This window comes from Nocardioides dubius (assembly GCF_039528155.1).
Lineage (GTDB): Bacteria > Actinomycetota > Actinomycetes > Propionibacteriales > Nocardioidaceae > Nocardioides > Nocardioides dubius.
Map to the genome: position 1 here is coordinate 86,219 of NZ_BAAALG010000010.1, position 50,922 is coordinate 137,140.

The 50,922-nt window shown below is 70.8% G+C and carries 51 protein-coding genes; 27 read left to right on the forward strand and 24 right to left on the reverse strand.

The genetic code is table 11. From position 1 onward, the window contains the following. Together ABD151_RS12745 and ABD151_RS12750 are read right to left on the reverse strand one after the other, a co-directional pair. Positions 1–950 (reverse strand): class I adenylate-forming enzyme family protein (locus ABD151_RS12745; RefSeq protein ID WP_343994902.1); only part of this gene is annotated, 950 nt, incomplete at its 3' end. Continuing rightward, positions 947–1,705, reverse strand: coding sequence for an SDR family NAD(P)-dependent oxidoreductase (locus tag ABD151_RS12750; protein WP_343994904.1), 759 nt, complete (start codon positions 1,703–1,705; stop codon positions 947–949). The genes ABD151_RS12750 and ABD151_RS12745, both read right to left, overlap by 4 nt. A 154-nt stretch (positions 1,706–1,859) precedes the next feature. Here ABD151_RS12750 and ABD151_RS12755 point away from each other — a divergent pair, with 154 nt between their 5' ends. The 4 genes from ABD151_RS12755 to ABD151_RS12770 all read left to right on the forward strand — a co-directional run bounded on the left by ABD151_RS12755 (position 1,860) and on the right by ABD151_RS12770 (position 6,533). Beyond that, entirely contained in the window at positions 1,860–2,579 is a 720-nt protein-coding gene (locus tag ABD151_RS12755) for an SDR family NAD(P)-dependent oxidoreductase (RefSeq protein ID WP_343994906.1), read from the forward strand. 19 nt (positions 2,580–2,598) lie between these two features. Beyond that, positions 2,599–3,378 carry a TSUP family transporter gene (locus tag ABD151_RS12760; RefSeq protein WP_343994908.1) on the forward strand — a complete coding sequence of 260 codons (780 nt, stop codon included), beginning with the start codon at positions 2,599–2,601 and terminating at the stop codon, positions 3,376–3,378. Positions 3,379–3,464: 86 nt separating this feature from the next. After that, positions 3,465–4,928: an HNH endonuclease signature motif containing protein gene (locus tag ABD151_RS12765; protein WP_343994910.1), complete on the forward strand. Its 1,464-nt coding sequence runs from the start codon at positions 3,465–3,467 to the stop codon at positions 4,926–4,928. A 168-nt stretch (positions 4,929–5,096) separates the two neighbouring features. Further along, positions 5,097–6,533: an MFS transporter gene (locus ABD151_RS12770; RefSeq protein ID WP_343994912.1), complete on the forward strand. Its 1,437-nt coding sequence runs from the start codon at positions 5,097–5,099 to the stop codon at positions 6,531–6,533. Here ABD151_RS12770 and ABD151_RS12775 read toward each other — a convergent pair. Then, complete coding sequence (locus ABD151_RS12775) at positions 6,490–7,086, reverse strand: TetR/AcrR family transcriptional regulator (protein WP_343994914.1); 597 nt, start codon at positions 7,084–7,086, stop codon at positions 6,490–6,492. The two genes, ABD151_RS12770 and ABD151_RS12775, sit on opposite strands and share 44 nt — an antisense overlap. A 114-nt stretch (positions 7,087–7,200) precedes the next feature. On the opposite strand from ABD151_RS12775, the gene ABD151_RS12780 reads away from it, so the two are divergent. From ABD151_RS12780 to ABD151_RS12820, 9 genes are all read left to right on the forward strand, one after another. Beyond that, entirely contained in the window at positions 7,201–8,361 is a 1,161-nt protein-coding gene (locus ABD151_RS12780; RefSeq protein WP_343994916.1) for an acyl-CoA dehydrogenase family protein, read from the forward strand. After that, the gene (locus ABD151_RS12785) at positions 8,361–9,347 is read left to right on the forward strand and encodes a bifunctional MaoC family dehydratase N-terminal/OB-fold nucleic acid binding domain-containing protein (protein ID WP_343994919.1); all 987 of its coding nucleotides are present in this window, start codon (positions 8,361–8,363) and stop codon (positions 9,345–9,347) included. The genes ABD151_RS12780 and ABD151_RS12785 overlap by 1 nt, the downstream gene beginning before the upstream one ends. After that, positions 9,347–10,477 (forward strand): acyl-CoA dehydrogenase family protein, encoded by a 1,131-nt coding sequence (locus ABD151_RS12790; RefSeq protein ID WP_343994921.1) that lies wholly within the window; start codon positions 9,347–9,349, stop codon positions 10,475–10,477. The genes ABD151_RS12785 and ABD151_RS12790 overlap by 1 nt, the downstream gene beginning before the upstream one ends. After that, positions 10,474–10,899, forward strand: coding sequence for a MaoC family dehydratase (locus ABD151_RS12795; RefSeq protein WP_343994923.1), 426 nt, complete (start codon positions 10,474–10,476; stop codon positions 10,897–10,899). The genes ABD151_RS12790 and ABD151_RS12795 overlap by 4 nt, the downstream gene beginning before the upstream one ends. Next, complete coding sequence (locus ABD151_RS12800; RefSeq protein WP_343994925.1) at positions 10,896–12,068, forward strand: lipid-transfer protein; 1,173 nt, start codon at positions 10,896–10,898, stop codon at positions 12,066–12,068. Before ABD151_RS12795 ends, ABD151_RS12800 begins: the two co-directional genes overlap by 4 nt. 127 nt (positions 12,069–12,195) lie before the next feature. After that, positions 12,196–12,966, forward strand: coding sequence for a hypothetical protein (locus ABD151_RS12805; protein ID WP_343994927.1), 771 nt, complete (start codon positions 12,196–12,198; stop codon positions 12,964–12,966). Between the two features lie 147 nt (positions 12,967–13,113). Beyond that, positions 13,114–13,728: a hypothetical protein gene (locus tag ABD151_RS12810; protein ID WP_343994929.1), complete on the forward strand. Its 615-nt coding sequence runs from the start codon at positions 13,114–13,116 to the stop codon at positions 13,726–13,728. Positions 13,729–13,803: 75 nt separating this feature from the next. After that, a complete protein-coding gene (locus ABD151_RS12815; RefSeq protein ID WP_343994931.1) occupies positions 13,804–14,292 on the forward strand; it encodes a nuclear transport factor 2 family protein in 489 nt (162 codons plus the stop codon). After that, positions 14,292–15,113, forward strand: coding sequence for an SDR family NAD(P)-dependent oxidoreductase (locus tag ABD151_RS12820; RefSeq protein WP_343994933.1), 822 nt, complete (start codon positions 14,292–14,294; stop codon positions 15,111–15,113). Before ABD151_RS12815 ends, ABD151_RS12820 begins: the two co-directional genes overlap by 1 nt. A gap of 5 nt (positions 15,114–15,118) precedes the next feature. Here ABD151_RS12820 and ABD151_RS12825 read toward each other — a convergent pair whose 3' ends face one another. Then, positions 15,119–16,141: a hypothetical protein gene (locus ABD151_RS12825; RefSeq protein WP_343994935.1), complete on the reverse strand. Its 1,023-nt coding sequence runs from the start codon at positions 16,139–16,141 to the stop codon at positions 15,119–15,121. A gap of 143 nt (positions 16,142–16,284) precedes the next feature. Here ABD151_RS12825 and ABD151_RS12830 point away from each other — a divergent pair, with 143 nt between their 5' ends. Then, positions 16,285–16,629: a DUF2200 domain-containing protein gene (locus ABD151_RS12830; protein ID WP_343994937.1), complete on the forward strand. Its 345-nt coding sequence runs from the start codon at positions 16,285–16,287 to the stop codon at positions 16,627–16,629. Positions 16,630–16,634: 5 nt separating this feature from the next. On the opposite strand, the gene ABD151_RS12835 is transcribed toward ABD151_RS12830, so the two are convergent. Together ABD151_RS12835 and ABD151_RS12840 are read right to left on the reverse strand one after the other, a co-directional pair. Next, positions 16,635–17,972, reverse strand: a complete 1,338-nt coding sequence (locus tag ABD151_RS12835) for an MFS transporter (RefSeq protein ID WP_343994939.1) — start codon at positions 17,970–17,972, stop codon at positions 16,635–16,637. Beyond that, complete coding sequence (locus ABD151_RS12840) at positions 17,969–18,922, reverse strand: alcohol dehydrogenase catalytic domain-containing protein (RefSeq protein ID WP_343994940.1); 954 nt, start codon at positions 18,920–18,922, stop codon at positions 17,969–17,971. Before ABD151_RS12840 ends, ABD151_RS12835 begins: the two co-directional genes overlap by 4 nt. A 36-nt stretch (positions 18,923–18,958) precedes the next feature. Here ABD151_RS12840 and soxR point away from each other — a divergent pair, with 36 nt between their 5' ends. The 4 genes from soxR (at position 18,959) to ABD151_RS12860 (ending at position 21,649) form a co-directional block, all read left to right on the forward strand. Beyond that, the gene (gene soxR / locus ABD151_RS12845; protein WP_343994942.1) at positions 18,959–19,426 is read left to right on the forward strand and encodes a redox-sensitive transcriptional activator SoxR; all 468 of its coding nucleotides are present in this window, start codon (positions 18,959–18,961) and stop codon (positions 19,424–19,426) included. 49 nt (positions 19,427–19,475) lie between these two features. Then, positions 19,476–19,823, forward strand: coding sequence for an EthD domain-containing protein (locus tag ABD151_RS12850; protein WP_343994944.1), 348 nt, complete (start codon positions 19,476–19,478; stop codon positions 19,821–19,823). 67 nt (positions 19,824–19,890) lie between these two features. Continuing rightward, positions 19,891–20,877, forward strand: a complete 987-nt coding sequence (locus ABD151_RS12855; RefSeq protein WP_343994946.1) for a calcium/sodium antiporter — start codon at positions 19,891–19,893, stop codon at positions 20,875–20,877. Between the two features lie 28 nt (positions 20,878–20,905). Continuing rightward, positions 20,906–21,649 carry an SDR family NAD(P)-dependent oxidoreductase gene (locus ABD151_RS12860; RefSeq protein ID WP_343994948.1) on the forward strand — a complete coding sequence of 248 codons (744 nt, stop codon included), beginning with the start codon at positions 20,906–20,908 and terminating at the stop codon, positions 21,647–21,649. A 5-nt stretch (positions 21,650–21,654) separates the two neighbouring features. Here the strand turns inward: ABD151_RS12860 and ABD151_RS12865 are convergent, their stop codons facing one another. The 3 genes from ABD151_RS12865 to ABD151_RS12875 all read right to left on the reverse strand — a co-directional run bounded on the left by ABD151_RS12865 (position 21,655) and on the right by ABD151_RS12875 (position 27,737). Continuing rightward, the gene (locus ABD151_RS12865) at positions 21,655–23,394 is read right to left on the reverse strand and encodes an alpha/beta hydrolase (protein ID WP_343994950.1); all 1,740 of its coding nucleotides are present in this window, start codon (positions 23,392–23,394) and stop codon (positions 21,655–21,657) included. Positions 23,395–23,454: 60 nt separating this feature from the next. Further along, on the reverse strand, positions 23,455–25,437 hold the full coding sequence (locus tag ABD151_RS12870) for an MFS transporter (protein ID WP_343994952.1): 1,983 nt from the start codon (positions 25,435–25,437) through the stop codon (positions 23,455–23,457). Between the two features lie 191 nt (positions 25,438–25,628). Continuing rightward, entirely contained in the window at positions 25,629–27,737 is a 2,109-nt protein-coding gene (locus ABD151_RS12875) for an MMPL family transporter (protein ID WP_343994954.1), read from the reverse strand. 189 nt (positions 27,738–27,926) lie between these two features. On the opposite strand from ABD151_RS12875, the gene ABD151_RS12880 reads away from it, so the two are divergent. Next, positions 27,927–28,448: a GyrI-like domain-containing protein gene (locus ABD151_RS12880; RefSeq protein ID WP_343994956.1), complete on the forward strand. Its 522-nt coding sequence runs from the start codon at positions 27,927–27,929 to the stop codon at positions 28,446–28,448. Between the two features lie 19 nt (positions 28,449–28,467). On the opposite strand, the gene ABD151_RS12885 is transcribed toward ABD151_RS12880, so the two are convergent. After that, entirely contained in the window at positions 28,468–29,160 is a 693-nt protein-coding gene (locus ABD151_RS12885; protein WP_343994958.1) for a DUF429 domain-containing protein, read from the reverse strand. A 140-nt stretch (positions 29,161–29,300) separates the two neighbouring features. Between ABD151_RS12885 and ABD151_RS12890 the strand changes: the two genes are divergently transcribed. Beyond that, on the forward strand, positions 29,301–29,546 hold the full coding sequence (locus ABD151_RS12890; protein WP_343994960.1) for a hypothetical protein: 246 nt from the start codon (positions 29,301–29,303) through the stop codon (positions 29,544–29,546). A 15-nt stretch (positions 29,547–29,561) separates the two neighbouring features. On the opposite strand, the gene ABD151_RS12895 is transcribed toward ABD151_RS12890, so the two are convergent. Continuing rightward, positions 29,562–30,731, reverse strand: coding sequence for an HNH endonuclease (locus ABD151_RS12895; RefSeq protein ID WP_343994962.1), 1,170 nt, complete (start codon positions 30,729–30,731; stop codon positions 29,562–29,564). Between the two features lie 318 nt (positions 30,732–31,049). On the opposite strand from ABD151_RS12895, the gene ABD151_RS12900 reads away from it, so the two are divergent. Continuing rightward, positions 31,050–31,502: an SRPBCC family protein gene (locus ABD151_RS12900; RefSeq protein ID WP_343994964.1), complete on the forward strand. Its 453-nt coding sequence runs from the start codon at positions 31,050–31,052 to the stop codon at positions 31,500–31,502. Positions 31,503–31,504: 2 nt separating this feature from the next. Here the strand turns inward: ABD151_RS12900 and ABD151_RS12905 are convergent, their stop codons facing one another. The 3 genes from ABD151_RS12905 to ABD151_RS12915 all read right to left on the reverse strand — a co-directional run bounded on the left by ABD151_RS12905 (position 31,505) and on the right by ABD151_RS12915 (position 37,175). Then, positions 31,505–33,448, reverse strand: coding sequence for an OPT family oligopeptide transporter (locus ABD151_RS12905; protein ID WP_415629997.1), 1,944 nt, complete (start codon positions 33,446–33,448; stop codon positions 31,505–31,507). A 189-nt stretch (positions 33,449–33,637) separates the two neighbouring features. After that, positions 33,638–35,536, reverse strand: a complete 1,899-nt coding sequence (typA, locus tag ABD151_RS12910) for a translational GTPase TypA (RefSeq protein ID WP_343994968.1) — start codon at positions 35,534–35,536, stop codon at positions 33,638–33,640. 46 nt (positions 35,537–35,582) lie between these two features. Continuing rightward, entirely contained in the window at positions 35,583–37,175 is a 1,593-nt protein-coding gene (locus ABD151_RS12915; RefSeq protein ID WP_343994970.1) for a fatty acyl-CoA synthetase, read from the reverse strand. Between the two features lie 56 nt (positions 37,176–37,231). Between ABD151_RS12915 and ABD151_RS12920 the strand changes: the two genes are divergently transcribed. Then, complete coding sequence (locus ABD151_RS12920) at positions 37,232–38,014, forward strand: LuxR C-terminal-related transcriptional regulator (RefSeq protein ID WP_343994972.1); 783 nt, start codon at positions 37,232–37,234, stop codon at positions 38,012–38,014. On the opposite strand, the gene ABD151_RS12925 is transcribed toward ABD151_RS12920, so the two are convergent. From ABD151_RS12925 to ABD151_RS12945, 5 genes are all read right to left on the reverse strand, one after another. Further along, positions 38,005–38,259 carry a hypothetical protein gene (locus ABD151_RS12925; protein ID WP_343994974.1) on the reverse strand — a complete coding sequence of 85 codons (255 nt, stop codon included), beginning with the start codon at positions 38,257–38,259 and terminating at the stop codon, positions 38,005–38,007. The two genes, ABD151_RS12920 and ABD151_RS12925, sit on opposite strands and share 10 nt — an antisense overlap. Further along, positions 38,256–38,795, reverse strand: a complete 540-nt coding sequence (locus ABD151_RS12930; protein ID WP_343994976.1) for a flavin reductase family protein — start codon at positions 38,793–38,795, stop codon at positions 38,256–38,258. Before ABD151_RS12930 ends, ABD151_RS12925 begins: the two co-directional genes overlap by 4 nt. A gap of 3 nt (positions 38,796–38,798) precedes the next feature. Beyond that, positions 38,799–39,206 carry an SRPBCC family protein gene (locus ABD151_RS12935; RefSeq protein WP_343994978.1) on the reverse strand — a complete coding sequence of 136 codons (408 nt, stop codon included), beginning with the start codon at positions 39,204–39,206 and terminating at the stop codon, positions 38,799–38,801. 5 nt (positions 39,207–39,211) lie between these two features. After that, positions 39,212–40,381, reverse strand: coding sequence for an LLM class flavin-dependent oxidoreductase (locus ABD151_RS12940; protein WP_343994980.1), 1,170 nt, complete (start codon positions 40,379–40,381; stop codon positions 39,212–39,214). A gap of 98 nt (positions 40,382–40,479) precedes the next feature. Further along, the gene (locus ABD151_RS12945) at positions 40,480–41,814 is read right to left on the reverse strand and encodes an ABC1 kinase family protein (protein ID WP_343994982.1); all 1,335 of its coding nucleotides are present in this window, start codon (positions 41,812–41,814) and stop codon (positions 40,480–40,482) included. 55 nt (positions 41,815–41,869) lie between these two features. Here ABD151_RS12945 and ABD151_RS12950 point away from each other — a divergent pair, with 55 nt between their 5' ends. Further along, complete coding sequence (locus ABD151_RS12950; protein WP_343994983.1) at positions 41,870–42,874, forward strand: hypothetical protein; 1,005 nt, start codon at positions 41,870–41,872, stop codon at positions 42,872–42,874. Positions 42,875–42,910: 36 nt separating this feature from the next. Here the strand turns inward: ABD151_RS12950 and ABD151_RS12955 are convergent, their stop codons facing one another. Both ABD151_RS12955 and ABD151_RS12960 read right to left on the reverse strand, forming a co-directional pair. Beyond that, positions 42,911–43,600: an aspartate/glutamate racemase family protein gene (locus tag ABD151_RS12955; protein ID WP_343994985.1), complete on the reverse strand. Its 690-nt coding sequence runs from the start codon at positions 43,598–43,600 to the stop codon at positions 42,911–42,913. 91 nt (positions 43,601–43,691) lie between these two features. Continuing rightward, on the reverse strand, positions 43,692–44,444 hold the full coding sequence (locus ABD151_RS12960) for an SDR family NAD(P)-dependent oxidoreductase (protein ID WP_343994987.1): 753 nt from the start codon (positions 44,442–44,444) through the stop codon (positions 43,692–43,694). Positions 44,445–44,546: 102 nt separating this feature from the next. On the opposite strand from ABD151_RS12960, the gene ABD151_RS12965 reads away from it, so the two are divergent. The 3 genes from ABD151_RS12965 (at position 44,547) to ABD151_RS12975 (ending at position 46,742) form a co-directional block, all read left to right on the forward strand. Beyond that, a complete protein-coding gene (locus tag ABD151_RS12965; protein WP_343994989.1) occupies positions 44,547–44,888 on the forward strand; it encodes a hypothetical protein in 342 nt (113 codons plus the stop codon). Between the two features lie 77 nt (positions 44,889–44,965). Further along, positions 44,966–46,225: a D-inositol-3-phosphate glycosyltransferase gene (gene mshA / locus ABD151_RS12970; RefSeq protein WP_343994990.1), complete on the forward strand. Its 1,260-nt coding sequence runs from the start codon at positions 44,966–44,968 to the stop codon at positions 46,223–46,225. Then, positions 46,218–46,742 (forward strand): type III secretion system chaperone family protein, encoded by a 525-nt coding sequence (locus tag ABD151_RS12975; RefSeq protein WP_415629989.1) that lies wholly within the window; start codon positions 46,218–46,220, stop codon positions 46,740–46,742. Before mshA ends, ABD151_RS12975 begins: the two co-directional genes overlap by 8 nt. A gap of 12 nt (positions 46,743–46,754) precedes the next feature. Here the strand turns inward: ABD151_RS12975 and ABD151_RS12980 are convergent, their stop codons facing one another. The 3 genes from ABD151_RS12980 to ABD151_RS12990 form a co-directional block, all read right to left on the reverse strand. Continuing rightward, entirely contained in the window at positions 46,755–48,008 is a 1,254-nt protein-coding gene (locus ABD151_RS12980) for a C39 family peptidase (protein ID WP_343994992.1), read from the reverse strand. A gap of 101 nt (positions 48,009–48,109) precedes the next feature. Next, positions 48,110–48,790 (reverse strand): response regulator, encoded by a 681-nt coding sequence (locus ABD151_RS12985; RefSeq protein ID WP_343994994.1) that lies wholly within the window; start codon positions 48,788–48,790, stop codon positions 48,110–48,112. Then, positions 48,787–49,941 carry a sensor histidine kinase gene (locus ABD151_RS12990; RefSeq protein ID WP_343995023.1) on the reverse strand — a complete coding sequence of 385 codons (1,155 nt, stop codon included), beginning with the start codon at positions 49,939–49,941 and terminating at the stop codon, positions 48,787–48,789. Before ABD151_RS12990 ends, ABD151_RS12985 begins: the two co-directional genes overlap by 4 nt. A gap of 127 nt (positions 49,942–50,068) precedes the next feature. Here ABD151_RS12990 and phoU point away from each other — a divergent pair, with 127 nt between their 5' ends. Further along, a complete protein-coding gene (gene phoU / locus ABD151_RS12995) occupies positions 50,069–50,716 on the forward strand; it encodes a phosphate signaling complex protein PhoU (RefSeq protein ID WP_343994996.1) in 648 nt (215 codons plus the stop codon). The last annotated feature ends 206 nt before the right edge of the window (positions 50,717–50,922 follow it).

The following is a 50,922-nucleotide window of genomic DNA, read 5'->3' on the forward strand; positions in this document are numbered from 1 at the left end:
CGGACGTCGTCGTCGGCGCGCCCGATGGCACCGGGATGCTCCACGGCATCGCTGCCGGTGATCCGCAACCCGCCCTGCTCCTCGGTGCCGCCGTACCACTCGATCACCCGGTCGGGCCCGAGCCAGGAGAGCCAGTGCTGCTTGAGCCAGGAGGGCCAGGGCGCGCCGGTGCTGAAGAGGAGCCGGATGCTGGAGAGGTCCGCGGCCTGCCGCTCGAGCTCCGGCAGGCGCCAGATCCGGTGCGTCATGGTGGGCACCAGGAAGGCCCAGGTGACGCGGTGCCGCTCGATCAGAGCGAGGGTCTCGGAGGCGTCGAAGCGTGGGGTGATCAGCACGGTGCCGCCGGTCAGCAGTCCCGCCGTCGCGAAGATGAACGGGCCCTGGTGGTAGAGCGGGCCAGGGACCAGGACGACGTCGTCGCCGGTGATCGTGTACCGGGCGACCTCGGGATCGACGAGGGCAGGAACCCCGGCCATGATCAGCTTCGGCAGACCGGTGCTGCCGCCCGAGCCGATCACCTTCCACGGCTGGTCGCCGGTCGGGGCCGGCAGTGCCCGCGTCTCGCGGTGGGCCGCGGACGCCAGGTCCCCGGGCGTCAGGCCGGGCCAGGCGGGGTGCGGCTCGCCGATCACCACTGCCGGCCTCGCCAACCCCAGCAGGGCATCGCGCTCGCGGTCCGGCAGGTGCGCGGCCAGGGGGAAGGGGATCGCGTCGAGGCGCCAGGCCGCGAACGCCGCGACAAGGAAGTCGATGCTGTTGGGCAGCGCGATCGCCACCACGTCACTCGCGCCGACGCCCGCGTCGGCGAGGTGGCAGGCGGCGAGGTCGACCGCGGCCTGGAGCTGCGGGTAGGTCAACGCGTCGTCGCCGCAGCGGATCGCAACGCGTTCCGGGTGGCGACGGGCGTGCTCGGCGAGCACGCTGCCCATCGGGATCAGGGGGTCGCTCATCGTCCGAAGACCGTTCCTCCGTTGAGATGGATCACTTGGGCGTTGACCAGGCCACCGGCCTCGGAGGCGAGCCAGACGCAGGCCTCGCCGACCTCCTGCGGGCGACCCAGCCGGCCGATCGGGACGCCCCGGATCAGCCGGTCGACAGCCGGGTCGCCGGCCCTGCCGACGCCCTCCATCAGGCCGAGAGCCAGCGAGTTGGCGGTGATGCCCTCGGGGCCGTACTCGACGCCCAAGTGGCGGATCAGCGCCTCGCCTCCGGCCTTGGCGGCGCCGTAGGCCGCCACGCCGATCGCCAGCCCTCGCGAGGAGGCGCCCGACGAGATCTGGATGATCCGGCCCCAGCCGCGCTCCGCCTGGCCGGGAATCACCAGCTGGGCAAGGCGCATCAGTGCGGCGAGGTTGAGGTCGATCTGGAGCTGCCAGTCCTCGGGCGGCATCTGGGCGAACCGGTTGGGACGACCGCCGCCGGGCGGGACGCCGGCGTTGTTGACCAGGATGTCGATCTCCAGGTCGCCGACGGCGGTCTGCGCGGCGTCCGCGTCGGTGACGTCGAAGGCGAGTCCGAACGCGTCTCCACCGGCGTCACGGATCTCGGCGGCGACGGCGTCCGCGCGGGTGGGTGCCAGGTCGTTCACCGCGACCGTGGCTCCGGCAGCGGCGAGGCAGGAGGCGATGCCACGACCCACCCCCTGGCCGGCACCGGTGACGAGTGCCAAGCGGCCCTCGAGTGGACGCGCGGCGTGGGGCTCCATGACTGTCTCCTCAGGTGTCGGGGTGGGGCCGATGATGCTCGGTCCGCCCCTGGGCGCCGCCGCACATTCCCGTCTGACGGGAGCGTGACCGGGGCCACTAGGGTCGTCCCGTTGGTGGGAGAGGCCTTATGGGGCTTGGGCGAAGGGTGCGGAGATGGGTGAGCCGCTGGTGCGGTTGGACGGCAAGGTCGCGTTGGTGACCGGTGCCGCGGCAGGTCAGGGTGCCGCGGAGGCGCGGCTGCTCGCTGAGCTCGGGGCGTCCGTGGTGCCGACCGACATCGATGCCGAGGGCGTGCAGGCGATCGGTGCCGAGCTGGGAGTGCGCGCCTACCGGCTCGACACGTCGTCGTCCGCGCAGTGGCGCGAGGTGGTGGACGCGGTGGTCGCCGAGCACGGGCGGATCGACGTGCTGGTCAACAACGCCGGGATCCTGCGCAGCGCGGAGCTGGCCGACTGGGCGGAGGAGACGCTGCGCCTGGTGCTCGACGTCAACCTGCTCGGGCCGATGCTCGGGATGCAGACGGTGGCGGCGGTGATGCCGCGTGGCGGCTCGATCGTCAACGTCTCCTCGACGGCGGGAGTTCGCGGCTATCCGGGTGCGCTGCCGTACTCGGCGTCCAAGTGGGGGCTGCGCGGTGCGAGCCGCTCGGCGGCACTGGACCTCGCCCCGCAAGGGATCCGGGTCAACTGCGTCTGCCCGGGCGCGGTGGAGACGCCGATGGTCGCCGACCGCAGCTCCGACTTCAGTCACCTGCCGATCCCGCGCCGGGGGAGTGCCGAGGAGATCGCCTCGATGGTCGCCTTCCTGGCGTCGCCGGCGAGCTCGTATGCGACAGGGGCCGACTTCGTGGTGGACGGCGGGGCCACTGCCTGACCAACTAGATTGGAGGCCGATGGATGAGCTGAGTCTGGGGGTCGTCGCCCTGCTTCTCCTGGCCGCGTTCGCGGCCGGCTTCGTCGACGCCGTGGTCGGCGGTGGCGGGCTGGTGCAGCTGCCTGCACTGCTGCTGGGGGTGCCCGGCGCGTCGCCGGTGCAGATCCTGGCCACCAACAAGCTGGCGTCGATCTGCGGGACGGCGACCAGTGCGGCCACCTACTACCGCCGGCTGCGGCCCGATCCGCGGACCTTCGTGCCGATGATGCTGCTGGCGTTGACCGGAGCGTTCGTCGGGGCCTTGGGGGCGAGAATGATCCCCAAGGAGGCGTTCACGCCGATCGTGCTGGCGGCGTTGATCGTGGTCGGCGCCTACGTGCTGCTGCGCCCGGACCTGGGGGAGCGCACCGAGCTGCGCTTCGACGGGCACCGGCACGTGGCGGCGGCAATGGCGGTCGGCTTCGTGATCGGTGCCTACGACGGCATCCTGGGGCCCGGCACTGGCAGCTTCTTCGTGATCGCCCTGGTGGGCCTGCTCGGCTACGACTTCCTGCAAGCCTCCGCGAAGGCCAAGCTCGCCAACTTCGCCACCAACCTCGGCGCGCTGCTGCTCTTCATCCCGACCGGCGCAGTGATGTGGAAGCTCGGCCTGCTGATGGGCGCCGGCAACCTGCTCGGCGGCTACCTCGGCGCCCGCACCGCCGTCGCCCGCGGCGCCGGCTTCGTGCGGGTCTTCTTCATCGTCGTGGTGGGTGCGTTCATCGTGCGGCTGGGCGGGGAGGTCGTGGGGGTGTGGTGAGCGTTCGGAGTGCCGCGCCGCCCTTCTGATCGTGCTCCGCCGTGCGGGCGGATGGTTGTGTCGGAGGGTCCTGATGGACTGTTCTCATGATCGAGATCGACGCCACGCACACTCCGTATGAGGTCACGGACCTCGACGCGGGGTGCTTGCTTGCGGTGATCTCCGAAGGGTGTCACTCGGCGCTGGTGCTGGGGCGTCAGCAACTGCGGCTCGCGCATCAGTGGTGTGTGGTCAACCCTGTGGTGGACGGCGGTTCGGCGGCTTCGTGGTGTGACGACGCCGCGTTCGCGTCTCTTGATCTGGATGACTTCCTCGGTGGCGAGGGCACTCCTGCGGTGGCTGCGTTCGCGGCCGAGGAGTTCGCGGCCGCATCAGGCATCTCCCGGTATGCCGCGCTCTCCCTGTTGGCCGATGCGTTGGACCTCCATCACCGCCTCCCGTTGCTGTGGGCGCAGGTCGAGCTGCTGGAGGTGCCCGGCTGGAAGGCACGCCGGGTCGCGGAGCTCACCCGCAAGCTCTCCCGTGAAGCGGCCGCCTGGTTCGACCAGACCCTCGCGGACGGCGAACGCTACGGCTGGCCCACCATCGAACGTACCCTGGCGATGGCGGTGGCGAAGTTCCATCCGGAGTTGATCCGCGACAAGACCGGGCCGCTCACCAAGGCCGACTGGGACGTCAGCCTGAACCACCGCTACGGCCCGGATGGTTCCGCCTCGGGCACGTCGACGCTCGACGTGGTGGGCGACAGCCTCGATCTCGCCCGGTTCCACGACCTCGTGTGCGACGAGGCCGAGAAGTTGAAGCGCGCCGGTGACACCGACACCCTCGGGCAGCGGAAGGCCAAGGCACTCGGCAGCATCGCGGAGGCGCAAGGGACGCTGGACTACGAAGGTTCCGATGGTCTCGACCAGCGCGACCAGCGCGACCAGCGCGACCAGCGCGACCAGCGGGGTGGCGCCGGTGTCGACCAGCGCGATGGCGTCGGTGTCGACCAGCGCGATGGCGTCGGTGTCGACCAGCGGGGGCCTCGACGGGCGCGACCTGGCCGCGGCCTACGCGTCTTCGTGCACACCACCCTCGCCGACCTCTTCGGCACAGACGCCCTCGCCCTCGCCGACACCGACCGCCTCGGCCCCGTCCTCATCGAGCAGCTCACCGACTGGCTGAAACGCCACGGGTCCATCGCCTCGATCACCCCGGTCATCGACCTCAACCGCACCGGCACCGTCGACCGCCACGACCCACCCGCCTGGATGGCCGAGCAGGTCCGGCTCAGAGACCCGCACTGCGTCTTCCCGCACTGCACCCGCTCATCCGCAGACGCGGACCTCGACCACATCGCCCCCTACGACACGGGGCCCAACGAACTACGCGGCCCACCCGGACAGACAAACCCCGAGAACCTCGCCCCGTTGTGCAGACGTCACCACCTGGCGAAGACCTTCGCCGGCTGGAGGTATCGCCGCAACCGAGACGGCACCTACACCTGGCACAACAGACACGGCCACACCTGGCTGGTCACCGCCCTCGGCACGATCCAACTCGACTGAGCGACAGCACCACCGCCACCTCCGGCAGCCACCCCGGTCGCCGAAGGCTTCGGCGCGCCAGCGAGCTGCCCCGCCCCGTCCCAACTTCTCGTGCCAACTGACGGGATCTGCCCGTCACGGCAGCCGCCGTCGCCGGATACTGCCAAGCGGCCCAGGAGAAGGAGCACGATGACCACCAGCGCGCGCAGCCGAACCGGACGGCTCTATGTCGGTCTGGTCGTGATGGCCACCATCACCGGCATGGTCGGCAGCCTGGGCGCGCCCCTGGTGCCCGCGGTCGCGGAGCATGAGGACGTCTCGCTCCGCCTCGCGCAATGGTCCCTGACCGCCACCCTCCTGGTCGGCGCGGTGGCCACCCCGTTGATCGGTGGTCTCGGCACCGGCCGTCGTCGCCGGCCCGTCCTGCTCGCCGTCCTCGGCCTGGTCGGGATCGGCTGCCTGCTGGCGGCCCTGCCGCTCGGCTTCTGGGGCGTCCTGGTGGGTCGCGCGCTGATGGGCATCGGGTTCGGGATCAACCCGCTCGCGATCGCCGTGGCACGCGACGCGATCCCTGTCGAGCGGCAGCGCTCGGCGCTGGCGATGATCTCGCTCTCCACCGTGCTCAGCGCCGGCCTGGGCTTCCCGGTCTCGGCGCTGCTGGCCGACCTGGTCGGCGTCAAGGGCGCCTTCATGGTGGTCGCCACGATGATCTGTGCGACGTTCCTGATGGCTGCCGTCACCGTGCCCGAGGCCTCGAGCGTCGAGACCCGCGACGTCGACTGGACCGGCGCGCTGCTGATCGGCGGCGGCACGCTCGGCGTGCTGCTCGCGATCACCCAGGTCTCCCAACACGGCGTCGGCTCACCGCACGTGTGGGTGCCCGCCTCGATCGGCGGCCTGGTGCTGGTCGCCGCTGTCCTCTGGCTGCTGCGCCGCCGGATCCCGCTGGTCGACCTGCGCCTCGCGGTCAGCCCCGGCGTGCTCGGCGCGAACATCGCGGCCTTCCTCGGCGGCGTGGGGATGTACCTGATCATGGTCACCACGCTGGTCCTGGTCCAAGCCGATCCGCAGGCCAGCGGTGGCCTCGGTCAGTCGGTGACCGTCGGCGGTCTGATGATGGTTCCCTACGCGCTGACCAGCGTGGTCGGTGCTCGCTTCGCGCTCTGGGTGGCTGAGCGGATGAGCCCTGATCTCCTGCTCCCGTTGGGATGTGTCGGCTTCGCGCTGGCCAACCTGTCGCTGTGGGCCGCGCACGACGAGCTGTGGCAGGTGGTGGTGGCGATGGGCATCGGCGGGATCGGCGCCGGCATGACCTTCAACGCGATCCCGTGGCTGATGGCCCGTTTCGTGCCGCTCGAGCAGACGGCCAGCGCGATCGGCTTCAACGTGGTGCTGCGCTTCATCGGGTTCTCGATCGGCAGCGCGCTCTCCGCGATGCTGCTGCTTCAGTTCTCCGGTGGCGCCGACCACCCGGTCGAGCGAGGCTTCCAGATCTCGTCGCTGGTCGGCGTCGGTGTCTCGCTGGTGGGCGCGGTGCTCTGCCTGGCGCTGGCCGGACCTGCCAGGCGCCGGGCCGCCGCGGTCACGGCAGCAGTCGCGCCGTCGCCTCTTCCAGAATCTGGCTGACCTCTTCGGGGTTGCGTCCCGACGCGACCCCGATCATCGCGCCGAGGAACATCATCGAGAGCATCCGGGTGGCGCTCTCGATCTGCTCGGGGGAGTGCTCGGAGCCGGCCAGCGTCTCGCCGATCCAGGCTGCCTGCTCGGGGCCGAACCCGACCACGCCGTCCTCGTCGGCCCAGTCGGGCGCGCTCGCCACGTAGCCGCGGTAGAGGGCCTGGTACAGCAGCGGCTTCTCGCCCGCCTCGCGCAGGATCCTGGCGAAGACGACGCCGAGTCGCTCGGCCGGCGTCGCGCCCTGCGGCGGCCGGGCCCGGAACGCCTCGGTGGAGCGCTCACCCAGGGACATCAGCGCCTCCATCAGCAGCTGGTCCTTCGAGCTCGCGTGCTGGTAGGCGGTCGGCACCGACACCCCGGCCGCAGCCGCGACCTGGCGGATCCCGACCGCCTCGTAGCCGCCATCGGTGGCCAACTCGATCACGGTGGCGATCAGCTTCTCGCGGGTCGCCGCACGAGCAGGCGAGAGGACGCGCTGCACGACGCGGTGGCGACTGGTCATGGGGAGCACCCTATACGGCGGAGTATCCCTTCGGATAGACGAGCGGTTGACACATGTCTACTCACCTGACAATCTGACGCTCAACGCCTCTTCCGGCCGCGAACAAGGAGTGTCATGGAACTGCGTGAGACCCCCGCTCAACAGGCACTGCGCCTGGAGCTGCGGGAATACTTCGCCCAACTGCTGCCCGACGACGAGCGCCGCGCTGTCGGCGAGCTCGGCGCCGGAGGCCCGCGCTTCCGCGAGGTCGTCAAGATGATGGGCCGCGACGGCTGGCTCGGCGTCGGCTGGCCCCAGGAGTACGGCGGCCGCGGCCTGGGCGCCGAGGAGCAGTTCATCTTCTACGACGAGATCCAGCGCGCCGGCGTGCCGTTCCCGCTGGTCACGATCAACACCGTCGGCCCGACGCTGATGCAGTTCGGCACCGAGGAGCAGAAGAAGAAGTACCTGCCCGGCATGCTGACCGGCGACATCGTCTTCGCCATCGGCTACACCGAGTCCGACGCCGGCACCGACCTCGCCTCGCTCAAGACGCGTGCGGTCGCGGACGGCGACGACTTCGTCGTCAACGGCTCGAAGATCTTCACCACCGGCGGCAACACCTCCGACTACGTGTGGCTGGCCTGTCGGACCGACCCCGAGGCCCCCAAGCACAAGGGCATCTCGATCCTGATCGTCCCCTGCGACGACCCCGGCTACTCGCACAGCCAGATCAAGTCGGTCGGCGGCATCCACCCCTGCGCCACCTACTACCAGGACATCCGCGTCTCCAAGAGCGAGGTCGTCGGCGAGGTCAACGGCGGCTGGAGCCTGATCACCGCGCAGCTCAACCACGAGCGCGTCGCGCTGGCCGCCCTCGGCGGCCGGATGATCCAGCTCTGGGAGCAGACGCTGGAGTGGGCCAAGGAGACCGGCGTCATCGACAAGCCGTGGGTCCAGCAGGAGTTCGCCCGCACCCACGCCAAGCTCGAGGCGATGCGCCTGGTCAACTGGAAGCTCGCCGCCGCGGTGGGCGACCACAGCCTGCGCGGTGAGCAGGCCGGCGCCGCCAAGGCGTACGGCACCGAGACCCACATCGACCTGCAGCGCACCCTGTTCCAGATCCTGGGCGCCGCCGGCCGGATCCGCGCCGGCTCCACCGGTGCGGTGCTGCACGCCCAGGTCGAGCAGCTCTCGCGCCAGGGCCTGGTCAACACCTTCGGTGGCGGCGTCAACGAGGTCCTGCGCGACATGATCGCCACCATGGGCCTGGGCATGCCGAGGGGGAAGCGCTGATGAGCGAGCACGCATCCAACGGGCACAGCTACGAGGACCGCCTGGCCGCCTTCGTCGGCCGGGTGATCAACGCCAAGACCCCGGCGCAGGACCCGGTCAACGTGCCGATGATCCGGCACTGGGTGGAGGCATTCGACCTCACCAACCCCGCCCACCTCGACGCCGAGGCTGCCGCGGCCACCGGGCGTGACGCCGTCGTCGCCCCGGCCTCGATGGTCCAGGCCTGGGTGATGCGCGGCTACGCCAAGACGGTCCGCCCGGTCGCCGACAGCGGCGCCGGCGCCGGATTCGCCGAGCTGGTCGAGCTGCTCGCCGAGGGTGGCTACACCTCGGTCGTGGCCACCGACTCCGAGTTCGAGTTCGAGCGCGAGCTGGTCCCCGGTGACGACATCACCATCGAGGAGGTCGTCTCCGCGATCGGTCCCGAGAAGGAGACCGGTCTCGGCACCGGACGCTTCGTGACCACGGTGAAGACCTACCGCGACGCCGACGACCAGGTCGTCGCCACCCAGACCTGGCGCACCCTGCGGTTCAAGCCGAAGGCGAAGGCCGAGGCCCCCGCCGAGGAGAAGCCGAAGGCGCTGCGTCCGCGTCCGGCGATCAACCTCGACAACCAGTTCTGGTTCGACGCCGCCAAGGAGCACCGCCTGGTGATCCAGCGCTGCGCCTCGTGCGCCGAGCTGCGTCACCCGGTCGGTCCGCAGTGCCCGAAGTGCCAGTCGTTCGAGTGGGACACCGTCGACGCCTCGGGCAACGCCACCCTGTACTCGTTCACCGTGGCGCACCACCCCAAGCACCCGGCGTTCGACTACCCGCTGGTGATCGCGGTGGTCGAGCTCGAGGAGGGCACCCGCCTGATCACGAACCTCGCCGGCGTCAGCCCCGAGGCCGCGACGATCGGGATGGCCCTGACCCTCGACTGGATCGACGCCGACGACGACCTGACCCTGCCGGTCTTCCGCGCTGCAGCAACCGAGGAGAACTGATGGACTTCAACCTTGACGAGGACCTCCAGGCCCTGGGCGGCCTGGCGGCCGAGATCTTCGACGGCAAGGCCGACACCGACCGGGTGCGCGCGATCGAGGTCTCCGAGACCCGCATCGACGACGTCCTGTGGCAGTCGCTGGCCCAGGCCGGCCTGCTCGGCCTGACCATCGCCGAGGAGCACGGCGGCGCCGGTCTCGGCTTCGACGCGCTCGCTGTGGTGCTCGAGGAGCAGGGCCGCCACGTGGCCCCGGTCCCGCTGTGGTCGGCCGCCGTCGCGGCCGAGGCGATCGCCCGCTTCGGCACCGCCGAGCAGCAGGCTGCGTTGCTGCCGGGCACCGCTGCCGGCGAGAGCCGGATCGCGCTCGCGCTCGAGGAGTACGACGGCGCCGAGACGACGGCGCCGCTCACCGCCGCCACCGGTGACGGCGACGGCTACCGCCTCACCGGCGTCAAGGCCGTGGTGCCGAGCCTGGCCGGAGCCCAGCACGTGCTGGTCTCCGCGACCGCGCCGAACGGTGCCGGTCTCTTCCTGGTCGAGCTCGCCGCCGACGGCGTCGCTGTGGCCACCTCGGAGACCACCACCTACGACCTGGCCGGCGAGCTCACCCTCGACGGCGCCCCGGCCGTGGCCGTGGGCCAGCCGGGCGACCAGGCCCTCGCGGTCACCCTGCGCCTCGGCGCGATCGCCCTGGCCGCGGTCCAGGTCGGGGTCACCGACGGTGCGATGCGCCTGGCCGCGTCCTACCTCTCCGAGCGTGAGCAGTTCGGGCGTCCGCTCGGCTCGTTCCAGGCCGTCCAGCACCAGCTGGCCGACTGCTGGATCGACATCGACGGGATGCGGGTGACGATGTGGCAGGCGCTCGCCGCCGACGCCGACGACACCCTGGGCACCGACGAGCTGCGTGCCGCCGAGCGCTCCGCGCTGGTGGCGAAGTGGTGGTGCGACCAGGCCGGGCTCGACGTCGTGCACCGCACCCAGCACGTGCACGGTGGCATGGGCATCGACACCGACTACGCCGTGCACCGTCACTTCCTGTGGGGCAAGCAGATCTCCTCGACGCTGGGTGGCGCCTCGGCGGCCCTGGCCACCCTGGGCACGCTGCTGAGCGAGACGGAGGTCCGCTCATGAGCATCAGCGCCACCAAGCGGGCGGCTGAGGTCACCGTGGGCGAGCAGCTCCCCGAGCTGCCGATCCCGCTGACCCGGACGATGATCGTGGCCACCGCGATCGCCAGCCGTGACTACCAGGACGTCCACCATGACCCGGCGCTGGCCGTGGAGCGTGGCTCCAAGGACATCTTCATGAACATTCTTGCCAGCAACGGGTTCGTGGAGAAGTACGTCGTGGAGTGGGCCGGTCCGGCCGCCGTCGTGAAGAAGATCAAGGTGCGCCTCGGCGCGCCGAACTTCCCGGGCGACACGATGACGATGACCGGCTCGGTCACCGCCGTCGAGGGCCGCCGGGTCACCGTCGAGGTCAAGGGCATGAACAGCTACGGGCCGCACGCGAGCGGCTTCGTCGTCGTCGAGCTTCCGGAGGAGAGCGCATGAGCGGGTTGTCTGGCGCGGCTGCGATCGTCGGCATCGGCGCGACCGAGTTCTCCAAGGAGTCCGGCCGCTCCGAGCTCCAGCTCGGCTGTGAGGCAGTGACCGCCGCCATCGCCGATGCCGGGCTCAAGCCCAGCGACGTCGACGGCCTGGTCACCTTCACCGCCGAGTCCAGCTCGGAGATCCACATCGCTCGCAACGTGGGCATCGGTGACTTCACCTTCTTCTCGCGCGTCGGCTACGGCGGCGGCGCGGCGGCAGGCACCGTCGCGCACGCGGCTGCGGCGATCCACGCCGGCCTTGCCGACGTGGTGGTCTGCTGGCGCTCCTTCAACGAGCGCTCGGGGGAGCGGTACGGCCTCGGCCAGGCCAACCGCCCGATGGACACCAACGCCGACCGGGCCGCCTACTCGTGGATGACGCCGTTCGGCCTCTCCACCCCGGCACAGTGGGTGGCGATGTTCGCGCAGCGCTACATGCACGAGTACGGCGCCACCTCCGAGGACTTCGGTCGCGTCTCGGTGCTGTCGCGGGCCCGTGCCGCCACCAACCCGGCAGCGCACTTCTACGGCCGCCCGATCACGCTTGAGGAGCACCAGGCCTCGCGCTGGATCGCGGAGCCGCTGCATCTGCTCGACTGCTGCCAGGAGACCGACGGCGGCCAGGCGATCGTGCTGGTCTCGGCGGAGCGTGCCAAGGACCTGCCCAACAAGCCGGTCCACGTGGTCGGCGCGTCGCAGGCGGCCGGCGAGGACCAGCACATGATGACCTCGTACTACCGCGACTCGATCTCGGGCATCCCCGAGATGGGCCTGGTCGGCGACCAGCTGTGGGCGCAGAGCGGACTCACGGCCGCCGACATGGACGCCGCGATCATCTACGACCACTTCACGCCCTTCGTGCTCTCGCAGCTGGAGGAGCTCGGCTTCTGTGGTCGTGGCGAGGCGCCTGACTTCATCAAGTCCGGTGCGCTCGACATCGACGGCGCGGTGCCGATGAACACCCACGGTGGCCAGCTCGGCGAGGCCTACCTGCACGGCATGAACGGCATCGCCGAGGCGGTGCGGTTGATCCGCGGCACCTCGGTGAACCAGCCGAAGACCGTGGAGAACGTGGTGGTCACCGCCGGCACCGGCGTGCCCACCTCGGGTCTGGTGCTCGGCGCCCGCTGAGACGCCGTCCGCTGAACGAGCGAACAGGGGCAGGCCGCCAGGCCTGCCCCTGTTGGCGTTCTGCGACGGAGTGCCAGCGAGTGGGAGCAGGTCACACCTGCATCGCACGGTGCTCGATGCTGAGGCCATGCGCCTGGAGCAATGCCGCCGAGTCTTCTTCTCGTTCCCGCAGGTCACCGACCCTGCCAAGCACCCGGACTACAACGCCTGGCACCAGCTCGACCACCAGCCGGAGAACCGTGCCCTGCCGGGCGTCCTGCACGGCGACCGCTGGGTGCGCACACCTGCCGACCGGGCGGCGTCGGGCGCGCAGGGTGAGCCGAGTGCTGACGCCCGCGCCCTGGAGGCGGCCGACTACGTGGCCATGTACTGGTTCGCGGACCCCGTGGCCGACAGCGTCGGGGAGTGGCTGGAGCTCGGCCGCACGACCGGCGAGCTCGGACGCCGTCCCGACCTGGAGTGGACGACGCGACGCCTGACCGGCTTCTTCCGCCCGTTGGAGGGGCGGGTCGCTGACGGCGTGGAGATCAGCGCCTCGGCGCTGCCGTTCCGGATCCATGCCGGCGTGATCGTCGAGGTGGTGCGGGTGGCGGAGCCCAGCACCGCAGGCGCCGACGCCGCGTTGCGTGCCTGGCACCGCGAGCACCTGGCGGCGGTGCGCCGTCAGCCTGGGGTGGCCGGCACCTGGACCTTCGCCAGCCGCGACGTCACGATCACCGACGTGGAGCCCGTGCGCAGCAAGCGGGCCGGCGAGTACCTGGTGGCGCTTCACTTCTGCGAGAGCGCCCCGGCCGACGTCCTGGCTGCGGTCCGTGCGCCGGCGCTCGACGGCCTGACCTCGGTCCTGCGCACGCCGGTCTCCACGATCACGCCGTTCGCGTGGGACTGGTTCGCCTGAGGCAGGAAATCTCAAACCTCTGCCGCGGGCGCCCTGAGCAGCCGCCGGTATAGACCTGCTGTTGCATTCAGCAACTAACGCCCACCGGTCGACGTCCGGAGCGGCTAGGCTCCGCGGTTCATGACGACTGTTCGAGGAGTGAGTGCAATGGGTGCACGTAGGAAGTTCGTGGGGATCGCCGCGGCGTCGATGCTGGTGCTGACTGGCGCGATGGGCACGGCCCAGGCTGCGCCGGCCACGGTGACGAACAAGAACCTGCCGACCATGGCGGAGGTCGTCAAGGCGGTGCCGCAACTGAAGGGCGGTGTGGCCTCCAAGGAGAAGAGCCGGACCTACGACGGCCCCGGCAAGAAGTGCACGGGTTCGAAGAAGACGAAGGCGGACGCCGGCCGGATGGCTGTGTACATGCCGGACTTCGAGGCCGAGGTCATGCAGGACACCTTCGTCATGGTGCACACGCTCAAGTTCGCGAACAAGGCCAAGGCGAAGGCGATCATCGCCGACGTCAAGCGGTACGCGAAGCGCTGCTCCGGCAAGGTCTACGACGGCGCCAAGTCCAGCAAGCTCACGTTGCCGAAGATCGGCGACGAGCGGGCCGGACTCGCGATGCACATGAAGGGCGAGGGCCCTGAGATGCGCGCGAACCTGGTGGTCACCCGCAAGGGCCGCACGCTGGTCCAGGTCATCCAGATGGGCGGCGACAAGCCGGCCAAGAGCCAGACCGTCGCCGTCGCGAAGGTCGCCCTCAAGCGCTCTCGTTGATGGATCGATGAAAACGGCCGCCGCCTGCTGGGATTCCTCCCCGCCGGCGGCGGCCGAGTCGTTACCGTGGCTCGCGTGGACGACGAACTGAAGGATCGCCTGGCGCGGCTCGAGGCGGTCACCGAGATCACTGCTCTCAAGCATCGCTACCTGCGGGCCTGCGATGCGAAGCGCCCCGACGAGTTCCGGAACTGCTTCGTGGCCGAGGGTGCGGTCCTCGACTACGGTCCGCTGGGCGCCTTCACCGGGGTCGAGCCGATCGCGGCGATCTTCGAGCGGGTCGCGCTGCGCAAGGTCGACGGGCGCCACGTCATCTTCGACATGCACCACGCCGTGCACCCCGACATCACCGTGCTGGACGCCGACAACGCCCGCGGCGATTGGACCCTGCGGTTCCGTCAGGTCAACACCGAGGCCGGCACCGAGCAGGTCAGCTCGATCGAGTACCGCGACACCTATCGCCGAGAGAGCGACGGCTGGCGGATCGCGTCGAGCAAGGTCGAGGTGCTCTGGTCGATGACCACCCCGCTGCCCGAGGGCTACCAGATCCAGGAGTCGTACTGATGGGTGCACAGGTCGCAGTGGTCACCGGCGGCAGCCGCGGCGTCGGCGAGGGCATCGCCGTCGGGCTGGCTGAGGCCGGGTGGACGGTCCACGTCTCCGGGCGCAACACCGAGCGCCTGGCGCGCACCGTGGACCGGATCGCGGAGGCCGGGGGTCGTGGCGTCGCGCACGAGGTCGACCACGCCGACGACGCCGCCGTCCAGGCGCTGGTGACGGGAGTGGCCGAGGCCGAGGGACGCCTCGACCTGCTGGTGAACAACGTCTGGGCGGGTCCGCGGCTGAACCACGCGAACCCGGAGCCGTTGTGGGAACGCCCGCTGAGCGACTGGGACTCGCTGATCGGGATCGGCCTGCGCGCGCACTACGTGGCGCTGCACGCGGCCGCGCCGATCATGGTCGGCCAGGGTGCCGGCACGATCGTCAACATCACCTCGGTCGGCACCCGTGCCTACCTGCACTCCACGCTGTACGGCATCTCCAAGGCGGGCCTCGACAAGCTCACCCACGACGCCGCCCTGGAGCTGCGCCAGCATGGCGTCAACGTGGTCTCGCTGTGGCCGGGCCTGGTCCGTACCGAGCTGCTGCTCAAGAGCGGACTCGACAACATCGCCGGCGTCCCGATCAGCGACACCGAGACCCCGGAGCTGCAGGGCCGCGTGCTGGCCCGGCTCGTCGCCGACGAGGCGCTGCCCACGCTCAGCGGACAGGCCCTGCTCACCGCCGAGCTCGCCGATCAGTACGGCATCGAGGAGCCCGGCGGCAAGCCGATCTCGCCGCGGCTGATGTTCGGGGGAGGCCCGATCTTCCCGCCGCTGGCGTGAGCTGACTAGGCCGTGCAGGCCAGGTAGCTGGCCTTGGTGGTGAGCCTCTTCCCGCTCTCGAGCGTGACCAGCGCTTCGATCCGGGCGGCCTTGTTGTCGGCGATCTTGAGGCTGGTGGCCTTGCCCTTCGTGACCTTCTTGCCCTTGAGCGTGGCGACCTTCTTGCCGTTCACCTTGTAGGTGATGGTGCTGATCCGCTTGGCGCGCTTGGCGTTGCCGGTCACCTTGGCAGTGGCGTTGTGGGTCGCGCAGCTGCGGGCAGCCGGCAGGCTCACGTAGGGCTTGGCCTTGCCGCTGGGCTTGGCGCCGGCGCTGCCGGCGGGAGCGAACGTGAGCGAGATGCTCGCCTTCCCCGCGCGTGCGGACGTCGCGTTGCCTCTCGCCCGGGCCTCCGCCTCGAGGTACCCGTTGTAGTCGCCCGGCTGCAGCAGATAGCGGCCGGTCGTGGTTCCGTCGAGGTCTCGCCCGTAGACGTCGAAGAACGGGTCGGAGTCATCGAGATAGAGGTAGATCTCCGAGTACATCGGGCCCTTGCGTGCCATCGAGTAGGTCACCCAGGTCGGCTCGGCCAGGGTGAAGGCGAAGTCCGTGTCCGCGCCTGCGTAGGTCACCGGGGTGCAGGCGGAGGTCGGCTTGCTCGTGGTCCTGCTGGCCGTCCCGCTGGCGTCGAGGGTCATCGAGGTGGGCCGGTCGCCGACGGCTGTCGCCTTGGCCTTCGCCGAGATCTTCGCGGTCTGGGTGACGGTGTCGGTCGCGTCCCCGGTCGCCGCATAGGCGGCGGTGGCGGTGACGGTGGTGCTTGCAGCCGGACCGTTCGCCGTCATCGGCACGGTGACCGGATCGTCGATCGCCGGACTGGTCTGGGTGCAGGAGCCGACGGAGAGGTAGCTTCCGGCGAAGGGGTCGAGCTCGAGCTCGCTGAAGGCAACGGCGTGCACGGGAGTGAGCGTGCTGGCAAGGAGCGCGACGCTCGCCGTGGCTGCGCCACCGGCGAAGGTGAGCGTGCGAAGTCTGGTGCGGGAGGTCATACGGATTTCCTTCGGCTGGTCACCCGAGAGACGAATTGGACGTCTAGGACGCTAGCGGCGGGTTCGGCGCGGCGGGGGCAAACGCACAATTTCTCGAGCCGCCATGGCCGTCGGGGCGGCCAACAGCCGGATACGCTCGCCCCATGCAGCACCGCATCTTCACCACCAGCGTCGCCTCCGTGTACCCGCACTACGTCACGAAGGTGGAGAGGAAGGGCCGCAGCAAGGCCGAGCTGGACGCCGTGATCACCTGGCTCACCGGCTTCGACGCCGACGCCCTGGCCCGGCACCTGGACGCGGAGACGACCTTCGAGGAGTTCTTCGCCGCGGCCGACCTGAACCCGAACGCCGCTCTGATCAAGGGCGTCGTCTGCGGGGTCCGGGTGGAGGGCGTCGAGGACCCGTTGATGCAGCAGATCCGCTACCTCGACAAGCTCGTCGACGAGCTCGCCAAGGGCAAGGCGCTCGACGTCGTCCTGCGCTCCTGACGGCGTCACCCCAGCTTGCGAGCCGGCACCAGCGCCAGCGCGGCGAGGGCGGCGGCGGCCAGCACCAGTCCGGTGCCGGCGGCCACCGGGGCGGACTGGGCGAAGCCGGCGAAGATCACGCCGCCCACGGCGATGAAGCCCGCCATGCTCAGGTAGTCGTTGGTCTGCAGAGCCGAGGAGGTGCGCCCCTCCTCGCCCTCGCGCGCGGTCGCCAACGCCAGCACCGAGAGCGTGGAGAAGGCCATCCCGATGCCCAGCCCAGCGACACCCCAGGACGCCATCGCCACGACGAGCGGAACGACGGGCAGTGAGACGGTCGCGAATCCGAAGAGCCCGACGGCGACCAGTGCGGCACCGATCCGCACCCGCCCCGGCTGGTCGGAGAGCACGCTCCACCGGGCAGCCAGGACGGCGCCCGCGGACCAGGTGACGGCGCCGATGGTCAGCACCCAGCCCGCCTCGGTCAGGCTGAGTCCGCGCTCCAGCGTCAGCAGCAGCGGCAGGTAGACCTCGGCCGCCGCGAAGGCGGTGCCGATCGCGGCCCGGGACAGCAGGACGGCGGGAAGCCCGGATGCGAGCCGCCAGAAGCCGGGCGGGAGCAGACGCCGTCCGCCCAGCAGGATCGCCATCACGCCGAGTGCGACCAGCACCGGCCACCAGGCGACCACCCGCTGCCCGGCCAACGAGAGCAGCAGCGTGCCGCCGGCCGCGAGCCAGGCGAAGCGCAACGGCACCCGGCCCGGCTCGAGGGCACTGGGGCGCGACGGTGCGTCGGCGACCAGCAGCCAGGCCGCGAAGGCGAGTGCGGGCACGCCGAGGAAGACCCAACGCCAGCCGACCACGTCCGCGACCTGGGCGGCGAGCAGCGGGCCGACCAGCGCGGGCAGCACCCAGGCGGTGGTCAGCACCGCGAAGACCCGGGGCCGCATCGTCTCCGGGTAGGCCTGGGCGATCAACACGTAGAGGGCCACGCCCAGGACGCCGCCGCCGTAGCCGTGCACCAGCCTGCCCGCGACGAAGAGCGGCATCGTCGGTGCGGCGCCGGCCAGCACCACGCCGAGCGCGAAGACGGCCAGCCCGCGCCGCATCACCGGCCCGGGCCCGAGGCGATCGGCGGCCGGGCCGGCCCACGCCAGCGCGACGATCGACGCCGCCAGCGGGCCGGCGAACGCCACCGGGTACCAGCTCAACCCGTCCAGCTCGTCTGCCACCTGCGGCATCACCGTCGAGACCGCGAGCGCCTCGAAGGCGAAGAGGAAGGCCAGGGAGAAGACGCCGATCGTGGTGCGTCCGTAGCGACCGCGCCACGGCGACTGACGCGCGACGTCGACCAGCGCGCTCACGCGCCGACCACCAGGACGACCTTGCCGATGCTCTCTCGCGCCTCGATCGCACGGTGCGCGTCGGCGGCGTCGCGCAGCGCGAAGGTGCTGCCCACCAGGGGCACCCGCTCCCCGGACGCGGCCGCGGCGAGCGCCGCGCGCTCGAACTCGGCGAGACGGCTCATGATCGGCGGGCCGAGCACCTCGATGACGCGTCGCTGTGGGTCGTCGTAGGCGTTGCCCTCCTCGCCGAACCATCCGTAGCGGACCAGCCTGCCGCCGGACGACAACTGCCGGTACAAGGTCTCGCCGATGGTTCCGCCCACCCCGTCGAGGACCACCGTGTAGGGCCCGTGATCGCTCACGCTCTGCGACCAGTCGGCGCGCTGATGGTCGATGGCGACCGCACCGAGCGACTCCACGATCGCGGCCTTCTCGGCACCGCCGGCGATGCCGACCGCAGAGGCGCCGGCAGCGCGGATGCCCTGCAGCAGAAGCGCTCCCAGCCCTCCGGCCGCCGAGGTCACTGCGACGACGTCGTCGGGGGAGAGGGCGGCGAACTCCAGGATCGCCGAGGCCGTACGGCCGGTTCCGATGGCGGCCACCGCTGCGGCAGCGTCCAGTCCCTCCGGGATCGGGTACGCGCGCTCGGCCGCGACGACGGCCTGTTCGGCGTATCCGCCGCCACCCATTCCGAGGTGCGCGACCACGCGTCGTCCGATCCAGGACTTGTCGACGCCCTCGCCGACGCGATCCACGGTGCCGGCGACCTCACGTCCGGGAATGACCGGCAGGTCGGGAGCCGGGCCGAGACCGAAGGCCGCGCCGGAGCGGATAGAGGTGTCGAGGACGTGGACGCCGGCGGCCTCGACGGCGATCCGGATCTGTCCGGGGGAGGGGGTGAGGTCGGCGAGCTGCTCGAAGCGCAGGACGTCGGCTGGGCCGAAGGAGTGATGTCTGATCGCGTGCATGGTCTGATCGAACTACCTCAACTAAGGTTGAGGTCAATGTCTGTCGAGCGCCGACTTGCGGCACACAACCTGATGCCCGGCGAGGTGGCCCGCCGAGCGGGCGTCGCCGTCTCCGCGCTGCACTTCTACGAGCGCGAGGGCCTGATCGCCAGCACCCGCAACGCGGGCAACCAGCGCCGCTACCACCGCGACGTGCTGCGCAGGATCGGCTTCATCCGCGCGGCACAGGGTGTCGGCATCTCGTTGGCGGAGATCAGGACCGCCCTGGCCACCCTGCCCGACGAGCGGACGCCGACCAAGGCGGACTGGTCGAAGCTCTCCCGCGCCTGGCGGGGCACCTTGGACGCGCGGATCGCGCGGCTGGAGCGACTGCGCGACACCCTCGACGACTGCATCGGCTGCGGGTGCCTGTCGATGAAGTCCTGCCAGCTCGCCAACCCCGACGACGAGCTCTCCGAGGCAGGCGACGGCCCGGTGCGGCTGCTCGGTCGCTCATCCCATTGAGTCGTCGCACTGCGCTAGGGCCGGCGAGACCTGCGCCACACTGGCCAGTGTGGCCAAGCTGATCGCACTCTTCACTCGCAAGCCGGACTCGTCGCGGGCTGAGTTCCGTGACTACTACGAGCACCAGCACGCGCCGTTCACCACCAGCCTGTTCGGACATCTGTGGACGAGCTACACCCGCAACTACCTGGCCGAGGACGGCTCCGGTCCGGACGTCGTCACCGAGATCGTCTTCCACGACGACGCCGCGATGCAGGAGATGTTCGCGATCACCCAGCGTGACCCGGCGATCCGCGACGCGATCTTCGCCGACGAGGCAGCGTTCATGGACCGCTCGGTGACCCGGATGTTCCTCAGCACCGAGGCGTCGAGCACCGAGCTCCCCGGCCCGGCGTAGCGCGAACGCCCGCACCTGGCGCCCGGGTGTGGTTTGCTGAGCGAGCGAGCGAGGCGGGGAGGCAGCGATGGCGTGGGTGATCCTGGCCGCAGGCCTGGCCCTGCTGGTGATCGGCGCCGAGTTCGTGGTGCGTCAAGGCTCCGCCCTGGCGGCCCGCCTCAAGGTCAGCCCGATCGTGGTCGGGATGACGGTGGTGGCCCTGGGCACCAGCCTGCCGGAGCTGGCGATCGGCCTGAACGCGGCATCCCAGGGGCGCGGTGAGCTCGCGGTCGGCAACATCGTCGGCACCAACCTGGTCAACATCCTGCTGATCCTCGGGCTCGCCGCACTGCTGCGTCCGATCGAGTTCGACTCCCGCACGCTGCGGGTGGACCTGCCGATGATGGTCGGCGCAGCGGTGGTGATGGCGGCGCTCGCGCTCGACGGCGAGCTCAGCACCACCGACGGCGTGCTGCTCACCGGGTACGGCATCCTCTACCTCGGCGTGGTGCTGGTGCTCAGTGCCCGCGAGAGCCGGCGGACCGCGGCGGCCCCGGTCTCGGGGGCCGCGGCGAACCCGCGCGGCACCGGCGCACCGCTGCACCCGGCCTCACCACGCGTCAGCGTCGAGCTCCTGCTCCTGCTGGCGGGGCTGGCCCTGGTGCTGGTCGGCTCGGAGCTCCTGGTCGACGGAGCCGTGGAGATCGCCTCGGCGATCGGGGCCAGCGACGCCTTCATCGGCCTGACGGTGGTGGCGATCGGCACCTCCGCACCCGAGCTGGCGACGGCGATCGTCGCCACGATTCGTGGCGACCGCTCCCTGGCCCTGGGGAACCTGATCGGATCGAGCGTCTTCAACATCGCGCTGATCCTCGGACCGACCGTCATCGCGGCACCCGGTGCGGTGCCGGTCCCGGACGAGCTGATCGCCGTCGACCTGCTGCTGATGCTGGGCGCGGCTGCCGTCTGCATCCCCGCGTTCTGGAGCCACCGGCGCCTCGGGCGCGTTGAAGGTGGCCTCTTCGTCGCCGCGTACGGCGGCTACCTCGCCTGGCTGTTGGCCACCCGCCTCTGAGCGCAGAGCGGCCTGGTTGACTCGGGGCATGGATCTTGGACTGAAGGGCGCGGGAGCGCTGGTCACCGGCGGAAACCGCGGCATCGGCAGGGCCAGCGCGGCGGCGCTGGTGCGCGAGGGCGCGCAGGTGGTGCTGCTGGGCCGCGACGTCGCGAGTCTGGAGGCTGCCGCAGCCGAGCTCGGCGCTGCCGGCTACGTCGTCGCCGACACCACCGACGACCATGCCGTCGCTGCCGCGGTCCAGCGGGCTGCCGAGCTGCTCGGCAGGATCGACGTGGTGGTGAACTGCGCCGCGCCGCGGGCGCTGCCCGGCGCGCCGACCGGGCTGGCCGGCACCGACACCGAGGAGGTGCTCCGCAACGTCGACACCAAGGTGCTGGGCTATCTCCGCGTGGTCCGGGCGGCGGCGCCGTTCCTGCGCCGCGCCGGGGGAGCGGTGGTGAACATCAGCGGGGTGAACGCCCGCACCACCGGCAACATCGGCGGCTCGGTGCGCAACATCGGCGACGTCGCCCTCACCAAGAACCTCGCCGACGAGCTCGGGCCGGACGGCATCAGCGTGACCTGCGTGCATCCCGGCCTCACCGTCACCGAGCGCAACGACGGCGACGCCGACTATGCCCGGGCGGCCGCCGTCAACGCGCTCGGCGTCGCGCAGAGCGCCGCGGACGTCGCGGATCTGGTCGTCTTCCTGGCATCGCCACGGGGCCGGGTCGCCAACGGCGCGGTGATCACCGCGGACGGTGGGCGCCCCGGCCCGATCTGGGCCTGATCGGCTCAGTCGCCCTCGCGAGGCTCCGCAGCCGCGAGGGCGGCGGTGTCGTCGGCGGTCCATCCCGGCGGCGGGAGGATCGCCGCCCACGCCCAGACCGGCTCCTTGCCGAAGCGGTGCCCTTGGCCGGCCGGCACCTCGTTGGCCATCATCTGATCGGCCCCCAGTTGGAGCATGGTGACGAAGGGGATCCAGCGCATGTCGGGGGAGACTCCGGGCGCGGTCGGCTCCTCGAGCCAGTCCGGCCGGTGCAGGGCGAGCGACCAGTTCCACCAGGTGATCGGGTCGTTGGCGTGCTGCAGGTAGCCCACCCGGGTTCCGGTCCAGTCGGCGCTCGGCGCCTCCCAGTCGGTGGGGTCGCCGGCGAAGCGCACGATCTCGCCCTTGCCGTAGACCGGCGCCATCTCGGTGCTGCCGGCGTCACGCTCCTCGGTGAACCGGCTCCACAGCTCGTTGGCGTTGGTCGGGCCGACGAACAGCGCGCCGTCGATCCGGTTCGCCATGTCCTGCTCGCCGCTGAACGCGGCCTCCCCGCCGAAGCTGCCCAGGCTCTCGCCGCTGACCACCAGCTTCGGCCGGCTCTCCTCGGGAAGCGCCAGCCACTTGCCGAAGACGGCGTCGAAGAGCAGCCGGCCGGCGTCCTTGGCCCGGCTGCGGTCGACCAGGAACGAGATCGGGCTGGGCAGGTAGGAGTACTGCATGCTGACCGTGGCGGTGTCGCCGTTCCACATGTACTCCAGGGCCTGTGCCTGGTCCTCGTTGACCCAGCCCCGGCCGGTTCCGGTCACCACATTGACCACCTCCCGGTCGAAGCCACCGAGTCGCTCGAGCTCGTCGGCAGCGAGGACCGCCTGCTCACGCAGGTCGATGTCGCCGTCGGTGCCGATCCCGACGTAGGCACGCACCGGCTCGACGGCCGGGCGCTGTGAGAACCGGGTGATCTCCTCGGCGCTGGGACGGTTGCTGATGAAGACCCGGCCCTGGCGACCGAGCTTGTCCCACTCCACCTGCGAGCCCGGGCCCGCGGAGACGTACGGGTTCTCCGGGGCCGGGCGATCGGCGCGGAACTCGTCGTTGACCGCGACCGCGGCGGCATCGAGCGAGGAGAGGATCCGCGAGGTGGCGACGTCGACGAGGAGCGTGTAGCCGACGAACGCCGTCAGCGCGACGCCGATCAGGGTCGCCACCGGAGCCGGCACGAAGCGTCCGACGCCGCGGGCGATCCAGGCGAACCCGGCCTTGACGGCGCGGGAGATCGCGATCAGCAGCACGAACAGGACCAGCGCGACCAGCAGCGTGACGACGATGGCGCCCGCCCCCTGGTGGTCCATGCCGACCAGGTCGCGCAGCTCGTTCTCCCACTCGTAGTACCACCAGAGCATGAGCACCGAGCCGAGCGCCCCGCCGCCGGCCAGCGCGCGCCAGCAGTTGCGGCGCAGATCGCCGACCAGCCGGCCACCGGAGCGGCGGACCGCCCAGCCGAGCAGGGCACCGAGGCCGTAGCCGGCCCAGGCCGCGACCGCGACCACCACGCCTTGCAGGGGAGAGCTGCGCGGCAGCATCGACGGCGTCAGCGCGGCCCAGGCACCGAGCAGGGCCATCGCGCTCGCCACGATCGGCGCCCGCAGCTGGCGCTGCAGCCCGGTCGCCAGTCGCCGTCCGCGCGACGGGGTCGGCGCGGACTCCTCATCGGGGGCCGGGGTCGCTGTGCTGGCGTGCATCGGGTCGTGCCCTCCCTGGGTCATTCGGAAGACTTTACCGGCGGTTTGTCCGGTTTGGCCGACCAGGAGCCGGCAGTGGACGGCTCAGGCCAGCGGCGTGCCGAGACGCAGGTCGACGCTGCGGGCGTACTCCCACACCGTCACCGGGCGCGCGCCGAGTGCACCCTCGCGCGAGGAGACGGTGAGCACGTAGCGGCCGTTGGTGGGGCGGGGGATCAGGTACCGGCCCTCGTGGTCGGTGCGGATCGTGTCGACGACCTCGCCCGTGGCCCGGGTCAGCACCACCAGGGCATCGACCACCGGCTCGTCCTCGGCGTCGGTGATCACGCCGGAGAGGGTGTAGCGCTGGCGCAGCACGATCGGTGGCAGCGGGTGGCTGTCGTCGAGGTCCATCACCCACGAGCGTGGCTGCCAGCCCTCGGCAGCGGTGACCACCAGGTAGTCGCCCGGGCGCGGGATCGCCGCATTGAAGCGACCCTCGGAGTCGGCCTGGCCCCAGTCGATCGCGACGCCGTCCGGGGTGAGCACGGTGACCACGGCATTGCGGATCGGGTCGCCGTCCGCGGAGACGACCCGGCCACGCACGACCCGGGTCTCCGCCCCGATCTGCTCGGTGCCGGCACGGTCCCACTCCTCGGAGAACGCGCGCATCCGCAGGGTCGGCAATCCGATCGCGGTGGCGCACAGCGAGGCGCCGGCGGCCAGCCACAGGGCCAGCGTGAGGGCGTCCTTGCTGGGCGCCATCGCCTCGCCCACCATGATCGCCGACGCCGAGGCGACGGCCGCGGTGACGGCGCTCGCCGTCGAGGTGCCGACCGAGCGCAGCAGGACGTTGAGGCCGTTGGCCGAGGCGGTCTCGGTGACGGGAACGGCGCGCATGATCAGGGTCGGCAGGGCGCCGTACGCCAAGGCGGTGCCGACTCCGACGATCACCGAGCCGAAGACGATCTGGAACAGGTCGTCGCTGAGGAAGACCCGCGCCGCGTAGGCGGCGGTCATCAGGGCGGTGCCGACGAGCAGGGTGAGCTGCGGGCTGTAGCGACGCGTCATCCACGCCGAGACCGGCGCCATCAGGCCGAAGGCCGCGGCGTTCGGCACCATCCACCAGCCGGTCTCGAGTACGTCGAGGCCCAGGCCGTAGCCGGTCGCCTCGGGCATCTGCAGGAACTGGGTGGTGACCAGCATGTTGGTGAACATCGCGAAGCCGGCGAAGACGGAGACGATGTTGACCACCATCACCGGCGCACGGGCGGCGACCCGGATGTCGACCAGGGGGCTGGGGGTGCGCAGCTCCAGGGGGATCCAGATGCCGATCAGCGCGAGGCCGAGTGCGGTGAGCCCGAGGGTGGTCGCGGAGGTCCAGCCCCACATGGAGCCCTTGGAGACGGCCAGCAGCAGGGCGGTCAGTGCTGCCGACAGCAGGATCGCCCCGCGCAGGTCGAAGGTGCCGCGGGTGCGCACCGGCGATTCGGGGAGCACAGCGATCGCGGTCACCAGCAGCAGCGCTGCGACGATCGCGGTGAGCCAGAAGATGGCGTGCCAGTCGAGGTGGTTGGCGATCAGTCCGGCCAGGGGCAGCCCGATGCCGGCGCCTACGGCCAGGGTCGCGCTCATGATCGCGACGCCGAGCGGCACCTTCTCGCGGGGCAGCTCGTCGCGCATGATCGCGATCGCGACCGGCACCAGGGCGAGCCCGACGCCCTGGAGCGCGCGGGCGGCGATCAGCAGCGGCAGGAGCTCGCTGATCGCGCCGAGCAGGGAGCCCGCCAGGGAGATCACCAGGGCGGTCACCATCATCCGGCGCTTGCCGTACATGTCGGCGAGGCGGGAGACGGTCGGGGTCGCGACCGCGCCCGCGAGCAGGGTGGCGGTGACCAGCCAGGAGGCGCTGTCGGTCGAGGTGTCCAGCAGCTTGGGCAGCTCGGGAAGCAGGGGGAGCAGGAGGGTCTGCTGCAGCGAGACGACGATGCCGCACAGCGACAGCACGAAGACGATCGTGTTCGGGCTCGGCCGCCTGCGTTCGGGGACCGGGGCAACCTGGGCCGTACTGGTGGCGCTGGCGTTCACCGCATCTTCTCCTGAGCGGACGTGACAGACGCACGCCCATCGCTTGTCGTATTCAAGCATCGCTGTCGGGCCTCGGCCCGGTGATGGCTCTGTCGAACAGAACTACCAGATGTGCCGGGGGCGGGGGTCCGCAGTGTCCACGAACGCGCGAGGGCCCGGCGTCATCGTGACGCCGGGCCCTCCCGCACTGCTCAGACGAGCGCGGGCTCGTCCTCCGGCTCGTCGTCCGGCTTCTTCTCGTCGCCATGACCGGGCCACCAGGCGGCGTGTCCGATCAGGGCGGTGAGCGCCGGCGTGAAGAACATCGCCATCACGAACGCGGCCACCGCGATGCCCACCGAGAGCGCGAAGCCCATCGAGACCATCAGGGAGTTGCCCGCCAACATCAGCGAGGCGAAGGTGCCGGCCAGGATCACGCCGGCAGCCGCGATGGTCGGACCCGCGTGCTTGACCGCCTCGGCGGCGGCGTCGCGCGGGTTGCGCCCCTCGCGTGCCTCCTCCCGCAATCGCGCGATCATCAGGATGTTGTAGTCGGTGCCGAGCGCCGTCACGAACAGATAGATGTAGATCGGCAGCATGAAGATCAGGCCCGACTCGCCCTGGATGTGCTGGAACACGATCACCGTGGCGCCCAGGGTGGCGGCGAAGCCGAGGCCTACCGCTGCCATCAGGTACCAGGGGGCGACCAGGCTGCGCAGCAGCAGCATCAGGATCAGCAGGATGATCGCGGCGGCGACCGGGAAGACCACCGAGTAGTCGCGGTTCATCGCCTTCTGCATGTCGGCGAAGATCGAGGCGGTGCCGCCGACCATCGCCGAGGTGCCGTCCGGAGCGGCGTCGTGGGCGGCCGTGCGGATCGGGCCCTTGACGTCGTTCAGTGCCTCGTCGGAGACCGGGTCGTGGGTGAGGATCACGCTGAAGACCGCGGCCTCGCCGTCCTCGGAGACCTGGGCCGGCTGCACGGAGTCGACGCCCTCCGCGGCCTCGAGCGCCTGCTGGAAGGCAGGCAGCTCAGCCGGGTCGAGCTGACCGTCCTTGGCGACCAGGAGCACTGGTGCGGGGTCGGCCTGGCCGGCGGCGAAGTGGTCCTGGAAGGTCTCCATCGCCTCGGTCGACTCGACGTTCTTCGGCAACGAGGAGTTGAAGTCGAACGACGGGTTGAAGCCGAGCGAGAAGCCGGCCAGCAGCAGCATCAGCAGACCGGAGACGGCGGCGAAGGTGCCAGGACGGCGTCCGAGCGAGTGCCCGACCTTGCTGAACCGGGCGGCCTCGGGCTCCAGCTTCCACTTCTTCGACGGCCAGAACAGTGCCCGCCCGAGCAGGGTGACGACGGCCGGAACCAGGGTCAGCACCGCGATCATGGTGACGAAGACGGCGATCGCCAGCGCCGGGCCGATCGCGCGGAAGATGCCCAGCGAGCTGAGCAGCAGCGCGAGGAACGCGACGATCACCGCGCCACCGGCGGAGGTGATCGCCTCGCCGGCGCGCTCGAGACCGTAGCGCACGGAGGCCTTCACATCGGCGCCGTGCCGCAACCGCTCGCGATAGCGGAACAGGAAGAAGAGGATGTAGTCGGTGCCGATGCCGTAGAGCACCACGACCAGGATCGTCTGGATCGAGGAGTCCGCCTTCAGATCGAACGCCTCGTTCGCGAAGCCGATCAACCCGGTGGCCACGATCGAGACGAGACCGACGATCACGATCGGCATCAGGCAGATGATCACGCTGCGGAAGATCAGCGCGAGCAACAGCACGATCAGCACGATCGTGGCGATGCCGACGATCGCGAGCGCCTGCTCGCTCGACTCCTGGGAGTCCAGCCCCTGGGGCACGGTGCCGGTGGTCTGCGCGGTCAGGCCGGTGTCGGCGATCAGGGTGTCGAGCTCGTCGCGCATCTCCTTGGCGTCGTCGAACGCCTGCGGGTCATACCCGGTGGCGTCCTTGGCCAGGGGCACGATGCCGAGCATCACGGTGCCGTCCTGGGAGACGTTCGGCTGATCGCCGGTACTGGTGACCATGGTCTGCACGAACGTCTTCTCGCCCAGCGTGGGCCCGAGGTCGGTGGCGATCTGAGCGACCGCCTCCTGGTCGGCGGCGGTGATCTTGCCGCCGTCCTCGCGCTGGAAGAGGACGATGGCGCCGGGGGTCGAATTCGCCTCCGGGAAGTGGTCGGTCTGCGCCTGCGCGGCGCGGATCGACTCGTAGTGGGAGGGCAGGAACTCCGACTGATCGGAGGTCGTCTTGAGCGCGGGAGCCGTGAGTGCGATGGCGACCGCCGCCACCACCCAGACTCCGATCACGATCCATGGATGGGAGGACACGATGCGACCGAGGGCTTTGAACACGCACGGCACGTTACCGAAGGCCTCCGGCACTTCGACACCGAATTTCGCGGGCTCAGGGTGAACTCAGGGTTTCCGTCGGGGGAGTGGGCGTGGTCCGTCGGGGCGGGGCGATGACTTTGCCGGATCTGTGAGGTCCAATGGAGCATGACCCACGACGACGTCCCGCTGGTGCTCTCCGAGCGGCCGCTGCTGACCCCGACCGTGCTCACCCTGCCCGAACACGTCCCGGTTGCCGAGCTGCGGCACGAGGGCGTCACCCTGGCCGACCTGCCCGGCATCTTCGACGCCGGGTTCGGTGTCCTGGCCGGTCTCGGGCCGGTCGGTCCGGGCTATGCGATCTACCACGGCGACGTCGCCGGCACGTTCGACCTCATCATCGGCTTCCCGGTCGCCGGGCCGCCGACCCCTCCCGGCCTGGTGCCCTCGCTCGCCGCGCTCGACCCGGCCGACCTGCCCGACGGCGTCGAGCGCAGCACGTTCCCGGCCGGCAACGCCCTGGTGAAGAGCCACCTGGGCAGCTTCGACGGCCTCGGCCAGGCGTGGGCAGAGTTCACGGCGCACCCCGACGTCGGCCAGCACACCTTCGTCATCGAGATCTACGTGACCGACCCCAGCGTCACCCCGGTCGAGGACTGGCGGACCGATCTGGTGGTGCCGCTCGACTGAGGGTGCGGGTTACGTCGGCTCACACCCAGATCGCAGCACGATGCCCGTCGCCGAACTCCTCGGGGACGGTGGGATGGCTGATCGCCGTGCCCTCGGCGAGTCGGCGGGCCGTCCAGGAGGCAGCAGCAGCGTCGAGGACGTCGTCGACGCCGGCCATCGCGCCGGCCCGGCCGAGGTCGCTGGGCACCGCGATGCCGGCCTGGGCGAGCAGACGGCGTCGCTCCTCGACACCTGCCCAGGTGGACTTCGCGTGCGCCAGCGGCGCGCCGTTCATCGTCGCGAAGCAGACCTCAGGATGCACCTCGATCACCCGGCACCGCGCCGCGCGTGCCCACGCATCGATCTCCAGGATCTTCCGGCTCAGGGCGAACGCCTGCTGGCTGAGGCCCTTGCCGGTCGCCCGCACGCTGATCGCGGTCGCCTCCGCGTGGCTGGCCGCGCTGATCGCAGCCCGCACCGGGGTGGTGAAGACCGACGATGCGCGCCTGCCGATCAACCGCCGGGCCAAGGCGTCCGACTCCCGAACCGACGCCACCGGCAGCCCGATCGGCATGTCGACGGCGGCCACGCTCACGGGGTCGTCCGCCTCGGCTGCGGTCATCAGCTCGTGGATCGTCGCGCCGAAGTAGCCGCGTCCGTCGTTGCTGATCGCCACCCAGCCCCGCTTGCAGGCGTCGACGCCGAGGACCCGGACCGGCGGCGCTGCGCTCATGGGCAGAGGCTATCGAAGCGGCCTGTGGATGACGCCGGCCGACCGCTGGAAGTCGTCACCATTCGGGGTGATGATGGGATCGAGGTTGTCATTCACGCGATGAAGATGCGCAAGAAGTACCTGATGAGAGAAGGGCTGCGATGAAGGCGGAGATCACCGATGCGGTACCTGGGCTCACTGATGCCCAGGTGCAGGGCGAGGTTGAGGAAGCCGAACGTGGCTACGTGCTCGGCGAGCTCGTGAGTGAGCCCAATCCGCACCGAAGTGACCTGCCGACAGTGCCTGTCGACCTCATCGCTGAGATCGCAGCACGTGCAGCCCGGGACGGCGAAACGCCCGATGACGTCGTCCGCCGTGCCCTGCTGTCCTACCTGCACTCCGCCTGACCTGATGCGTCGACGTCAGCTGGTGAGTGCGTAGAACCCTGGGTGGGTCTCACGGAACCGGGGTTCTCGCCAGCCTGGTGGCTCGGGGACGCGTGAGATGTAGCGGTGGCCGGTGAGGGTGATGGTCTCGACCTCGTGGCGGTCGCCGGGGTCGCTGGTGACGCGTTGTCGCCAGCGGTTGACCTGCTTGGCGTAGTTGCAGGCCTCGCAGAGGCCTTGCCCGTTGATCACGTCGGTGGAACCGCCGTCCGCGAAGGATCTGATGTGGTCGTAATGCCGGATCGGGGCGTTGCAGTAGGGGGTGGAGCAGATGCCGGCACCCCGGATGGACAGGAATTCCGCCATGACGGGTGGGAAGAACCGTTGCCTGGCCGACATCGCGACCAACCCGCCGAGCGGGGCCACGTGCAGCCGTCGGAACCAGGCCCCGACACCGGTCGAGATCGCCCGCGATGCCAGCAGCCGGGCGATCTCAGCGGGCAGCACCTCCTCGCCGATGCCGGACGCCGTCAACGTGGCGGGGGCGTGCCCGCCGGCGAGGGCCGAGGCAGCCATGGTCAGGTTCAACGTCACCGGGACGGCGGGTGCCTGCTCCGGCGACCCGGTGTCGGGCAACCCGGTCAGCCGTGCCAGCGCGAGGTCGCACATCAACTGGCCGAGGCTGCGCGAGTCACCCGCGGCGCGCGCCGCCAACGCAGCGGCGCGGACCGCCGCATAGGCGGCGACGGCCTGTGGAATCGGCATCAGGAAGGTCAGGTAGCCCATCGTGTCGGGAGCCGGCCGGACGGATGCGTGCCGATCCGCCTCGGCACGGCGGGACCGCTCGACGACTGCGCTCGGGTCGATCTCGACGGCGAGCCTGCGCACCTTGGCGTTCAGGGCCCGATTGCCGAGGCCCATCAGAGCAGCCCGGTCGGCGCACAGCTCCTCGTCGACGAACATCCGGTGCTCGCGGGAGAGGCACGCCGTCTCCTTGACCAGGATCTGCGCCCGGTACTCGCTCAGCGTGCCATCGCGCAGACGCGCCAGCGTGTGCGGCATCTCCGCCATCAGCGCCTTGCCCAACCCCAACAGAGTGCGGCCACGGTGCGGGGACTCCTTGCGCGCCAGCGCGATCTCGTGCGCGTTTCCGGAGCCGTGCCGCGCGACGGGGACGGCGGCGAGTGCGCGCTCCTCGCGCCGCACCTCGTCGAAGACCGCCGATGCCTCGGCCTGTGCCGCAGGCGGCCGACTTCAGCTCCTCCAGGGCTCCGATCAACTCGATCAGCTCGGTCGCGTCCCGGCCGCAGCCACCAGCCGAGAGGCGGGCCTGCAGGGCCTGCGCCTCTCGTACCAGGAAGTGACCGATCGACATGGAAATCACCGTGCACCCGACCTCCGACACAACCCCGAATCTGGCTCGCGGCAGGCGCAACCTGGCCGCGAATCACCGGCAACCACGTACGGGAGCCGCTAGGTTCCATGCCAGACGACGTTCGACGCAGCACCGAGAGGGAGCACCCCATGGAGACCGACCTGCACGCCGAGATCGAGATCGCCGCACCGCCCGCAGCGGTATGGCAGCTGATCAGCGACCCGGCCCAGATGCCGCGCTGGAGCCCGCAGGTCGAGTCGGTGCGGATGCCGGAGGGCGCGGTCGAGGTCGGCACCCGGTTCACCAACCGCAACCGGGACGGCGACCTGGCCTGGGTGACGCACGGCGAGATCGTCCGGTACCAGGCCGAGCGTGAGATCGCGTTCCGGATCGAGGAGAACTGGGTGACCTGGTCGCTCGCCCTCGAGCCGACGTCCGCGGGCACCCTGCTGCGCCAGCACCGCGACACGGCCGAGGGCATCTCGCCGCTCTCGAAGGAGCTGGCCGACGGCTTCTACGGCGGCGTCCAGGCCTACGGCGAGGTCATGCTGGCCGGCATGCGCGAGACGCTGGCGGCGATCAAGGAGACCGCCGAGGCCTGAGGTTAGGCGCGGCGGCTCTCCTCGACGGACGTCGCGGTGCGCTGCGTGAACCGGTAGAGCCCCGCGACCACCAGGACGAAGGCGACCACGCCGAGGGCCTCGGCCCAGTGCACGAACCCGTCACCGACGATCCCGAGGGGAGACTCCTCGCCGGTGGCTGCGACGACGCCGGCGAAGGCGACGCCGAACAGGCTCTCACCGACGATCAGGCCCGTCGCCAGCAGGATGCCGAAGCGCTTCTTGCGCTCGGCGCCACCACTGCGATCGGCCCAGCGGTCGTAGGCCAGACCGAGGAAGGCGCCGATCGGGATCACCAAGGTGAGCGCGATCGGAAGGTACATGCCCATGCCGACCGCCAACGGGGGCAGCCGCAGGCGCCCTGACGTCTTGCCGAGCAGCTCGTCGATGATCACCACGGCCACGCCGATGAGCGCGCCGAGGCCGATCAGGTTCCAGGCCAGGTCGCCGCCGAAGACGCCCTTGGCGAGGGAGGAGATCAGCGCGGCCTGCGGGGCGGCCAGTGCGTCGGCGTCTGCGCCGGGCATGCCCTGGAAGCCGAACGCCGTCTTCAACAGCTCCAGGACAGGAGCGATGATGAGCGAGCCGAAGACGACGCCGATGATCAGGGCGACCTGCTGCTTCCACGGCGTCGAGCCGACGAGCTGGCCGGTCTTGAGGTCCTGCAGGTTGTCGTTGGAGATGGTGGCGACGCCGAAGACGACGGCGGTGGTGAAGAGCGTGTAGGCGATCAGCGCGGTGGTCTCGTCCGCGTTGCTGCCGGTGCCGTGCACCGCCTTGATGAGCAGGGCGGCAGCCAGCACGACCAGCACCCCGACACCGGAGATGGGGCTGTTCGACGACCCGATCAGCCCCGCCATGTAGCCACACACGGCAGCGACGACGAGGCCGATCAGCAGGACGAACGCGACGCTGATCAGGACCAGGGTTCCCGCATGGTCGCTGATCGCGGTGTCGCGGGTGAAGCCCCAGAGGAGAAGCCCGATGGGGATCATCGAGATCGCCACGACGATCGCGACCAGGTTGATCGGGATGTCCCGCTCGGTGAGATCGACCTGATCGCCGCCGCGGCGGGTGCGGGCCGACACCGCGGCGGCACGGATGCCGGAGATGATCGGGCCCAGGATCTTGAGCAGCGTCCAGATCGCGGCGACGGCGATCGCCCCGGCTCCGACGAAGCGCACGTCGTCGGCGAAGACCGCGTTGACGACGTCCGCCACGGGTGTGCCGTCGCCGAAGTCGCCGGAGGACCGGACCGGCAGCAGGACGCCGAAGGAGATCAGCAGCCCCACGATCATGGCGATCCCGACGGTGACGCCCACCAGGTGGCCGACGCCGATCAGCGCCAGCGACAGGCTGGCGCCGACCATCGTGCCTCCGGAGCCGACCCGGAACGCTGTGGACAGCGCGTTGCTGATCACCTTGAGCGCCGCGACCAGGCTGAAGCCGGCGGCGGCCACTGCACCCCACACGATCACCCGGAGGCCGGCCTTGTTGTCGCCGGCAGACTCGTGCGAGTCGCCGACCTTGAGCACCTCGGCGCCGGCGACGCCTTCGGGATAGGGGAGGTCCGACCCGGTGACCAGCGCACGGCGCAGCGGGATGGAGTACATGACGCCGAGCATCCCGCCGAACGCGCAGACGGCGACCGTCGTCCAGTAGGGGAAGCCGGACCACCACCCGATCATCAGCAGGCCGGGCAGCACGAAGATGATCGCCGACAGCGTGCCTGCCGCCGAGGCGATGGTCTGGACGATGTTGTTCTCGACGATCGAGTGGTCCGCGAAGCGGCGCAGCACGGTCATCGAGATGACGGCGGCGGGGATCGACGTCGCGAAGGTCAGCCCGACCTTGAGGCCGAGATAGACGTTGGCGGCGGTGAAGACCAGGGTGATCAGCCCACCGAGGATCACCGCCCGTACCGTCAGCTCCCGGACCGGCGACGCCTTCCTAGCCGGGGTCGAGGTCGACGTTGCCATGTGCCCTCCCAAGAAACCGTTGACGACGGACCTGCTCGCGTCCTCACGTTAGGGGGTGCGACGCCGAAATGGCGATAGCGGTACTCCGCTGTCGCCAGGCGACAGTGAAGTACCGCTATCGATGGAACGGGAGAGGCGTCAGCCCTTGTTCGCCTTGCGCGCACGCGAGGCGGTCTTGGCCCGCTCGCCGGCGTCCAGGACGACCTTGCGGATGCGCACGGTCTCCGGGGTGACCTCGACGCACTCGTCGTCGCGGCAGAATTCCAGGCACTGCTCCAGCGACAGCTTCTTCGGCGGGATCAGCTTCTCGAAGTTGTCGGAGGTGGCGGAGCGGATGTTGGTCTGCTGCTTCTCCTTGGTGATGTTGACGTCCATGTCGTCGGCGCGCGAGTTCTCGCCGACGATCATGCCCTCGTACACCTCGGTGGTGGGCTCCACGAACATGATGCCGCGCTCCTGCAGCGACGTCATCGCGTAGGCGGTGGCGGCACCCTTGCGGTCGGCCACCAGCGAGCCGTTGTTGCGCGAGCGGATCTCGCCGGCCCACGGGGCGTAGCCCTCGGAGATGCTGTGCGCGATGCCGGTGCCGCGGGTCTCGGTGAGGAAGTCGGTGCGGAAGCCGATCAGGCCACGGGCCGGAACGATGAACTCCATCCGGATCCAGCCGGTGCCGTGGTTGCTCATCGTCTCCATGCGGCCCTTGCGGGTGGCGAGCAGCTCGGTGATCGTGCCGAGGTACTCCTCGGGGGCGTCGATGGTCAGGCGCTCCATCGGCTCGTGGATCTTGCCGTTGACCTCGCGGGTGACCACCTGCGGCTTGCCGACGGTGAGCTCGAAGCCCTCACGACGCATCTGCTCGACCAGGATGGCCAGCGCCAGCTCGCCACGGCCCTGGACCTCCCAGGCGTCGGGACGCTCGGTCGGCAGGATGCGCAGCGACACGTTGCCGACGAGCTCGGCGTCGAGGCGGTCCTTGACGAGGCGGGCGGTGACCTTGGAGCCCTTGACCTTGCCGACCAGCGGCGAGGTGTTGGTGCCGATGGTCATCGAGATGGCCGGCTCGTCGACGTGGATCAGCGGCAGCGCGATCGGGTTCTCGGCGTCGGCGAGGGTCTCGCCGATCATGATCTCCGGGATGCCCGCGACGGCGACGATGTCGCCGGGGCCGGCGGACTCGCCCGGCTTGCGGTCGAGGCCCTCGGTGATCAGCAGCTCGGTGATCCGGACGTTCTTGACGTCGCCGTTGCGCTGCATCCAGGCCACGGTCTGGCCCTTCTTCAGGGTGCCCTGGTGGATGCGGAGCAGCGCCAGACGACCGAGGAACGGCGAGGCGTCGAGGTTGGTGACGTGGGCCTGCAGCGGGGCGCCCTCGTCGTACTGAGGGGCCGGGATGGTGTTCAGGATGGTCTCGAACAGCGGCTCCAGGTCCGCCGAGTCCGGCAGGGTGCCGTTCTCGGGAGCGTTGAGCGACGCGCGGCCGGCCTTGCCCGAGGCGTAGACGACGGGGAAGTCGAGACCGTCGACGTCATCGTCGCCGAGCAGGTCCATGAAGAGCTCGTAGGCCTCGTCGACGACCTCGGTGATCCGGGCGTCGGGACGGTCGACCTTGTTGAGCACCAGGATGACCGGCATCTTGGCCTTGAGCGCCTTGCCCAGCACGAAGCGGGTCTGCGGCAGCGGGCCCTCGGAGGCGTCGACGAGCAGCACGATGCCGTCCACCATGGACAGACCGCGCTCGACCTCGCCACCGAAGTCGGCGTGGCCGGGGGTGTCGATGATGTTGATCGTCATGCCACCCTCGGGCGCGTGCGCACCGTTGTAGTGGATGGCGGTGTTCTTCGCGAGAATGGTGATGCCCTTCTCGCGTTCGAGGTCGCCGGAGTCCATGACGCGCTCGGCCACGCCTTCAGCCTGGTGTTCCGAGTAGGCGCCGCCCTGCAGCAGCATCGCGTCGACCAGGGTGGTCTTGCCGTGGTCGACGTGGGCAACGATGGCAACGTTGCGGATGTCGGATCGAGCGGTGCGGTTCTCGGACATGAGTCACTTTCGTCGAGGGCGGCCCGCGGACACGAGCCGACCGATTCTACGTGGCAGGGGACGCCTGCTCCGAATTTGCCTCGAAGCGCTCCCGCAGTGCGCGCTTCAGGATCTTTCCGCTCGGGTTCTTCGGAAGCGCGGTGACGACGTGCACCTGCTTCGGCACCTTGAACCCGGCCAGGCGGGTGCGGCAGTGCTCGCGCACCCGGTCCTCGGTCACCTCGGTGCCGGGCCGCGCGACGACCACCGCAGTGACCACCTCGACCCAGTGCGGGTCGGGCAGCCCGATCACCGCCGCCTCCAGGACGTCGTCGAGCTCGAAGAGGACCTCCTCCACCTCGCGACTGGCGACGTTCTCCCCGCCGGTCTTGATCATGTCCTTCTTGCGGTCGACGACCCACAGGTAGCCGTCGTCGTCCAGATAGCCGAGGTCGCCGGAGTGGAACCACCCGCCGCGGAACGCCTCCGCGGTCTTCGCCGGCTGGTTCAGGTAGCCCAACGTGGCCTGGGGGCTGCGGTGCACGATCTCGCCGACGACGCCGGCCGGCAGCTCGCGGTCCTCGTCGTCCACGATCCGGGTCTCCACGTTGAGCGCCGGACGGCCGGCTGAGCCGGGACGCGCCGCCTGGTCCTCCGGCCCCAGCGCGGTGGCGAGCGAGGCCATCTCGGTCTGGCCGTAGAAGTTCCACAGGCGCAGGTCCGGCAGCGCGGTGGTCATCTGCCGGATCAGCTCCGGCGGCAGAGCGGAGGCTCCGTAGTAGCCCTTGCGCAGCGTGCGCAGATCCTCCGCGGCGAAGCCGTCCGCGCCCAGCAGGGCGATCCAGACCGTGGGCGGGCAGAACAGCTTGGTGGCGCGCCAGTCGCGCACCGCGGCCTGGAGCGCCTCGGGGGCGGGCCGGTCGAGGATGATGCTGGTGGCGCCGAGCATCAGGTCGGTGCTCAGGAAGTTGTCGAGCTGGGCGCAGTGGTAGAGCGGCATCGCGTGCACCTCCACGTCGTCGGCGGACATGCCGCCGGTGACGATGCAGCTCAGGTACTGCCACATCAGGCTGCGGCTCGAGTGCATCGCTCCCTTCGGGCGCGACTCGGTGCCGGAGGTGTACATGATCCGGATCAGGTCGTCGTCGCCGACGGTGACCGGGGGCGCGGACGGTGCCGGCTCGGCGATCCACGCGTCGAGGTCGCGCCAGCCCGGACGGCGCTGCCCTGCGAGCGGGATCGCCGCCCGGATCTCCACGCGGTTCCGGGTCGCGGTCAGGGCGCCCTCCGCCACGTCCAGCAGCGCGTCCTCGACGACGATCGCGCGGGCGGTGCAGTCGTCGAGGATGTAGGCGATCTCGGCACTGGTGAGCATGAAGTTCACCGGCACCAGGACGACGCCGAGGCGCGCCGCGGCGAAGGCGACGACGGGGAACTGCCAGCAGTTGTGGGAGAGCAGGGCGAGCCGGTCACCGGGGCGGAGCCCCGCTGCGTGGAACGCGGCGGCCGCTGCGTCGATGCGGGCGTCCAGCTCGGCGAAGGTCAGCCGCACGTCGCGGTGCACGATCGCCACCCGATCGGGGAAGCGAGCGGCCGATCGGCGCGGGATGTCGCCCAGCGACTGGCTGCGCGCGTGGAGGAGGGGGTCAGGGGCGGTCATCGAAGTCGCCTTTCCGCTATGGCTTCGTGGTTGTGGCCTGGGTTACTTTTGGCGGCATGGCCGCTCCGGCATGGCACGACGTCCTGTCCCGCAAGCAGATGCTCGGGATCGTCGCCGTGCTCGAGGCCTGTGAGGACGGCGGTGGGGGCCAGACCTTCAAGGAGCTGCTGGCCGAGGCGATCTCCACCCACTTCGGAGTGCGCGACGTGACGTTCTTCCACGGCGCGACCTACCCGCAGATCTTCGCCGACCCGGCACCGCTGCTGACCGGCGCCACCGCGCCGCTGCTCGACGTCTACCAGGAGGAATGGCACGAGAAGGACATCTTCGCCACGCCGCAGGCCCGCCGGGTGCTGACCCGGACCGGGTTCACCACCCTGGACCAGCTGGCTCGGCTGCCGATGCCGCAGCACTCCTACGTCGTCGACTACCTGAACCCGAACGGGATGGAGACCGCGGCGGCGCTGCACCTCCCGCTGGCCGACGGCGAGGCCCTGGTCGGGATGTTCGACCGGGTGCTTTCGTGGGACGAGTCCGACTACGCCGCGATCCGGGTGCTGACCCGCCAGCTGCGGGCCCGCAGCGTGCTGATCCGGGCCGGCGAGGCGGTCGTGGCCGACGACCGGCTGGACCGGCTGACGCCGCGGCAGATCGAGGTGGCCGACCTGATCAGCGATGGCCTCAGCAACCACGAGATCGCCCAGGTGCTGTCGTTGTCGGAGCAGTCGGTGAAGAAGTACGTGAGCAGGATCTTCGAGGTCACCGGGCACCGCAACCGGTCGGAGCTGGCGACCGCGGTCCTGCGCCGCCAGGTCGGCGGCGCAGGCGCTCACGGCTGAGCCAGCGGGCTGTACCCGATCAGGGTCAGCCCGCCGGGGGAGTCCAGGCGGAGCCGGGTCTCGTGCCCGCCGGTCGAGGTGGGTCCGACTTGCCAGCCCAGCTCGTGGGCGCGGAGGGCGAGGGCACCGAGGTCGTCGGTCCTCGCCATCAGGCACCACGGTGGAAGACCCGCGTCGTCGCCCAGCGCCACGGTGCCGAAGTCGGCCCAGGAGACGCCGTCGGTGAAGCGCGCCGCGTCGCTCATGACGCGCGCAGCCCGCGGAACTCGGAGCGGTGGAAGACCAGCGGCTCGTTGTGCTCCGGAACGGTCAGACCCTCCACCCGGCAGACCACCAGGTCGTGGTCGCCGATCGGCTGGTCCAGGGTCAGGCTGCCGTCGATCCAGGCGTGGGCGCCGCTGAGCCGGGGCGCTCCATTGGTCCCAGCGGTCCACCCGACGCCGGCGAACCGATCGGTGCCGCTGCGGGCGAACTGACGGGCGAGCTCGCCCTGCGACTCCGCGAGCACGTTGACGCAGAGCCGGCCGGCCCGGGTGAGCTGGGGCAGGGTGCTCGACGTGCGCCCGGCGAAGAACCCGACGAGCGGCGGGTCGAGCGAGATCGAGGTGAAGGAGCCGACCGTCATGCCGACCGGGACGCCGTCGTCGATCGCGGTGACGATCACGACGCCGGAGCAGAAGCGGCCCAGCGCGTCGCGGAAGGCGGTGCCGACGCTGTGCGGATCGGCCGCGTGCAGCACCGCTGGGGGCGGGGTGGCCGGGGTTGCGCAGAGCTGGTTCATGGCTCAGCCCAACCGTTCTGCCAAGGTGGCCAGCGAGGAGGCATAGATCTCGCTGATCGCCGTGGCCAGCCCCGCCTCGACCTCGGGCGAAGCGGCCCGGAACTCCGCGCTCCAGACGACCTGACTGCCGTCGTCGCCGACGGGGTCGACGACCACGGTCGAGACGTAGTGCTCCAACGGCAGGGGGCCGTCCAGGTACTGGTAGGAGTAGGTGCGGCCGGCGTCGTCGTGCGCGACGATCCGCTCCCGCGCCGGCTGGCCATCGGTGAAGACCACGTGCCGGACGTCGCCCTCCAGGTGCGAGGAGTCGATCGCGGGGATCCAGACGGCGACGCCTGCCGCATCCCCGACCCACCTCCACACGTGGTCGGCGGGGTGCGGGAAGTCGTGGGTGATCTCGATCTTCGCCATCGCCCTCACGCCTTCGCCAGCTCGGCTTCGTACTTCTCGGTCATGTGCGCGACCGCCTTGCGGTGCTCGTCGGCCTGGCCCTCGCGGACGGCCTCGGCACGGGCCGCGGCGTCGACCATCGGCTGCGCCTGGCCCTGGAACCAGGGCATCACGTCCTGGGCGAAGAGCTCATAGGAGCGGCGGGTCGCCTGCGGGTTGGCCCAGTCATGTCCTTGCAGGAGCAGGGTGCCGAACCCTCCGGACTGGTCGATCAGCCGCTGCACCTGGGCGCGGGCCTCCTCGGCGGTGCCGATCACGCCGATGCCCGAGGTGTTGATGAAGTCGATCATCTCCTGCTTGTTGGTGCCGCGGACGTCCATCTGCGGGAACGCCGCCACGTGCTGCAGGTAGTTGAACCAGTACTCGATGCCGTGCTCGACGTCGCGGTAGGCCTGCTCCTTGGTCTCGGCGATGTGGAAGGGCCCGACCAGGCGCCACGTGGAGCGGTCCACCTCGTCGCTGCGGCCGGCCTGCGCCGCGAACTCCTCGAGCATGCCCCAGTGGTGCTGGAGCGCGCTGAACCCGTCGGGGGTCAGGGTGGCCGCGATGGAGAGCAGGCCGATCCCGTGCTTGCCGGCCAGGCGGGCGCCGGTCGGCGTCGCGATCGCGGCGACCACGACGTCGAAGAGCGGGTCGGAGTAGGGCGCCATCTGGATCTTCGCGTCGAAGAGCTCGTGGGTGCGGGTCTTCGCGCTGACCGTCTCGCCACGCAGCAGGCGCATGATGATGTCGGCGTTCTCGGCCAGCAGCTCACGGGTGTCGATCTGGGAGAGGCCGAGCATCGCTGCATCCGTGGGCAGCGATCCGGGGCCGAGCCCGAAGAGCACCCGGCCGCGGGTGAGGTGGTCGAGCATGATCATCCGCTCCGCTGCCCAGAGCGGGTTGTGGTACGCCACCGAGGTGACGCCGGTGCCGAGCTTGATCCGGCTGGTGCGCTCGCCGGCGGCGGCGATCATGATCTCGGGGGAGGCGTAGATCTCCGCTCCGGCCGAGTGGTGCTCGCCGAACCAGGCCTCGTCGTAGCCGAGCTGCTCGAGGTGCTCGACCAGCTCGAGGTCGCGCTGCAGCAGCAGCGTCGGGTTCTGCCCGGGCTGGTGGATCGGGGCGAGGAACGTTCCGAACTTGAGGCGGCTCATGGGGTTCTCCTTCGTGTGACGGGGGCAACACGAAGACGGTATGAAGCAGGTCACACCCCGGTGAAGTCCACGAAAGTGGACATTCGGCGGCCTTTGCCTCAGGCGTCGCCGGGGTCGGCGAACCCGGGCAGGTACTCCTCGAGGAACCGCCGGAAGGGCACCGTCGCCTCCAACTGGCACAGCACGCCGAGGCCGCCCACCCAGACCCGGTGGATCAGCATGTAGTGCGGCGGCAGGTTGAGCTTGAAGGCGGTGGCGAGGTTCTCCGGCGTCGGCGTCGCCACGCGGGTCGCCTGGCTGCGCAGCCAGGCCCGGTCGAAGGTGAACTCGGGCTCGCGGGCGGAGTCGAGGAACGGGCCGAGGTAGTCGGCGATCGCCTCGGGGGAGAACTCCACCTTGGGCAGCAGGAACCCCTCCTCGCGCAGCCCGGCATGGACGGCGGCCCAGTCGTCGTCCACGGCACGGCGCAGCAGCTCGCCCATCGGCCGGGGAAGCCCGTCGGGCAGCCGGGCGACGGCACCGAAGTCGACGACGCCGAGCCGGCCGTCGGCGAGCACCCGGAAGTTGCCGGGATGAGGGTCGGCATGGAGCAGTCCGGTGCGCGACGGGCCGCTGACCAGGAACCGCGCGTAGTGGGCGCCGTAGTGGTCGCGCTGCTCCGTGCTGCCGTCGGTGATCACCTGGGCCAGCGAGGAGACGCTCTCCATCCAGGTGGTGACCAGGATCCGCTCGGTGTGATCGACGACGGCGGGGACGACGAAGTCGGGGTCGTCGGCGAACTCGGTCGCGAAGACCTGCTGGGCCGCGGCCTCCAGCGAGTAGTCGAGCTCCTCGACGACGCGGGCCTCGATCTCGGCCAGCAACGGCTTGATGTCCAGGCCGGGGGCGATCACGGTGAAGGCGCGGGCCAGCCGGCTGAGCTGCTTGATGTCGGAGCGCAGCGCGGCGCCGGCACCCGGGTACTGCACCTTGACGGCGACCTCGCGGCCGTCCGCCCACACCGCGCGGTGCACCTGCCCGATCGACGCCGACGCGACCGGCGCGTCGTCGAAGGAGGCGAAGCGCTCGCGCCACTGCTCGCCCCACTCCTCGCGCAACACCTGGTGCAGCAGGCGCACCGGCATCGGGGGAGCGGCGTCCTGCAGCTTCACCAGCGTCGCGCGGTACGGGCCGATCAGCTCGTCGGGGAGTGCCGACTCGAAGATGCTCAGCGCCTGGCCGAACTTCATCGCGCCGCCCTTGAGCTCGCCGAGCACCCGGAAGATCTGGTCGGCCGTGCGCATCTGCACCTCGGTCAGCACGGCGGCCGCGGGACGTCCGACCAGGCGCTTGCCGACGCCGATCGTGGTGCGCCCGGCGAAGCCGACCGGAATGCTCGCCAGGCGTGCGGTCCGGCCCAGTGCGCTGCGTCGCAGCCCGTCCCGCTCAGCCATGCGGTCTAGGGTAGCCGGGGCACCCATTCATCCGAGCGGAAATGCTGGAGGGCCGATGGCTTGGCGCACCTCGATCGTGGGCACTGCCGTGCTGGCGTGTGGTGCGCTGTTCGTCGGCTGCTCGGGCACCGCCGACGGCGAGCAGGGCGCGCCTGCGCCGGCGCCGTCCGGCTCAGGATCGACCACGGAGCAGCCGACGCCGACGGCCGGCACCTGCTGGTCGGGCGCGCGGATCAGTGCCGACGACGCGTTGGTGCTGGTCGGTGAGCTCGACACCCTGGAGACCGACGCGCTGGCCGCGCTGCCGGCCCTGACCGAGCCGGTCGACTGCGCCGAGCCGCACGGGATCGAGGTGCTCAGCGTGGTGGCGCTGACCGACGAGCTGGCGTCGACCACCTACCGCGAGCTGGTCGACCCGACCGGAGAGGGCTACCCGGCGTTGCGCTCGCAGATCGCCGCTGCCTGTCGCGACGATGACCCGGCGCTGGTCGCCGCAGCCGAGGCGAGCCCGCTCGACCTGATCCCGACCCCGGCGTTCGCCGGCGGGCGTCGCCTGACCTGGACGCCGGTGAGCTACGCCGCGTGGCAGGCCGGTGCCCGTGAGGTGCTCTGCATCTTCGAGCAGGACGAGCCGGACACGATCGCGGCCGCCGACTTCCGCAGCGCGGAGCTGGACCCGACCGCGCGGCTGTGCCTGGACGCCGACCTGGTGACGGTGGCCTGCGATCAGCCGCATACCCGCGAGCAGCTGCTGACCCTGACCGCGACCACCGCGGTGGCGGCCGGTCAGTTGCCGGGGCGTGACGCCGTCACCGGCGGCGCGGAGAAGTACGTGGCGTTGCGCAACGAGGCGTTCACGCTCTTCGACGCCGAGTGCGACGCCTACTTCCGTGAGGTGGCCGGTGCCGATGCGGCCGAGGGCCTGGTCGCGGTCGCGGAGTTCTACCCCGAGCTCTGGGGCGATGAGGCGGGGGAGTTCACTGCCGTGTGCACGGTCAGCTCACCGTTGGCCGTCGCGTCGCAGAAGATGCTGGAGACCAGCACCTCCGTCGTCGGCTGACGCCGGTGAGCCGACCGTGTGGTCGGTCGGAGGGAGTCAGGCCAGCGCGGTGTCGAGCGCTGCCTGCACGTGCAGCGTGGTGCACGGGAAGATCGGCACCTCGACGTCGGCCTGCTTGACCAGCAGCTCGAGCTCGGTGCAGCCCAGGATGACGCCGCCGGCGCCCGCGTCCCAGAGGTCCTCGATCAGCTTGACCACCTTGCGACGCGAGGAGTCCAGCACCTTCCCGTGCACGAGCTCCTCGTAGATGATCGTGTTCAGCCACTCGTGATCGGCGGCGTCGGGCACCACCACGTTGAGGCCGTGCGAGGCGATCCGGTCGGTGAAGAAGGTGCGCGACATCGCGAAGGTGGTGCCGATCAGCGCGACCGACTCCAGGCGGTGCTCCTTGCAGGCCTCGGCGACGACGTCAGCCAGGTGCAGCACCGGGATGTCGATCGCCTCCTGGACCTGCTCGGCGACCCGATGGAAGGTCGTCGTGCAGAGCATCAGGAAGTCGGCGCCGGCGCGCTCGACGGCTTGCGCGGCGTCGGAGAGGATCACTGCGACGTCGTCCCAGCGCTCCTCTGCTTGGAGGTCGGTGACCTCGGCGAAGTTCACCGACGCCAGGGCCAGCTTGGCGGAGTTCAACCCACCCAGGCGGCTCTCGGTCCCGAGGTTCAGGTCGCGGTAGTAGACGGCGCTGGATTCCCAGCTCATGCCACCGATGAGTCCGATCGTCTTCACCTGTGCCAGTCTGCCATCTCTTCGGGTGTTCGGGCAGGGACCTGCCCACGTTACGGACCAGTGAGTAACCGGACCTGCGGGCCGATGGTGGCTAGCCGGTGCGGTGCACCTTGTGCTGTGCCGCCTGGGCGCGCGGGCGGATCACCAGCTCGTCGACGTTGACGTGCGAGGGACGGCTCGCCACCCAGGAGATCGCCTGCGCGATGTCCTCGGCGACCAACGGCTCGGCGACCCCGGCGTAGACCGCGTCGGCCTTGGCCTGGTCGCCGCCGAAGCGCACGCTGGAGAACTCCTCGGTGGCCACCATGCCGGGGGCGATCTCCGTGATCCGGATCGGCTCGCCGCACAGCTCCAGACGCAGGGTCTCGGTGACCACCTTCGTGCCGTGCTTGGCCGCGGTGTAGCCGGCACCGCCCTCGTAGGCGACCCGGCCGGCGGTCGAGCCGATGTTGACCACCAGGCCGTCGCCGCTGGCGCGCAGTGCGGGCAGCAGGGCCTGGGTGACGTGCAGCAGCCCCAGCACGTTCACCTCGTACATCGCGCGCCACTGGGCCGGGTCGGCGTCGGCGATCGGGTCGAGGCCGAAGGCGCCTCCGGCGTTGTTGACCAGCACGTGCACCTCCGGTCCGGCCGCCGCTGCCAACTGTGCGACGGCGGTGGGGTCGGTGATGTCGCAGGCCACGGCGACGCCGTCGATCTCGGCGGCCAGCTCGGCGATCCGGTCCGCGCGTCGAGCGGCCACGACGACCCGGTACCCGTCCCGGGCGAGGGCGCGCGCGGTGGCGCGGCCGATCCCGCTCGAAGCTCCGGTGACCACGGCGACGCGAGGGCTGGAAGGGCTCATGGCGCCATTGTGGCAGGGGCCCCGGACGGGTGACCGCAACCGGTGGCCGGGCAGCGCCGGAGACGGCACACTGGGTGGTTCAGACCAGTGGGAGGGACGAGGATGCGGACCATCACCATCGCTGCGGGCGGGCTCGGCGGCGGGCTGTTGCTGGCGGAGGCCCTCGGCGCACCGGGCTGGGTCTCGGGCGTCGGGCTCGCGCTGTTGCTGGTCGCGGCGATGGCGGGCGGCGCCCTCCTGGTCCCGCAGGCGCCGCTGTGGCTGCGGGTGGTGGTGGCGTTGGGCGCGGGCGGCCTCGGTGCCGCGGTCTACGGCGTGCTCATCGATGCGCTCGCCGACGACCCGGTCCATCTCGGGGTCGGCGCCGCCTGCCTGCTGCTCGCGGTGATGCTGGCGGCCCGGCCGCGTCCTGGGCGCCGCAGCGCGGGGGCGCATGCCCGCTGAGCGGGGCCCAGACCTCGGCGCGGAATACTTGGCCACCTCGGCTGGTTGCGGATCGTGGTGCCACAGGAGGTGAAGAGATGACGGACAGAGTGGCGATGATCAGCCTGCACACCTCCCCGCTCGACCAACCCGGAACGGGTGACGCCGGTGGGATGAACGTGTACGTGATCGAGCTCGCGAAGCGGATCGCGGCCCGCGGCATCGGCGTCGACATCTTCACCCGGGCGACCGCCTCCCGGCTCGCGCCGCTGGTCGAGGTGGGCGAGAACATCCTGGTCCGGCACGTCTCCGCCGGGCCCTTCGAGGGGTTGAGCAAGAGCGAGCTCCCCGGCCAGCTGTGCACCTTCGCCCGCGAGGTGCTGCGCGCGGAGGCCGCGCACGATGCCGGCCACTACAGCGCCGTGCACTCGCACTACTGGCTCTCGGGCCAGGTCGGGGCCCTGGCCCGGGACCGCTGGGGCGTGCCGCTGATCCACTCGATGCACACGATGGCCAAGGTGAAGAACGATGCGCTGGCGGAGGGCGACAGCCCGGAGCCGGCGGCGCGGGTGCTCGGCGAGGAGCAGGTGGTCGCCGCGGCGGACGCCCTGATCGCGAACACCGACCTCGAGGCCAAGCAGCTGATCAACCTCTACGACGCGGACCCGAGCCGGGTCGAGGTGGTGCACCCCGGCGTCGACCTCGACGTCTTCCGGCCCTCGCCGCAGGCCGATGCCCGGCGCCGGCTCGGGCTGGCAGCCGATGCGCACGTCCTGCTCTTCGCCGGCCGGATCCAGCCGCTCAAGGCCCCCGACGTGCTGCTGCGTGCGGTCGCCGTGCTGCTGGCACGTGACCCGCAGCTGCGCTCACGGCTGGTGGTCCCGGTGGTGGGCGGCCCGTCGGGCAGCGGGCTGGAGCACCCCACCGCGCTCGCCGACCTGGCCCGCGACCTCGGCATCGCCGACGTCGTCCGGTTCGTGCCGCCGGTCTCCCAGTCCGTGCTCGCGGAGTGGTGTGCGGCCGCGACCCTGGTGGCGGTGCCGTCGTACAACGAGTCCTTCGGTCTGGTCGCGGTCGAGGCCCAGGCCACCGGGACGCCCGTGGTCGCCGCCGCCGTCGGCGGCCTGACCACCGTGGTGCGCGACGGCTACTCCGGTCTGCTGGTCGACACCCACGAGCCCGGTGACTGGGCGAGCACCATCAAGCGGATCCTGGACGACGAGGCGTTGCGTGCCCGCCTCGCCGACGGTGCGCTGCTGCAGGCGCGCGAGTTCTCCTGGGAGCGCACCGCCGAGTGCACGCTGGCGGTCTACGCCCAGGCAGCAGAGATGATGCGGCGGGAGGCCGGCGTTGGTTGACAGTGACTTCCGCGACGACGCGTGGAGTGCGGAGCGGACGGCTGCCGCCGAGGCGATCCGCACCTGGCTCGCGGAGAACGAGATCGAGTTCGACGAGGAGCGCCCCGGCGTCCTCTCCTTCGCGCTGCCGGGGGAGAAGAAGCTGCAGACCCCCGTGCGGGTGGACGCCGGGCCGCATGCGCTCGGCGTGCACGCCTTCGTCTGCCGCAACCCCGACGAGAACCACGCGGTCGTGCACCGTTGGCTGCTGGAGAAGAACATGCGGCTCTACGCCGTGGCGTTCGCCCTCGACGAGCACGGCGACATCTACCTCGATGCGCGGCTGCCGCTCTCGATGACCACGCCCGCTGAGCTCGACACGCTGCTCGGCACCGTGCTGTCCACGGCCGACGAGTCGTTCAACACCCTGCTGGAGCTGGGGTTCGCGACCTCGATCCGCAAGGAGTGGGAGTGGCGCACCTCCCGCGGCGAGTCGACCGCGAACCTCGAGGCGTTCCGCGGCTGGCTCGAGGGCTGACGCCGCTCACCGCTACCGGGTGATCAGGTAGGCGATGCCGCCCGAGCCGCCCAGCCAGGCCCGCTCGAACTGGGCCCGGTCGTAGGTGCGCCGGACCGCGGCGTTGGTGGCGCCGGCGGGGTCGTGCACGATCACCCTGCCGGTGCTGGTGAATCCGGAGATCACCAGCAGGTGACCGTTGGTCGACGAGATCGGCGCTCCGCTCAGCTGGCCGCGGGCGAACCGGATCGAGACGACGACGGGGATCCCGGCGCGGATCTTCGCCTCGGCGGCACGCAGGTCGGCCAGCCGGGTGACGTACGCGTCGGCGCCGTAGGCACCGGCGTAGGCGGCGCTGAAGGCCCAGTTGCCGGTGCCGCGGTAGCGGAAGTCGTAGCTGTGCCGGGCCGCATGGTCGACGCGGCCGTCGCCGCGGTGGGTCCAGGCGAGCTGCTTGGCGGTGGGGCCCAGGCCCAGGTGCTGCATCACCATCGAGACCGAGGTGGGCGAGCACCAGGCCTCACCGCCGCCACCCCACTGCGGGTAGTGGCCGGCGTGGGTCATCTGGGAGAGCGGCGTCAGCGGGAGCGAGGCGTTGCCGCTCATCGTGGTCGCGCTGGTGGGCTGGCTCTTCGTCGTGTAGTCGGCCGCGATTCCGCTCACCGAGCGGAGCCGTGGGGTGACCTTGGTGCCGCTCTTGCGCATCAGGTGCACGCGCACCTGCCAGCGGTCGAAGCTGCGCCCGGCATTGGCCAGGACGGTGTCGGTGGCGAGTCGGGCCAGGTCGTCGCGCTGGGCGTCACCGGAGTACCGGTTGACGCCGGTGATCGCGAAGTCCCAGTCGGCCACGGTGTCCCAGGAGCCGACGGTGGTGCCGCTGGCGACCCGCACCGAGATCCGGAGCAGGGTGCCGCGCGGGGCGCGCGCCGACCAGCTCGGCACCAGGCTCTGGGCGGCGAACCCGGTCTTGCGCCACGGCGAGGTCCAGCTGCCGTAGTCGTAGCGGGTGGGCGCGGCCTTGCCGAACGGGTCGCGGACGACGGTGCTGCCCACGGGCTTGGTCAGGCGGAGCGTGCCGTCGACGAACGCGGTGCCGCGGAGCCGGCCGGTGCTCAGGGTCTTGGGCGTGCTCCACCGGGTCAGCTGCAGGTGCGGCGTGCTCTTCCTCGCCGCGACACCGGGCGCTGATGCATTGGGCGCCGACGCGCTGGGTGCTGCGGCGCCGGCGGGCAGGCCCAACGCTCCCGTCGTCAGCAGCGCCGTCGACAGTGCTCCGGCACCGAGCACGCGGCGCAGACGGCGGCTCGCCCGCGCGGTTGCTGTGACGGGTGTGACTGCTGGGGAAGGTGGGAACACCCTCCGAGTGTGCCAGAGGGCGTCCGTCCTGCCTACAGGTCCAGCTTGTAGCCCAGCCCGCGCACGGTGACCAGGAACTTCGGCGTCGCCGGGTCCGGCTCCAGCTTCGCGCGCAGCCGCTTCACGTGGACGTCGAGGGTCTTGGTGTCGCCCACGTAGTCCGAGCCCCAGACCCGATCGATCAGCTGACCGCGGGTGAGCACCCGGCCGGGATTGCGCAGGAACATCTCCAGCAGCTCGAACTCCTTGAGCGGCAGCCGCTGCTCGACGCCGTCCACGGTGACCACATGCCGCTCGACGTCCATCCGCACCGGCCCGGCCTCCAGGGCCCCCTCCTCCGGGGTGTCCTCGAAGCCGCCACGACGCAGCACCGCGCGGATCCGGGCGACCAGCTCGCGCGGCGAGTACGGCTTGGTGACGTAGTCGTCGGCGCCGAGCTCGAGGCCCACCACCTTGTCGACCTCGTCGTCCTTGGCGCTCACCATGATCACCGGCACGCTGGAGGTCTGCCGGATCTGCCGGCACACCTCGGTGCCGGGCAGGCCCGGCAGCATCAGGTCGAGCAGGACGATGTCGGCGCCGGAGCGGTCGAACTCCGTCAGTGCGTCGGGACCGGTGTTGGCCACCGCGACCTCGAAGCCCTCCTTGCGCAGCAGGTAGGCGAGCGCGTCGCTGTAGCTCTCTTCGTCCTCAACAACCAGCACCCGAGTCACGGGGCGTCCTCCTTGTTCGGGCTTGCGGAAACCATGTTCTCATCGAGCACTCGCGGCAGCGAGAGCGTGAAGGTCGAGCCCTGGCCCTCGATCGACCAGACCCGGATGTCGCCACCATGGGTGGCGGCCACGTGCTTGACGATCGACAACCCCAGGCCGGTGCCGCCGGTGGAGCGGTGCCGGGCCGGGTCGACACGGTAGAAGCGCTCGAAGATCCGCTCCAGCTCGTCGGCCGGGATCCCGATGCCCTGGTCAGTGACGGCGATCTCCGCGGTGTCGTCGACCGCGCGCACGGTCACCAGCACCGCAGAGTTGTCGGGGGAGTAGTTGACCGCGTTGGCGACCAGGTTGCCGATCGCGACCGTCACCTGCTCACGATTGCCGAGCACCTTCAGCCCGTGCTCGCCGGAGGCGACCACCCGCAGCCCGCGGGCCTGGGCGTCGATCGCCACCGCGTCGATCGCCACCGCCACCGCGTCGTCGAGCGAGATCGTCTCGTGGCCGTCGTTCGGGTCGTCGGACTGCAACCGGGAGAGCTCGATGATCTGCTGGACCAGCCGGGTCAGCCGCTCGCTCTCGGTGATCATCCGGCCGGCGAAGCGCTCCACGGCCTCCGGATCGTCGGAGGCGTCCTGTACGGCCTCGGCGAGCAGCCGGATCGCGCCGATCGGGGTCTTCAGCTCGTGACTCACGTTGGCCACGAAGTCGCGCCGGATCGCCTCGACCCGGCGCTCGCGGGTGCGGTCCTCCACCAGGGCCAGCACCTGGCGGGTGCCGAGCGGGGCGACCCGGGCGGTCACGTGCCGCGGCGGCGTCGTCCCCGAGCGCGGCAGCACCAGCTCGGTCTGCCGGATCTGGCCGTCGCGGCGCACGCTGCGGATCGTCTCCATCAGCTCGTCGACCGCGACCGTCGTGCCACGGACGATGCCCATCGCGTAGGCCGGCGCGCTCGCCTTCAACACCACGTCGGCGTCATCGACGACGACGGCGGAGGCGCGCAGCACGGAGAGCACGGCACCCACCCCGGCCGGCACGGCCGGCTCGGGCGTCGGCGGGATTCGCTTCTGCTGGCGCTCGCTGATCAGGAACGCCGCGACGACGCCGCCCAGGAAGAGGGCACTCAGCACGCCCATGAGCGCGAGTTCGGGCATGGTCACGGTTAGATCGTACGCAGACTTTCACCGGGCGTTTGCCACCCAGGGGGCGCAATGCCGACTGTTCACCACCCGTTCATTTCAGGTCACCTGCCGTCCATCTGGTCTCGCTAGCGTCGCGCTCATGCGTGAGGCTTACTACGACCAGCTCGACTCGATCTTCGGCCAGCTCGGGACCATCGCCCGTGAGGTCGAGGTCGCCGTCGGTCGAGCGACCCAGGCTCTGCTCACCGGCGACGGCGAGATCGCCGAGCAGGTGATCAGCGCGGATGCGTCGATCGACCGGCAGCGTGAGGAGATCGAGGACAACGCGTTCTCCCTGCTCTCCCTGCAGCAGCCGGTGGCCGGCGACCTGCGCACCATCGTCGCCGCGTTGCGGATGGTGGGCGAGCTCGAGCGGATGGGCGACCTGTCCGTGCACGTGGCCAAGGTGGCCCGGCTGCGGGTCCCCGGCGTGGCGGTGCCGCCGGACATGGTGCCGACCATCGAGCAGATGTCGGCGGTCGCGATCGACATGGTCGGCCAGGTGGCCGCGCTGATCGAGAGCCGCGACGTGGACGCCGCGAAGGCGCTGGCCGAGGACGACGAGGAGATGGACCGGCTGCGCCGGGTCTCGTTCCGTGAGCTGTTGAGCAACGACTGGCCGCACGGTGTCGAGCCGGCGGTGGACCTGGCCCTGCTGGGCCGCTACTACGAGCGGATCGCGGACCACGCGGTCTCGATCGCGAACCGGGTGGTCTTCGTGGTCACGGGGGAGACCCCGTCCAGCTGAGCTGGTGCCTCGGCGGCTGCTTCGCAGCGCCTCGGGCTGGCGCCTGGCCTGGCCCCTCGCGCCTGGTGCCTTGGCGGCTGCTTCGCAGCGCCTCGGCTCGCGCCTGGTCCCTCGGCGGCTGCTTCGCAGCGCCTCGGCTCGCGCCTGGTCCCTCGGCGGCTGCTTCGCAGCGCCTCGGGCTTGTTCCTTCTTCTTTCTTCCATGAC

Coding starts and splice junctions, on each gene's coding strand:
- ABD151_RS12830 (WP_343994937.1), top strand. CDS start 16,285: ATGCAGCACCGCATCTTCACCACCAGCGTCGCCTCCGTGTACCCGCAC.
- ABD151_RS12925 (WP_343994974.1), bottom strand. CDS start 38,259: ATGAGCGACGCGGCGCGCTTCACCGACGGCGTCTCCTGGGCCGACTTC.
- ABD151_RS12900 (WP_343994964.1), top strand. CDS start 31,050: ATGGAGACCGACCTGCACGCCGAGATCGAGATCGCCGCACCGCCCGCA.
- ABD151_RS12775 (WP_343994914.1), bottom strand. CDS start 7,086: ATGACCAGTCGCCACCGCGTCGTGCAGCGCGTCCTCTCGCCTGCTCGT.
- ABD151_RS12935 (WP_343994978.1), bottom strand. CDS start 39,206: ATGGCGAAGATCGAGATCACCCACGACTTCCCGCACCCCGCCGACCAC.
- ABD151_RS12890 (WP_343994960.1), top strand. CDS start 29,301: ATGAAGGCGGAGATCACCGATGCGGTACCTGGGCTCACTGATGCCCAG.
- ABD151_RS12915 (WP_343994970.1), bottom strand. CDS start 37,175: ATGACCGCCCCTGACCCCCTCCTCCACGCGCGCAGCCAGTCGCTGGGC.
- ABD151_RS12940 (WP_343994980.1), bottom strand. CDS start 40,381: ATGAGCCGCCTCAAGTTCGGAACGTTCCTCGCCCCGATCCACCAGCCC.
- ABD151_RS12755 (WP_343994906.1), top strand. CDS start 1,860: ATGGGTGAGCCGCTGGTGCGGTTGGACGGCAAGGTCGCGTTGGTGACC.
- ABD151_RS12960 (WP_343994987.1), bottom strand. CDS start 44,444: ATGAGCCCTTCCAGCCCTCGCGTCGCCGTGGTCACCGGAGCTTCGAGC.
- phoU (WP_343994996.1), top strand. CDS start 50,069: ATGCGTGAGGCTTACTACGACCAGCTCGACTCGATCTTCGGCCAGCTC.
- ABD151_RS12790 (WP_343994921.1), top strand. CDS start 9,347: ATGGACTTCAACCTTGACGAGGACCTCCAGGCCCTGGGCGGCCTGGCG.
- ABD151_RS12810 (WP_343994929.1), top strand. CDS start 13,114: ATGGGTGCACGTAGGAAGTTCGTGGGGATCGCCGCGGCGTCGATGCTG.
- ABD151_RS12855 (WP_343994946.1), top strand. CDS start 19,891: ATGGCGTGGGTGATCCTGGCCGCAGGCCTGGCCCTGCTGGTGATCGGC.
- ABD151_RS12770 (WP_343994912.1), top strand. CDS start 5,097: ATGACCACCAGCGCGCGCAGCCGAACCGGACGGCTCTATGTCGGTCTG.
- ABD151_RS12840 (WP_343994940.1), bottom strand. CDS start 18,922: ATGCACGCGATCAGACATCACTCCTTCGGCCCAGCCGACGTCCTGCGC.
- ABD151_RS12750 (WP_343994904.1), bottom strand. CDS start 1,705: ATGGAGCCCCACGCCGCGCGTCCACTCGAGGGCCGCTTGGCACTCGTC.
- ABD151_RS12795 (WP_343994923.1), top strand. CDS start 10,474: ATGAGCATCAGCGCCACCAAGCGGGCGGCTGAGGTCACCGTGGGCGAG.
- ABD151_RS12760 (WP_343994908.1), top strand. CDS start 2,599: ATGGATGAGCTGAGTCTGGGGGTCGTCGCCCTGCTTCTCCTGGCCGCG.
- ABD151_RS12780 (WP_343994916.1), top strand. CDS start 7,201: ATGGAACTGCGTGAGACCCCCGCTCAACAGGCACTGCGCCTGGAGCTG.
- typA (WP_343994968.1), bottom strand. CDS start 35,536: ATGTCCGAGAACCGCACCGCTCGATCCGACATCCGCAACGTTGCCATC.
- ABD151_RS12920 (WP_343994972.1), top strand. CDS start 37,232: ATGGCCGCTCCGGCATGGCACGACGTCCTGTCCCGCAAGCAGATGCTC.
- soxR (WP_343994942.1), top strand. CDS start 18,959: ATGTCTGTCGAGCGCCGACTTGCGGCACACAACCTGATGCCCGGCGAG.
- ABD151_RS12765 (WP_343994910.1), top strand. CDS start 3,465: ATGATCGAGATCGACGCCACGCACACTCCGTATGAGGTCACGGACCTC.
- ABD151_RS12880 (WP_343994956.1), top strand. CDS start 27,927: ATGACCCACGACGACGTCCCGCTGGTGCTCTCCGAGCGGCCGCTGCTG.
- ABD151_RS12825 (WP_343994935.1), bottom strand. CDS start 16,141: ATGACCTCCCGCACCAGACTTCGCACGCTCACCTTCGCCGGTGGCGCA.
- ABD151_RS12885 (WP_343994958.1), bottom strand. CDS start 29,160: ATGAGCGCAGCGCCGCCGGTCCGGGTCCTCGGCGTCGACGCCTGCAAG.
- mshA (WP_343994990.1), top strand. CDS start 44,966: ATGACGGACAGAGTGGCGATGATCAGCCTGCACACCTCCCCGCTCGAC.
- ABD151_RS12860 (WP_343994948.1), top strand. CDS start 20,906: ATGGATCTTGGACTGAAGGGCGCGGGAGCGCTGGTCACCGGCGGAAAC.
- ABD151_RS12800 (WP_343994925.1), top strand. CDS start 10,896: ATGAGCGGGTTGTCTGGCGCGGCTGCGATCGTCGGCATCGGCGCGACC.
- ABD151_RS12990 (WP_343995023.1), bottom strand. CDS start 49,941: ATGCCCGAACTCGCGCTCATGGGCGTGCTGAGTGCCCTCTTCCTGGGC.
- ABD151_RS12945 (WP_343994982.1), bottom strand. CDS start 41,814: ATGGCTGAGCGGGACGGGCTGCGACGCAGCGCACTGGGCCGGACCGCA.
- ABD151_RS12805 (WP_343994927.1), top strand. CDS start 12,196: ATGCGCCTGGAGCAATGCCGCCGAGTCTTCTTCTCGTTCCCGCAGGTC.
- ABD151_RS12785 (WP_343994919.1), top strand. CDS start 8,361: ATGAGCGAGCACGCATCCAACGGGCACAGCTACGAGGACCGCCTGGCC.
- ABD151_RS12965 (WP_343994989.1), top strand. CDS start 44,547: ATGCGGACCATCACCATCGCTGCGGGCGGGCTCGGCGGCGGGCTGTTG.
- ABD151_RS12865 (WP_343994950.1), bottom strand. CDS start 23,394: ATGACCCAGGGAGGGCACGACCCGATGCACGCCAGCACAGCGACCCCG.
- ABD151_RS12950 (WP_343994983.1), top strand. CDS start 41,870: ATGGCTTGGCGCACCTCGATCGTGGGCACTGCCGTGCTGGCGTGTGGT.
- ABD151_RS12820 (WP_343994933.1), top strand. CDS start 14,292: ATGGGTGCACAGGTCGCAGTGGTCACCGGCGGCAGCCGCGGCGTCGGC.
- ABD151_RS12930 (WP_343994976.1), bottom strand. CDS start 38,795: ATGAACCAGCTCTGCGCAACCCCGGCCACCCCGCCCCCAGCGGTGCTG.